The sequence below is a fragment of the Chitinophaga sp. YR627 genome (genome assembly GCF_900114995.1).
Lineage (GTDB): Bacteria > Bacteroidota > Bacteroidia > Chitinophagales > Chitinophagaceae > Chitinophaga.
In genome coordinates this window covers 403,701-461,371 of record NZ_FOUX01000007.1, presented here as the reverse complement: position 1 = coordinate 461,371, position 57,671 = coordinate 403,701, and the positions used below count along the sequence as shown (strand labels likewise).

At 45.6% G+C, this 57,671-nt stretch carries 42 protein-coding genes (2 of these 42 cut by a window edge); 17 read left to right on the top strand and 25 right to left on the bottom strand.

Annotated elements, in window-relative coordinates; genetic code table 11:
• The 3 genes from BMZ72_RS34020 to BMZ72_RS34010 form a co-directional block, all read left to right on the top strand.
• Positions 1-3,994 carry the 3' portion of a hybrid sensor histidine kinase/response regulator transcription factor gene (locus BMZ72_RS34020; protein WP_177223017.1) on the top strand. The gene continues 221 nt to the left of window position 1, outside the view, so only the last 3,994 of its 4,215 coding nucleotides appear in the window; its start codon lies beyond the left edge, outside the window; its stop codon occupies positions 3,992-3,994.
• Positions 3,995-4,060: 66 nt separating this feature from the next.
• Positions 4,061-5,734, top strand: coding sequence for a DUF5060 domain-containing protein (locus BMZ72_RS34015; RefSeq protein WP_089815592.1), 1,674 nt, complete (start codon positions 4,061-4,063; stop codon positions 5,732-5,734).
• 62 nt (positions 5,735-5,796) lie between these two features.
• Positions 5,797-6,462, top strand: a complete 666-nt coding sequence (locus BMZ72_RS34010) for a hypothetical protein (protein ID WP_089815590.1) — start codon at positions 5,797-5,799, stop codon at positions 6,460-6,462.
• Between the two features lie 52 nt (positions 6,463-6,514).
• Here BMZ72_RS34010 and BMZ72_RS34005 read toward each other — a convergent pair whose 3' ends face one another.
• Genes BMZ72_RS34005 through BMZ72_RS33985 form a run of 5 tightly spaced genes read right to left on the bottom strand, consistent with a single transcriptional unit; the run spans position 6,515 to position 14,015 of the window.
• Positions 6,515-7,441 carry a hypothetical protein gene (locus BMZ72_RS34005; protein WP_089815589.1) on the bottom strand — a complete coding sequence of 309 codons (927 nt, stop codon included), beginning with the start codon at positions 7,439-7,441 and terminating at the stop codon, positions 6,515-6,517.
• The gene (locus BMZ72_RS34000) at positions 7,432-8,460 is read right to left on the bottom strand and encodes a glycoside hydrolase family 26 protein (protein ID WP_089815587.1); all 1,029 of its coding nucleotides are present in this window, start codon (positions 8,458-8,460) and stop codon (positions 7,432-7,434) included. Before BMZ72_RS34000 ends, BMZ72_RS34005 begins: the two co-directional genes overlap by 10 nt.
• 11 nt (positions 8,461-8,471) lie before the next feature.
• Positions 8,472-9,395 (bottom strand): hypothetical protein, encoded by a 924-nt coding sequence (locus BMZ72_RS33995; RefSeq protein ID WP_089815586.1) that lies wholly within the window; start codon positions 9,393-9,395, stop codon positions 8,472-8,474.
• Positions 9,396-9,404: 9 nt separating this feature from the next.
• Positions 9,405-10,925 carry a RagB/SusD family nutrient uptake outer membrane protein gene (locus BMZ72_RS33990; protein ID WP_089815584.1) on the bottom strand — a complete coding sequence of 507 codons (1,521 nt, stop codon included), beginning with the start codon at positions 10,923-10,925 and terminating at the stop codon, positions 9,405-9,407.
• Between the two features lie 18 nt (positions 10,926-10,943).
• A complete protein-coding gene (locus tag BMZ72_RS33985) occupies positions 10,944-14,015 on the bottom strand; it encodes a SusC/RagA family TonB-linked outer membrane protein (RefSeq protein WP_177223015.1) in 3,072 nt (1,023 codons plus the stop codon).
• Positions 14,016-14,209: 194 nt separating this feature from the next.
• On the opposite strand from BMZ72_RS33985, the gene BMZ72_RS33980 reads away from it, so the two are divergent.
• From BMZ72_RS33980 to BMZ72_RS33970, 3 genes are read left to right on the top strand one after another with little or no spacing between them, the layout of a single operon-like run.
• A complete protein-coding gene (locus tag BMZ72_RS33980) occupies positions 14,210-15,394 on the top strand; it encodes a glycoside hydrolase family 130 protein (protein ID WP_089815580.1) in 1,185 nt (394 codons plus the stop codon).
• A 3-nt stretch (positions 15,395-15,397) separates the two neighbouring features.
• On the top strand, positions 15,398-16,813 hold the full coding sequence (locus BMZ72_RS33975) for an MFS transporter (protein ID WP_089815579.1): 1,416 nt from the start codon (positions 15,398-15,400) through the stop codon (positions 16,811-16,813).
• On the top strand, positions 16,740-17,951 hold the full coding sequence (locus BMZ72_RS33970) for an AGE family epimerase/isomerase (RefSeq protein WP_089815677.1): 1,212 nt from the start codon (positions 16,740-16,742) through the stop codon (positions 17,949-17,951). The genes BMZ72_RS33975 and BMZ72_RS33970 overlap by 74 nt, the downstream gene beginning before the upstream one ends.
• Positions 17,952-17,985: 34 nt before the next feature.
• On the opposite strand, the gene BMZ72_RS33965 is transcribed toward BMZ72_RS33970, so the two are convergent.
• Positions 17,986-18,714 (bottom strand): hypothetical protein, encoded by a 729-nt coding sequence (locus tag BMZ72_RS33965; protein WP_143087854.1) that lies wholly within the window; start codon positions 18,712-18,714, stop codon positions 17,986-17,988.
• 454 nt (positions 18,715-19,168) lie between these two features.
• On the opposite strand from BMZ72_RS33965, the gene BMZ72_RS33960 reads away from it, so the two are divergent.
• Together BMZ72_RS33960 and BMZ72_RS33955 are read left to right on the top strand one after the other, a co-directional pair.
• Entirely contained in the window at positions 19,169-19,777 is a 609-nt protein-coding gene (locus tag BMZ72_RS33960) for a Crp/Fnr family transcriptional regulator (protein ID WP_089815575.1), read from the top strand.
• Positions 19,778-19,823: 46 nt separating this feature from the next.
• On the top strand, positions 19,824-20,528 hold the full coding sequence (locus BMZ72_RS33955) for an alpha/beta fold hydrolase (protein ID WP_089815572.1): 705 nt from the start codon (positions 19,824-19,826) through the stop codon (positions 20,526-20,528).
• Between the two features lie 66 nt (positions 20,529-20,594).
• Here BMZ72_RS33955 and BMZ72_RS33950 read toward each other — a convergent pair whose 3' ends face one another.
• On the bottom strand, positions 20,595-20,984 hold the full coding sequence (locus BMZ72_RS33950) for a RidA family protein (protein ID WP_089815570.1): 390 nt from the start codon (positions 20,982-20,984) through the stop codon (positions 20,595-20,597).
• 108 nt (positions 20,985-21,092) lie between these two features.
• Positions 21,093-21,647 carry a Crp/Fnr family transcriptional regulator gene (locus BMZ72_RS33945; RefSeq protein ID WP_089815568.1) on the bottom strand — a complete coding sequence of 185 codons (555 nt, stop codon included), beginning with the start codon at positions 21,645-21,647 and terminating at the stop codon, positions 21,093-21,095.
• Between the two features lie 196 nt (positions 21,648-21,843).
• On the opposite strand from BMZ72_RS33945, the gene BMZ72_RS33940 reads away from it, so the two are divergent.
• Positions 21,844-22,665 (top strand): SDR family NAD(P)-dependent oxidoreductase, encoded by an 822-nt coding sequence (locus tag BMZ72_RS33940; RefSeq protein WP_089815566.1) that lies wholly within the window; start codon positions 21,844-21,846, stop codon positions 22,663-22,665.
• A 70-nt stretch (positions 22,666-22,735) separates the two neighbouring features.
• Positions 22,736-23,656 carry a helix-turn-helix domain-containing protein gene (locus BMZ72_RS33935; protein WP_089815675.1) on the top strand — a complete coding sequence of 307 codons (921 nt, stop codon included), beginning with the start codon at positions 22,736-22,738 and terminating at the stop codon, positions 23,654-23,656.
• Between the two features lie 29 nt (positions 23,657-23,685).
• On the opposite strand, the gene BMZ72_RS33930 is transcribed toward BMZ72_RS33935, so the two are convergent.
• The 12 genes from BMZ72_RS33930 to BMZ72_RS33875 all read right to left on the bottom strand — a co-directional run bounded on the left by BMZ72_RS33930 (position 23,686) and on the right by BMZ72_RS33875 (position 43,010).
• Positions 23,686-24,030: a bleomycin resistance protein gene (locus BMZ72_RS33930; RefSeq protein ID WP_255373368.1), complete on the bottom strand. Its 345-nt coding sequence runs from the start codon at positions 24,028-24,030 to the stop codon at positions 23,686-23,688.
• Between the two features lie 110 nt (positions 24,031-24,140).
• A complete protein-coding gene (locus tag BMZ72_RS33925) occupies positions 24,141-25,637 on the bottom strand; it encodes a tetratricopeptide repeat protein (RefSeq protein WP_089815563.1) in 1,497 nt (498 codons plus the stop codon).
• 333 nt (positions 25,638-25,970) lie between these two features.
• Positions 25,971-28,784: a M16 family metallopeptidase gene (locus BMZ72_RS33920; protein ID WP_177223014.1), complete on the bottom strand. Its 2,814-nt coding sequence runs from the start codon at positions 28,782-28,784 to the stop codon at positions 25,971-25,973.
• 50 nt (positions 28,785-28,834) lie between these two features.
• Positions 28,835-30,148 (bottom strand): MutS-related protein, encoded by a 1,314-nt coding sequence (locus tag BMZ72_RS33915; RefSeq protein WP_089815559.1) that lies wholly within the window; start codon positions 30,146-30,148, stop codon positions 28,835-28,837.
• Positions 30,145-31,494: a MutS-related protein gene (locus BMZ72_RS33910; protein ID WP_089815557.1), complete on the bottom strand. Its 1,350-nt coding sequence runs from the start codon at positions 31,492-31,494 to the stop codon at positions 30,145-30,147. The genes BMZ72_RS33915 and BMZ72_RS33910 overlap by 4 nt, the downstream gene beginning before the upstream one ends.
• A gap of 14 nt (positions 31,495-31,508) precedes the next feature.
• Positions 31,509-33,812 carry a Gldg family protein gene (locus tag BMZ72_RS33905; RefSeq protein ID WP_089815554.1) on the bottom strand — a complete coding sequence of 768 codons (2,304 nt, stop codon included), beginning with the start codon at positions 33,810-33,812 and terminating at the stop codon, positions 31,509-31,511.
• A 20-nt stretch (positions 33,813-33,832) separates the two neighbouring features.
• Positions 33,833-34,762, bottom strand: a complete 930-nt coding sequence (locus BMZ72_RS33900; protein WP_089815552.1) for an ABC transporter ATP-binding protein — start codon at positions 34,760-34,762, stop codon at positions 33,833-33,835.
• Between the two features lie 138 nt (positions 34,763-34,900).
• A complete protein-coding gene (locus tag BMZ72_RS33895) occupies positions 34,901-35,824 on the bottom strand; it encodes a zinc-binding metallopeptidase (protein ID WP_089815551.1) in 924 nt (307 codons plus the stop codon).
• A gap of 27 nt (positions 35,825-35,851) precedes the next feature.
• Positions 35,852-37,279, bottom strand: coding sequence for a RagB/SusD family nutrient uptake outer membrane protein (locus tag BMZ72_RS33890; protein ID WP_089815549.1), 1,428 nt, complete (start codon positions 37,277-37,279; stop codon positions 35,852-35,854).
• Positions 37,280-37,290: 11 nt separating this feature from the next.
• A complete protein-coding gene (locus BMZ72_RS33885; RefSeq protein WP_089815673.1) occupies positions 37,291-40,875 on the bottom strand; it encodes a SusC/RagA family TonB-linked outer membrane protein in 3,585 nt (1,194 codons plus the stop codon).
• 255 nt (positions 40,876-41,130) lie between these two features.
• Positions 41,131-42,324: a FecR family protein gene (locus tag BMZ72_RS33880; protein WP_089815547.1), complete on the bottom strand. Its 1,194-nt coding sequence runs from the start codon at positions 42,322-42,324 to the stop codon at positions 41,131-41,133.
• 68 nt (positions 42,325-42,392) lie between these two features.
• Positions 42,393-43,010 (bottom strand): RNA polymerase sigma factor, encoded by a 618-nt coding sequence (locus tag BMZ72_RS33875; protein WP_089815545.1) that lies wholly within the window; start codon positions 43,008-43,010, stop codon positions 42,393-42,395.
• Positions 43,011-43,154: 144 nt separating this feature from the next.
• Between BMZ72_RS33875 and BMZ72_RS33870 the strand changes: the two genes are divergently transcribed.
• Together BMZ72_RS33870 and BMZ72_RS33865 are read left to right on the top strand one after the other, a co-directional pair.
• Positions 43,155-43,763 (top strand): Crp/Fnr family transcriptional regulator, encoded by a 609-nt coding sequence (locus BMZ72_RS33870; protein ID WP_255373363.1) that lies wholly within the window; start codon positions 43,155-43,157, stop codon positions 43,761-43,763.
• Between the two features lie 70 nt (positions 43,764-43,833).
• On the top strand, positions 43,834-45,294 hold the full coding sequence (locus BMZ72_RS33865; RefSeq protein WP_177223013.1) for an FAD-dependent monooxygenase: 1,461 nt from the start codon (positions 43,834-43,836) through the stop codon (positions 45,292-45,294).
• A gap of 57 nt (positions 45,295-45,351) precedes the next feature.
• Here the strand turns inward: BMZ72_RS33865 and BMZ72_RS33860 are convergent, their stop codons facing one another.
• The 3 genes from BMZ72_RS33860 to BMZ72_RS33850 form a co-directional block, all read right to left on the bottom strand.
• Entirely contained in the window at positions 45,352-46,191 is an 840-nt protein-coding gene (locus BMZ72_RS33860) for an alpha/beta fold hydrolase (RefSeq protein WP_089815541.1), read from the bottom strand.
• 136 nt (positions 46,192-46,327) lie between these two features.
• Positions 46,328-46,939, bottom strand: coding sequence for an HD domain-containing protein (locus BMZ72_RS33855; RefSeq protein WP_089815539.1), 612 nt, complete (start codon positions 46,937-46,939; stop codon positions 46,328-46,330).
• A 139-nt stretch (positions 46,940-47,078) separates the two neighbouring features.
• The gene (locus tag BMZ72_RS33850) at positions 47,079-47,873 is read right to left on the bottom strand and encodes an SDR family oxidoreductase (RefSeq protein ID WP_089815537.1); all 795 of its coding nucleotides are present in this window, start codon (positions 47,871-47,873) and stop codon (positions 47,079-47,081) included.
• A 128-nt stretch (positions 47,874-48,001) separates the two neighbouring features.
• Between BMZ72_RS33850 and BMZ72_RS33845 the strand changes: the two genes are divergently transcribed.
• Positions 48,002-48,361, top strand: a complete 360-nt coding sequence (locus tag BMZ72_RS33845; protein WP_089815535.1) for a winged helix-turn-helix transcriptional regulator — start codon at positions 48,002-48,004, stop codon at positions 48,359-48,361.
• Here BMZ72_RS33845 and BMZ72_RS33840 read toward each other — a convergent pair whose 3' ends face one another.
• Together BMZ72_RS33840 and BMZ72_RS33835 are read right to left on the bottom strand one after the other, a co-directional pair.
• Complete coding sequence (locus BMZ72_RS33840; protein WP_089815533.1) at positions 48,362-50,623, bottom strand: ATP-binding cassette domain-containing protein; 2,262 nt, start codon at positions 50,621-50,623, stop codon at positions 48,362-48,364.
• Between the two features lie 50 nt (positions 50,624-50,673).
• Complete coding sequence (locus BMZ72_RS33835; RefSeq protein ID WP_089815531.1) at positions 50,674-51,381, bottom strand: helix-turn-helix transcriptional regulator; 708 nt, start codon at positions 51,379-51,381, stop codon at positions 50,674-50,676.
• Between the two features lie 168 nt (positions 51,382-51,549).
• On the opposite strand from BMZ72_RS33835, the gene BMZ72_RS33830 reads away from it, so the two are divergent.
• The 4 genes from BMZ72_RS33830 to BMZ72_RS33815 form a co-directional block, all read left to right on the top strand.
• Positions 51,550-52,119, top strand: a complete 570-nt coding sequence (locus tag BMZ72_RS33830; RefSeq protein ID WP_089815529.1) for a peroxiredoxin — start codon at positions 51,550-51,552, stop codon at positions 52,117-52,119.
• Between the two features lie 581 nt (positions 52,120-52,700).
• Positions 52,701-53,291 carry an RNA polymerase sigma factor gene (locus BMZ72_RS33825; protein ID WP_089815527.1) on the top strand — a complete coding sequence of 197 codons (591 nt, stop codon included), beginning with the start codon at positions 52,701-52,703 and terminating at the stop codon, positions 53,289-53,291.
• A 106-nt stretch (positions 53,292-53,397) separates the two neighbouring features.
• Positions 53,398-54,594: a FecR family protein gene (locus BMZ72_RS33820; RefSeq protein ID WP_089815525.1), complete on the top strand. Its 1,197-nt coding sequence runs from the start codon at positions 53,398-53,400 to the stop codon at positions 54,592-54,594.
• A gap of 345 nt (positions 54,595-54,939) precedes the next feature.
• Positions 54,940-57,671, top strand: partial view of a SusC/RagA family TonB-linked outer membrane protein gene (locus BMZ72_RS33815; RefSeq protein ID WP_177223012.1) — the 5' portion only. Its footprint extends 658 nt past the window's final position; the window shows 2,732 of its 3,390 coding nt (coding positions 1-2,732); it begins with the start codon at positions 54,940-54,942; the stop codon falls past the right edge of the window.

Genomic DNA, 57,671 nt, shown 5'->3' with positions numbered 1-57,671 from the left:
AGAAAACGACTCCCTGAGCCTGAACAACAATATTGTCTATGCCATCTTCGAAGATAGTCAGCGGAGGTTATGGGTCGGTACCATCGATGGACTAAACTGCTACGATCCCGCCCGGAATGTTTTCCGCCGGATACCCCTGAACGAAGCACATGATAAGATCCCGGTCAACGCCATTCTGGAAGATGATGACCACCAGCTCTGGCTGGGTACTTCCAATGGCCTCTGCCGCCTGGATCCGGAGCAACAAAAAGCGGAATGGTACCTGGGACATGGCGATGAGAACATTATTTTCTGTCTGGCACAGGGACCTAACCACACCCTATGGGCAGGTACCTTCAATAAGGGGATTGTCCGCTTCAATACCCGCACCCGTCAGTTCAACTACCTCCGTAACAGCGCCGGTAATACGGCCATATTGCCCAGCAACAAGATCCAGTCCCTCCTGATAGACAAACAGCAACGGGTATGGGTGGGAACGGAAGACAGAGGGATTGCCGTACTGGATATCCAGGGCAATCGAAAAGCAGGTTTCGACAAAATAACCGGACATATGCTCTCCTCACATAGCAATATCCGTTGCCTGTATGAAGACAAGGCAGGAACCGTCTGGATCGGTATTGGCCGTGAACCGCTTTGTTTTGTCCGGAAAAATGAGCTGACACCTGCCACCATCAGCCAGCTTTCCCAGAACGGTCATTTGCCCCTCACCTCCATTACGTCTATCACGGAAGATGATTTCGGCAATACATGGTTTGCCTCTGCCGGGAACGGCATATTTACTACGAATAAAAACAAAAACCATTTTACGAACCTGCTGGGAAGTACCAATGCCTTACCTGGACTTGCCACCACGGTCATCAGCGCAGTGCACGAAAGCAGGGATGGAAACATATGGATAGGCACCGCCGGCAATGGTCTGATACGTTACGGACAGGATAACGGAGGTAACTTACAAAAGACACCGCTTTCCGGTGAACTGGCCATCAATGATATACAGGAAGACAAACAGGGAGATCTGTGGATCGCCACCTGGGCCGACGGACTTATCCGCTATACGCCTGGTAACGGCCGTATCCAACGTTATACGCATGATCCTGCCGATTCTAACTCCCTGGTCAATAATGATGTGAAAGCACTCCTGACCGATGATAGCCTGCTTTGGATAGGCACGCATGGTGAAGGCCTCGCCGTCTGCAACCTTGCTAAAGGCACTTTCACCAATTACAGGAACAACCGGACGTACCCCTTCAATATGCAGTTGCCCGCCTGGGTCAATCACCTCTATAAAGACAGTCATAACAGGATCTGGATCAGTACCTATAGCGGACTGTTTCTCTGGGACAGGAAGCGATTCACCCAATTCAGTCATAGCACCGATACCAGTAGTATCAACAGTAACTCGGTGAACATGGTCACGTCTGACAGTAAAGGCAATATATGGGTAGTCACAGAACAGGGCCTGGATCAGTTTCAGGAAAAAACACAGACTTTCCTTCACCTGAACCGGCAATATGAACTACCCGCATCCATGAAATCCGTCGTTTGCGATCTGCAGGATAACCTCTGGCTGGGAACCAACGAAGGATTGATCTTCCTGCAACCTGCTACCCGGAAACTACATCAGTATGATAAGAATGACGGTCTGCCGGAGAAAACCTTTTTCCAGAAAGCGGCTACCCGCTCCAGTAACGGATGGCTGTACTTTGGTGGCCCGAAAGGACTCAGCCGCTTCAATCCGGCTACGATCACAGCCCTGGACTTACCCACCCGTTTTTATTTCAGTCACCTGTACATCTTCGGGGAAGAACAACAGCCGGGGAAAACCAATAGTGTGCTGAACAGGAACCTCTACCTGACAGACACGATCACCCTTACCCAGAAACAATCATTCTTTACCATTGAATTTGCGGCGATCAATCTTTACGCACCGCAAAAGATAAGGTATAGCTATAAACTCGTTAATCAGTTCTCAGACTGGATCAACGTCACAGATGAACGTAAGATCTCCTTTGCGCATCTCCCTCCCGGCGTATATGAGCTACAGGTGCGTTACACCGATATATACGGCAACTGGCTGCCGCCCGCCAAAGCGCTTACCATCAGGATACTTCCCTACTGGTGGCAAACCTGGTGGTTCAGAGGAGTGGCATTGCTGGCGTTAGCGCTGGGTGTGACAGGTATATTCTACTGGCGCGTGGCCCGCGTAAAAAGAAGGAACCGTCAGCTGAAAGCAGAAGTAAGAAGACAAACCGCCCGTTTACAGGAGTCTAATGCCTCACTGGTAGAACAGCATGATAAAATTGCCTTACAGAAAGAAAAACTGGAAATATCCTATGCGGAAATCGTGCGGCAGACTGACAAGATCCTCGAGCAACAGCAACAGATCTCCAGCCAGAATAAAGAACTGGAACTGGCAGTTACCCAACTGGAGAAACTGAATACTTCCAAAGACTACTTCTTCTCCATCCTGGCACACGATCTGAAAAACCCGGTAGCCGCACTGAAAGAACTTTCCGGTTACCTGTATGGCCACATGCCGGAAATGGAAGCGGGTACTTTACGGCAGTACCTGAAAAACATGCACAGTTCCTCGATCCATGTATTCGAGTTACTGGTAAACCTGCTAAGCTGGTCTATGTCACAATCCCGGCACATGCAACTGCAACCTGCCTCCTGTGATGTGACAACGATGACTGCGAATATTGCTGCATTGCTTGAACCGGACCTTCATAGAAAGAATATCACCCTGCAAAATGAAGTAGCCGACTGTTGGATCTATGCCGATCCACAGATGCTGGAAGTGATCATCAGAAACCTCTTATCCAACAGTATCAAGTTCACTGACTATGGCGGACACATTAAGATCAGCGCTTCTGAAAAAGATCAGCAGATCATATTAAGCGTCGCTGATGATGGTATCGGCATGTCTGCCCAAACCATGGAACACCTCTTTGATATCGATAAACAGGAAGTCAGCAGAGGGACCGCCGGAGAGAAAGGCACCGGACTCGGACTGGTGATCGTCAGAGATTTCCTGCATGCGAATAAGGGTTGTATTACCGTCGATAGCCAGGAAGGAAAAGGAAGCGTATTCTCTATCACTTTACCTGTAGCCATACCAGCTATTATAGACCCAACACAGCAACCTGCACACACTAAACCCGAAACGGGTATCTGGCAGGATTTACCTGCGGAGAAATTCATGCAGCTCAGAGGCAGAAAACTCCTGTTAGTAGAAGACAATAAAGAGATGCGCGAATATCTTCGCCTGATCCTCTCCGATATCTTCGAAATATTTGAAGCGGAAGACGGTCATAGCGGTTATGCCCTGGCAAGAGAGATCATGCCCGCTCTGATCATTGCAGATCTGCTGATGCCTGGCATCAACGGCATTGAGTTCTGCAAACAGGTAAAAGCAGACGGCGCCACCAGTCATATTCCTGTAGTTATATTGACCAGTCAGGAAAGCAGCACCATGCAGGCGGCTGGCTATGAAGCGGGCATAGAAGCCTATTTGTCCAAACCAGTCAGTCCTGAATTGCTGTCACAGGTATTACTGAACATCTTAAACAAACAGGATACTACCTATCAGCGACTCCGGGAACAGATCTTCAGTGATATGCCTTTAACGGCTGAACTACAACAACTCTCCGCTACGGACCAGGAGTTTCTGAAACAACTGATTCAATTCATCGATACAGAACTGGGTAACCAGGAACTGGATGCCACTGTGATTGCTAAAAAACTGTACGTCAGCAGAACCTTGCTGTATAATAAAGTCAAAACATTGACCGGACAAACCGTCCATGAATTCATTAAAGCAATCAGACTGCGTAAAAGCGTACAGTTATTGCTGGAAGGAGACCTCAGCATCAGTCAGATCGCCTTTGAAGTAGGCTTTAACAGCCATTCTTATTTCAATAAATGCTTCATCAAACAATATGGCATGGGGCCCAAAGAATACCTGACCCGTAAAAAAGCAGGCGTCAGATAGGTTAAACATCATAAATAGCCAATCCAGCATTAATCCCAGGTTTGCACTGCCGCTACCTTTGGTAGCATGAAAAACTATGTAAAAGCCATTCCATGTTATGCACTGCTGATGGCTGCTTTCACTGTGTATGGAAACGATTCGACGAAACTACAGCGCATTACACCACCTGCGTCTTCCCTGAACCTGTATGAAAAGGCAGAGTGGAATATTGATCTTACTGCGAATTATTCAAATCCCTATGACCAGCGTGAAATAAAACTCGACATGTGTCTGGTATCTCCCTCCGGGAAGCCACTCCTGCTACCGGCCTATTTTGACCAGGAAAATCATCACTGGAAATCACGTTTCGCGCCGCAGGAAGCAGGACAGTATCAGTATTACTTTGAACTGATCGCCGGAAAAGATACCGTGCTTAGTACACCGGCAGCATTCACTGTTAATAAAAGCTCCCGCAAGGGCTTTCTGCATAAAAATGACCTGTGGACATTCCGTTTTGACAATGGAGAATTGTTCCGCGGTGTAGGTGAAAACGTTGCCTGGGAATCCCGCTCATTTGAAGATGATAAATGGACCTACGACTACCTGTTGCCTTCGCTGGCAAACAATGGCGCCAACTTCTTCCGCACCTGGATGTGTTACTGGAATCTGCCACTTGAATGGAAACAGCCGCGTAGTACCAAGAGATACCAGCCTTCAATGGAATACTTCCATCCCGGCGCCATCCGGCGGATGGATCAACTGGTAGACATGTGCGATTCACTGGGACTTTATTTCATGCTGACGCTCGACTGGCACGGTCACCTGATGGAACATGGCGGATGGAAACACAGCAGTTATAATAAAGTGAATGGCGGTCCGGCGGAGAACCCTACCGCCTTCTTCACCAGTCAGCAGGCACAGGAAAAATATAAGAACAAACTCCGTTACATCATCGCCCGCTGGGGGTATAGCACAAGCATTGCCGTGTGGGAGTTCTTTAATGAAGTAGACAATGCCGCCTTCACACAACAGGATAGTATCCTGATTCCACTGCCTGTAATCGCGCAATGGCACCTGGAAATGAGCCGTTATCTGAAGGATATCGACCCTTACCATCATCTTGTCAGCACCAGCATCTCACACAGGGATATTATCGGAATGAATGCGATTCCTTATATCGACTTCAACCAAAAACATATCTACAAACACACCGAAAAGATACCGGGCATCTATCCCGATTACATCCAGACATTCGGCAAACCATATGTAGTAGGAGAATTTGGCTACCGCTGGGAAGACCAGGACCCAAAGTATGCGACGGAAGCCAATTACGATTATCGCCGTGGCCTGTGGTACGGCATGTTCAGTCCGACGCCGGTCCTGCCCATGTCCTGGTGGTGGGAACTGTTTGATGACCAGCACATGACACCCTATCTGCAAAGCGTAAGCACCGTCAATAAAATGATGTTACAGACTGGTAAAGGGCAATTCGAACAGTTACCTGTACAATCTGCTTTGTTGGAATCCTACGCCGTAAAATGCGGCAATACGGTCTTCATCTACGCACTGAATAATACAACAAACCAGCAATCTGTCGATATACGCGTAAACATTCCATCCGGTTATACCCTGCAATGTTTTCATCCCTTAAAAAACACCTGGAATACAAGTACCTATAAACGTACTGCTGACGGAACCATCCAGATCAGCAATACCGTGTTGCCCGCAAAAGAAGAGCTCATACTGGTATTTAAACCCTGACACACATCTGAACGCCCTGATCCACCCTAATAATTGATCATTCCACTAAAAAAGTAAATGTTATGAAACACGTTTCAATTGTACTCCTTGCACTCTCTTTATGTGCGACTATCAGCTGCAGAAAAGATGTTGCCGCTGATGGTGGTAAAGACAAAACAGTTCCCCGTGCCGCATTACCACAAAACGCCTTCAACCTGTGGGGTACCTGTAATGGACACCCTTATCTGATCTCAGGCTCGAATGGTATTTGTGTACCTGTAGGTAACTGTAGTACTGATATTAATGCTGCACAGCAAAACGGCGGACAAAACGCTACCGGTCTTCAGTTCTATGGTTGCTTTAAAGGTGGCAGCAGTGCCAATAGCAGCGCCAGCGAACAGGCAGTTTTCGTATGTGATAATGTAACCCAATGGAACGGTAATGAGATGGGATTTGTAAAGACACTGAACGATAATGTACTGAAAGGCTATCTCCAGGGTGGCGGTCAGTATATCTACCAGACCATCTCCGTAAATGATAATGGTTATCATACTTTCAAGTGCCAGGCAAAGAGCAACAATACACACCAGGTTGATTTCTATGTAGACGGCACCTATAAGTTCACACTGACTAACAACAGTGGCAACTACTATAACAACTGGTATTACTTCGTAGGTACCAATCACTGGTATGGAGGGAACAACCCGACAGGTCAGCAGATTGAAATGTACAACATGACCACATTCTAAACACTATTTATTCCCGGGGCGTTGAGGGATGTATCTTCGGATACGTCCCTTTTTATTTTAAAAGGTTAAAAGGAACGCCTATACACAGACTCCATGCATTGCTTTTCACACTGTTCAGCCGGGTCACCGCCAGACCTCCATTACGTAAATACAATTGCTCAGCACCATGTCCAGTAATACGATATGCATACGCTAGTTCTACGCATAGCGGGCTATTACCGTAAAGCCTTTTCTCCATCGCAACTGCAGGCTGCAAAGCATATCCTTTTGCTACATGCAGAAAACTCAGCGGATGCTGAAAGCTGGGAATAAGGTTCCAGTCTGCTTCCCCACGGTACCATAACTGACTATAAGCCAGGGCTGTCCTTAACGAAGTATTGGCTGATAGCCGCCATTGTAAGGCCGTATTGATCAATATACCCCGCCACCTGCTGGAATAGGTAGAACGGAGATCCTGCGGCGTAAAGGCATCTGCGGGTAACAGGTAATTCAGCTGACGCTGTTCTGTATAACCTGCCTGTATCTTCCAGCTGAGCCATCCGGAGGCATACAGTTCAAAACCTACTGTAGTGTTCAACTCCTGTACACGACCTCTATCCGCACGGAACTTACCTGCATAAGTTGGATATTGCCTATCATCTTCCTGATAGTCATTATCAGTGGCATGTCCGCTGATATAACCCGCCCTGCTAAAAGACAAGGTGGTAAACCAACGGCGTAATGGGAGGTATGTCAGACTCCCTTTCATACCTACGCCTGATTGCGCATACCATTGTAGCTCTGACATAATATTGGGAGCTGTCCCCTGGCTATTCCCCGCGACAGACCAGGTCAGGCTGTTACGAACCCCTGTTGCAGCAATATTGACGCGTAGTGCTGGCTTAAAAGGAGCAGCCTGTTGTGCGGCTACAGATGTAAAACATCCACAGTATGCACAACAGGCTACCAGTAATTTTCCCAGCCGGTGTCTTATTTCCATCCAGGCATTTTTTCCAGGGTAATGACGTTATCGGCGTTATATAATTGCTGCAGGTCGGCACTACTATTCTTCTCATAGGTCAGTTCAGACCAGCTCATAAAAAATATCCAGCTGCTCTGATTCCTGAGCTCAGCAACGGTAGGCAGTTTGTCACACTCCCCGATGGCAATCGGTTTTCCTTTTGCAGCCCGCAGCATGATCTCGTATTTGGACTGGGTATATCCGGAACCATCATATACATCCAGGGCAGCGATATCATAGTAGTCCTCCCCCGGATGATAACTGACTGCATCTCCTGCCAGCGAACCAAAATCCTGTATATCCCACACCCAGATAAGATTGTTCAGGCCCTTTACTTTGGACATATAATCATGCAGCATGCGGTATAGCTTAATCGTTCCATCCGCACCCGGACGACCACCCCACCAGAACTTACCCTGGTTCATTTCATGCATAGGACGCCAGAGTACTTCCACCCCTTTATCCTGCAATTGTTTCAGGTAAATACAAATCTCATCTACTCTCGACTTCCACTTCAGATTAAGTGTCGTCCCGTCTGTACATAACTCCTTCCACTGTGCATCACTCAGTTTGCTCAATACACCTTTACCATCATCCCATGCGCAGGGTTCTTCATTTGCCGGATTACAGGCATGCCACATCAGATTGATGACCGCTCCTTTCTCCCATTGTCTCACGGCTTCATCGATCATCTTTTGCCTGTTGTCGATATTGTCCTGCTGGAAGAGGAAATCGCCGCTCCATAGTGCCGGATAATGGCCGGTCGTCGTAAAGATCTCATTGGTCCATTTCGCCGGCGTACTGTTCGGTTCGCGGTTATGGATACCAGCCAATGTCTTCTTTCCAGCCAGGCTATACAGGTATTTTACCGTACGGAAATTACTTTGTACAGTATCTTCTTCCGTACCCGTAGTGGCTTTTTCATTCGCATTCTTTGAACAGGCGCCAAAGGCCATCCATATAGAAAGTATAATAATGTGCAGACTCATAGTTTTCATATCTGTGGCAGTTACTGGTTCTTTTTAAGATCTATCCAGAATCGACGTGGACGTTTCACAAATTTGTCAAGATCGGAATAGATATTTCCCCAGTCATCGGTGCCGCTAAGTGTAAAATCAAGGGAGTTATCTGTAATCGTTTTATTCAGGCCGTTGCCCAGATCAATGCTCGTTGCGCCCAGGAATGCGCCGCTGGTCCTTTTGCCTTCTTTGCTGATAAAGGTAACGGTATTGTTCACATAATCCCTTTCCCAGGTGCTTTCTCCGGTTGGCACCAACCGGTATACATTATTCAGGTCCATCGCGGGATTATTATACAGAAAACTCGCATAAGCACCGTCTGGTCCGGCGTTGTTGGTCACCTTACCGGTCGTTTTCCCATCCGCGGTCACCCCGCCGAATTCAAACGTGATCGTGTTATCCAGTTCTTTGTCAGGCGTATTGGCGCCGGTCCAGACCCAGGGTTTATCTTTCAGGTTGATCACACCGCCACCACCATATTCCGGTCCGGTACCGCCATAGAGTACCAAAGCTTGTATGGAGTAAGTACCCAGCAGTGTTTCTGTAAATGGAATGATCTCCACTGTCCATTCACGTGTACTGCCCGATTCTGAAGTGACGGTGAATGTCGCCTCGTTGTTATTGGCCGTAAAGTTGACAGGTACCCCATTCGCAGGAGAGATCGCTGCTTTGTAGGAAGTCTGGATCTGTGCGACTACTTTACTCAGATCAGTCCCCGCCTGCACCAGTACTTTGACCGTTGCCTTTGCATCTGTTCTGTTGATGGCGGCCGGGCCGATCTGCACGAGACCTCCACCCAGGGTAATTGCTTCAATAGATCGCTCGTTACTGCTGACGCCATCAAAAGGATCTTTGGTACAGGCGCTACAGCAGAGGATCAGTAGCAGAGATATATAAAGAGACAGTTGTTTCATAACGATTAATTATTTCATTAAAGGATTTGTATCCAGCTCCCTTTGCGGAATCGGGAAGAAGTATGCTCCGCTGGTGATGACTTTACCATATTGCTGTACCAGTACCTTTTCCATTGTGTTCGTTCTACGCAGATCGAACAAACGGCTGCCCTCAAAAGCCAGTTCCCAGGCACGTTCCTGTATCACTGCATTACGGAATGTAGCAACACTCAATCCGGGCTGTAGGTCGCCAATACCCGCACGGCCGCGTATTTTATTGATAGCCGCATATCCATCTGCTGTTGGTCCGCATGCTTCTGCATAGGTCAGCAGGATATCACTATACCTGATGATAGGAGAGTTTGCACTGGTGGCGTCTCCGATACGTGCCGGATCGATAAACTTACGGGTGAAGGGACGCGAACTACTGCTGATATCCAGCTGATAGGTTTGTCCGTTGTTGGTATAGGAAGACACGATCAATTGTGTTTTCCGGCGATCATTATCTGCATAACTGAAATAAACACCGGATTCCGTACGAAAGTGTCCCCAACCCTGTCCTATATCGATCTTAGCACTATCCGGTTTTAACTGGTTATAAGCGATCGTCATGGGACGGTCCGCAGGCAGGAACATATTCGGCAGTTTTGAAAAACTACCTTCCCTGTCACCACTTCTATCCACGGCAGCATCAAAAATGTGTTCTGTTACAGCCGCCTTTTTATAAATATCAATGTTGAAGATATCCGGTAATGCAGGTGTCAGTGCAAATTCAGACTGACCGGCCACTACTTTCTCTGCATATAATTTTGCCTGTGCATAGAACTCATCCGGATTGGCCACAAAATCATAGCCAGGAGAAGCAGCTGCTTTTGAAGATGCCAGGTGCAGATAGACCTTCGCAAGCAATCCTTCAGCCGCAGGTTGATTGGCACGCCCTTCACTGATACGCGGCTGTGTGATCAATGAATCTGCTGCCTGCAGGTCGCTGATGATCTGTGTATAGATATCTTTGATAGGCGACTTTGCAATAGGTATCTGCGAAGCATCATCAATCGTCGTCGTGCGTAAAGGCACTTCTCCAAACATCCTCACCAGATTAAAGAAATGTAATGCCCGCAGGAAATAGCCTTCTCCGGTGATCTGATTACGTTCTGCGTCTGTCATACCCGGGATCTTTGGTACATTGGCAATCACCGCATTCGCCCTCGCAATACCCCGGTACATATATGTCCAGATATTGTCGAGATCAGGATTGGTAGAGGTTGTACGTAATTCATCCAGTTCGAAATTACCGACACCGGCATCGCCTTTTTGTGTAAGGTTCTCCGTAGGTAATTCTGTGATGATGTAATAACCCCTTGAGTAATAACCTACCTCCGGCAGGATAGAATAGGCATAAATAATCGCTGCGCGCGCATCGTCGGCAGTTTTATAGTATGTCTGCGAATTGATCATCCCATAGGGCTTTTCATCCAGTTTGGAACAGCCCACCAGCGTGGAAACGCCCAACAGGGCGGGGACTATATATCTGTAAGCGAATTTTTTCATGTCTGTAATTTTAACGGATTAGAATACTACATTGGCGCCCAGGGATACAGCACGTGGACGTGGATACGCGCCGTTGTTGATACCACTCTCCCCTACTTCCGGATCAAAGCCTTTATTGAAGCCGGTGAATGTGTAGAGGTTATTACCGGACAGGTATACCCGGAGACTCTTCACAAACTTCACTGCACCTGTATGCAGGTTATAGCCGAATGTAATGTTCTGCACTCTCAGGAAAGAGCCATCAGTCAGGTATAAATCGGAAGCTCTCCATCCACGGGTACCATTTGCCCTTGGATATTCCATACTGGGGTTATCCGGCGTCCAGCGTTGTAACCAGCGGCTGGCAGTCATTTTCTGGAAATCCCAGACGTCTCCGCCCTGTACGCCATAGAGTTGCATAGACAGATCGAACTGTTTATAGCGCACGTTGGTATTTAGACTATAGATAAAATCAGGATTAGGATTGCCGATAATGGTGCGGTCGTAAGAATCTACAATACCATCAGGTTTACCATCCGGACCGGCAATATCCAGGTATTTGATCTCCCCTGGCTGTGCATCTACACCGGTCAGTCCGGCTTTAATACCCTCATCCAGAGTTTGGATAATACCGGCTGTTTTATAACCGTAAAAAGAGAACATGGGCTGTCCTACGGTATAAGTGCTGATCTGCTGGCGAACGGACTCATACAGCGAACCAATAAACACCTGGTTACTCTCTCCCATGGCCACTACTTTGTTGGTATTTTTGGTAAACATTCCTCCTACACTCCAGGTGAAATCTGCCTGATTGATCACATTCGCATTCAGACCGATCTCTATGCCAAGGTTTTCGATCTTTCCGTCATTGATCCACTGCTGGTCATATCCGGCGCTGGGCGCGATGGTCTTCAGTCGCAACAGATCGCTGGTACGTTTGATATAGTAATCGGCACTGATAGTGATCCGCTGATCCAGGAAGCCCATATCAACACCCAGATCGAGTGAGCGGGTAGTTTCCCATTTCAGGCTGTTATTTCCAAGTCCGCCCACGATCGTACGTCCCTGCTCGTCGTTGGCGCCTGCCAGTCCGGGACCAAAACCTGTCTCAAATACGGAACCTGTGAAATACTTATTGGAACCATAGCGGTCCAGCGTCTGATAAGGACTGATACCCTGGTTACCCGTCAAACCATAACTACCCCTTACTTTCAGTTCAGAGAAAAGTCCCAGTTGTTTGATAAAAGGTTCCTCCCCTGCTTTCCAGGCCAATGCTGCGGAAGGAAAAAAGGCCCATTTGTTATTAGCGCCAAACTTGGTGGAACCATCTGCCCTGGCGGTGAGTGTCAACAGGTATTTATCGTTGAAGGTATAGTTACCGCGACCATACCAGGAAGCGAGATTAAAGCGTTGCAGGGAATTGGAGATCAGCATCGTACCGGCAGTTGCCAGGTTTTCGTTCTGCATCACATCGTTAACAAAGTTCTGACCAGTCAGGGAGCTGAACCTGTTCTCCGTCTTCTGATAGGAAAAACCAGCTACCAGGGTAGTTCTGTGCAGTTTGCCAAAGTCTTTATTGATCGTAAAATAGTTCTCATTCAGCAGGTCAAAGTAACTGCCATTGGCAATACTACCGTAGCTGCCTTTATTATCCAGTGCCCGCTGTGTACTGTTCTTCGGGTCGTACAGATCCTGTACGCTGTTGCCTGATTTGGCATTGATAGAAGTACGGAACTGTAACCAGCTGTTGATCCTGAAATTGACATACAGGTTGCCAAGGAAATCAGTGGTTTTGGCGGTGTTCAGTAACTGATTGGCCAGCGCAATAGGATTACCGAAGTCGGTATTGCTGGTACGGAAATAATTACCAGTAGAATCATATACCGGCCAGATCCTGGATCTGCCTACTCCCAGTTGTTGTCCGGTAGCTTTTGTATAGGCCAGGATCACGTTGGTACCTGCGGTAACAGCGTTGGTCAGTTTCTGTTCGAGATTCAATCGGGAGGTATATTTATCATACCCATTTTTGATCACCATACCCTGTTCATTATAATAGTTACCCGATATGGCGTATTTCGTCTTCTCACTACCACCGTCGGCTGTCAGCGTATAGTTCTGCGAGTAAGGATGACGGTAGATCAGATCAACCCAGTCGGTGTTAACCGGCCATTGCGGTTTATTAGGGTCTAAACCGCGTAATTCTGCGATGGAGGGGAAATATACCATCCCTGTACCTACAGGTCTGTAAATGCCTATATAAGGCACATCTGTAGCGATTGCGCCACCATTGATCGCAGCTTCATTAGCGAAGGTGGCATCTTCTACAGGATCCCGCCATATATCCGGCTTATTTGCCAGGAATGATACCGTTTGTAACGTGTTAAATGAAATGCGGCCTTGTCCCTGTTTTCCTTTACGCGTCGTTACCACGATCACGCCATTGGCGCCACGGGAACCATAGATAGCGGCACTGGATGCGTCTTTCAGCACTTCTATGGATTCGATATCTTCCGGGTTGATCTGCTTCAGGTTACCCGCATCTCCCCAGGGATAACCATCTACTACTACCAATGGATCTTTTGATCCATTCAGGGAACTGGCTCCCCGGATACGGATCGTAGCGCCCGCACCGGGAGCGCCACCACCTGTAGTCACCTGTACACCAGCGATCTTTCCCTGGAGCAGCTGATCTACTGAGGCAGCAGGTGTCCTGTTCAGATCACCGCCTTTCAGGGTAGCGACGGCACCCGTCAGGTCGCTCTTTTTGACAGCGCCGTAACCTACGACGACCACGTCATTCAGACTACCAGGCGCCAGTTGCATGTTGACAGTAAAATCATTTTGTGTACCCAATGGGATCTCTTTAGTCTGCATCCCTACATAAGTTACCAGGATTGTCTTCCCCGCCCCGGGAACATCCATGACAAATCTGCCGTCCCCGTCACTGACGGTGGCCGTCTTTGTTTCTTTTACGACTACTGTAGCGCCGGGGAGTGGTTTCGACTGATCATCGAAGACCTTTCCCGTAATCTTTCGCTGCTGCGCATTCACAATGATGGTTGGCAGGCATAGGAATAAAGCGATACTACAGCGTGCAATGAAATTTTTCATAACGCATTCAGTTTTAAAACGTAGAAATAATGAAACAAAAGTAATGGGCATTACAAGGCCTTTTTGGTGCTATTCTATCAGATCATGATCCTCAAACGATATTTGAAAGGAAGCAGTTGAGCATAGGAAATAGTCATTTCAGCATTACCTGTCAGGCAACAGATAGGACTAGTTTTACGGGTAATAAATTCCATATGTCAAATTTTAACGCAAGACTACAGGCATTGCAGGGTGCACATCAGCAACTGATCCAGACAAACAATGAAGCTATACTTCCCGGTAACGGTATTTTCCTCCGGTATAAAAACCCGGTGCTCACAGCAGCGCATGTGCCATTGGAATGGTGTTATGATTTCAACCAGGCATCCAATCCCTATCTCATGACCCGCTTCGGCATCAATGCCGTATTTAATGCCGGTGCTATAAAATGGAAAGGGAAATATATAGTGATCGCACGGGTTGAGGGTTGGGACAGGAAATCCTTCTTTGCGATAGCAGAGAGTGATAATGGTACCGATGGATTTCGCTTCAGAGAATTTCCTATACAAATTCCTGAAACAGCTATACCAGATACCAATATTTACGATATGCGGGTAGTACTGCATGAGGATGGTTATGTCTACGGATTGTTCTGTACGGAACGACGCGATCCTGCGGCCGCTGCCGGTGATCAGTCAGCCGCCATCGCACAATGCGGCATTGTGCGTACAAAAGACCTGAAGACCTGGGAACGCTTACCGGATCTGGTAACTGCCTCTGCGCAACAACGGAATGTGGTATTACATCCGGAATTTGTCAATGGAAAATATATGCTGTATACACGTCCTCAGGATGGTTTCATTGAAGCCGGCAAAGGTGGCGGCATCGGCGTAGGCTATTGCGATAGTATGGAAAAAGCAGTTATCACTACAGAAGCGGTCATCGACAACAAAATGTACCATACCATTGCGGAAGCTAAAAATGGTCAGGGACCCGCTCCTATCCGTACACCACATGGCTGGTTACACCTGGCGCATGGTGTTAGAAATACGGCTGCAGGATTACGTTACACACTATACTTATTCATGACTTCCCTGGACAATCCTGAACAGGTGATCTATAAACCTGCAGGTTATTTTATGGCGCCGGAAGGCGATGAACGTATCGGCGATGTATCGAATGTACTCTTCTCAAATGGCTGGATCGCTGATGAAGACGGACAGGTGTTTATCTATTACGCAAGTAGCGATACGCGTTTGCACGTCGCCACCAGTTCTGTTGAACAGCTGACGGACTACTGTATGCATACGGTTCCCGACGGATTACGCTCCTTTACTTCCGTCGCTGCTTTATACGACATCATTGAAAAAAACAAGGCACTGGTACTCACTGAAATATAAACTATGTCTGCAGCAATCAATCTGAAAGAAAAAGTAGGATATGGCTTTGGCGACATGGCTTCTTCCATGTTCTGGAAGTTGTTTGGCATGTACCTGCTGTTTTTCTATACTGATGTCATGAAACTGGATGCAGCGGCCATCGGCACGATGTTTCTGATCACACGTGTCTGGGATACTTTGTTTGATCCTTTTGTAGGTATCATTACAGACAGGACACAGAGCAGATGGGGAAAATTCCGACCTTATCTCCTGCTAATGGCCCTGCCGTTTGCGATTGCAGGCACCCTGACATTCTATACGCCTTCATTTACCGGCGGCAGCAGACTTGTCTACGCCTATGTCACCTACTCATTAATGATGATGATCTACTCGCTGATCAATGTGCCCTATGCCTCTTTATTGGGTGTGATCAGTAATGACGGTCGTGAACGGAATACATTGGCCTCCTTCAGAATGTCCTTTGCCTTCGCAGGGAGTTTTATGGCACTGGGATTACTGGAGCCGCTGGTGCAATACTTTACACCCTACGGACTGGCTTCCAGTTGGCTATTCGCAGTAGGTATCATCGCCGTGATCTGCCTCTTGCTGTTCCTCTTATGTTTTGCTTGGGTGAAAGAAAGAGTACAGCCGATACAGCAACAATCCGGCAGGTTAAAAGACGACTTTGCCGACCTCCTGCACAACAGGCCCTGGTGGATACTATTAGGCGCTGGTATTGCCGCACTGATCTTTAACTCTATCAGGGATGGTGCGACCGTCTATTATTTCAAATACTATATCACGCAAAACCGGGCATTCAAAGTAGCTGGTATTACTTTCACCTACTCCACCCTTTATCTGCTCACCGGACAACTGGCGAATATCGTAGGCGTCATACTTGCCTCGCCTGTTGCTAACCGGCTTGGGAAGAAGCGTACCTATCTCCTGGCAATGGTCCTGGCTACAGCAGGCAGTTGTTGTTTTTACTTTCTGCAAAAAGAACAACTCACCGGCATATTCGTGCTACAGGCATTGATCAGTATCTGTGCCGGTATCATCTTTCCGCTGTTGTGGAGTATGTATGCAGACATTGCTGATTACTCCGAATGGAAAACCGGAAGAAGGGCTACCGGACTGGTATTTTCTTCCTCCTCCATGTCGCAGAAATTTGGCTGGACAATAGGTGGCGCGCTGACTGGCTGGTTGTTGGGTGTGTTCAATTTTCAGGCAGATACGACATTGGATACAATGGCGCAGACAGGTATTATCAGCATGCTGAGTATTATCCCGGCCATCGGTTCCTTATTAAGTATCGTGTTCATCGCTGCCTATCCTTTATCAGAAAACAAAATGAATGAAATATCCCGTGAACTTGATATCCGACGAAAAACAGCACCTGCCGGCAGACATGCTGAAACAAGAGCTGCTACAGGAGCTTAAGCGCATATTAGACTACTGGGCTACTGAAACAGTAGACGAGATCAATGGCGGTTTTATAGGCCGTATATCTGGCCACAATGTCAAAGATCCTTATGCGGTGAAAGGAAGTGTGCTCAATGCCCGTATACTCTGGACATTTTCCGCCGCCGCTAATCTGTTAAAGACGGATCAGTATTATACACTGGCCACACGTGCCTGGGATTACCTTCGCTCCCATTTTGCTGACAAGGAGCATGGAGGTCTGTACTGGACGGTAGACTATACTGGCAAAGTGGTCGACAGCAAAAAGCAGGTATATGCGATCGCTTTCAGTGTATATGCCTGCAGTGAATATTTTAAGGCAAGTGGCAATGAAGAAGCGAAACAGACTGCTATCGGGTGGTATCGTGATATCCGCCGGCATGCCTATGACAATGTGTATGGTGGATATATAGAAGCCTGTACGGCAAACTGGCAACCACTATCGGACCTCCGTCTGAGCCTGAAGGATGCGAATGAAAGAAAGTCCATGAATACACACCTGCATGTGCTCGAGGCCTGGACTACTTTGTATGAGATATGGCCGGATGAACAGCTGAAAGCGGATATACAGGAATTACTGCTGCTCTTTGATAAGCACATCATTCATCCTTCGACACACCATTTGCAGCTTTTCTTTGCCGATGACTGGACAGTAAAAAGCACGCTGATTTCATATGGACATGATATAGAAGCAGCCTGGCTTTTACAGGAAGCTGCCGTCGTGATTGGAGATGAGCAGGCAATCAGTCGCTTCAGTGCGCAAGCTATTAACCTGGTGCGTGCAGCACTGAAAGGTATGGATAAAGATGGTGGGCTCTGGTATGAATATAACACTGCTGAAGAACACCTCATCACAGAGAAACACTGGTGGCCACAGGCGGAAGCCTTAGTAGGACTGATCAATGCCTGGGAACTGAGTGGAGATCAATACTATCTGGATAAAGCGATGGCCAGCTGGCAATTCATACAGCAGTTCCTGCTGGATAAAAAAGACGGAGAATGGTATTGGGGCGTAGGTATGGATGGGCTACCGATGGATGAAGTAAAGGTCGGATTATGGAAATGTCCCTATCATAATGCAAGGGCGTGTATGGAGGTGGTGAAGAGATTGAAGTGATGTTTTGGGAATATCCCAAAACATCACCTTTATATCATGCTATCTTTTCAAAAAAGTATTCCAGTACCTGTCCTTCCGCCCCTCCTTCACTGATCGCCCATTCCGTATAACCATCTGAGTCTTTCGAACCCGGCCAAAATATCGTCAGCGCCTCATCCACAGGTTTATAGTCCGTATAGTCATAACTATAAAAGATGCTTTTGATCTCCTTAAAATACCTGCTGATCAGCTCTTCTGCGTCTGCATCGTCATCCAGACTGATCGCTCCAAATTTCAGGATATAGGCAGTCCACTCATACACCCTGTCCCTATCCTGCTGTTGATGCGCTTCGCGGATAAGATACAAACCCAGATCATAGATCTCCATTATCGTTAACGCCGGTTCCTCTTTCCGCAATGGCGATCCGTAATCAATATAGATCTTACCCGTTGAAGGTTCCAGATAAGCGACAACATCGTTTTTCTCACTCCATTTCTTCTTAAGATCCCTGTTAAGGAATTGAATATCTTTCTTCTTTAACAGTTTTTCAAAATATGCCTCGTTACCCTTATAATCCGGATGTGCTGTATAATCGATCGTTATCGTATAACCTGTCTGGAGTAAAATGGGCATTACCCTGAAGTTGGTAAACTTACAATCGTACTGTTGCTGAACAGCGTAAAGATTACCTATTATTGTTTTCTTCTCTTCGTTGGTGGTCACTGCTTTATCTACAAGACGAATACCGTATTCTATAAGGCCTTCAATTTGCCACATCGACATGGTTAAGTAGTTTTTGGGTTGAATGATCGAACAATATAATATTTTATTTTAATACCCATTCAATTGACTACCGTCATCACCTGTCACTGTGCAAGCCAATAATGAAATGAGTTGATATATATAGACATGATTCCCGGGCCAGACAGGAGACGGCCGCTCCTGTCTTGGGTACACCCCCGTTTATCACGATTATTTCTTCAAAAATAAGCCTATTATTTCCCGTATTTTAGCCAATGTGCACAGGACGCAAAAACGTGTGCACAGGACGCAAAAACATGTACACGGGACGCCAGATATTGATTCTTTTTATTGATTGCCTGTCTTTTACTTTAGTGTTCTTATCTTACGTTAATCCTACGTTCAGGAATGTAGGATTAACGTAAGATAAGAACACTAAAAACGGCATCTGACAAATAAAATATCTTTAACTTCGGCGCGCTAAAATGGCTATCTCATGAAGAATAATACTCCTGACTGGTATCATCGGCTGAAAGAGAAGTATCCTATTGTATCGGATACAGAATGGGCTTTACTGGACAAAATGACGAAAGTCAAAACGATTAAAAAAGGTGAGAGTTTTTTACGTTACGGCAAAATTGCCCGTTATGCGGCATTTGTAGTATCCGGCCAGTTTGCATTTACGATCATTGATGATGAGGGGAATGAGAAGATCATCCGGTTTGGCTTTGCGGATGATTTTCTGGCCAATTGTGAGAGTTACTACCGGATGGCCGCATCCGCAGTAGCAATTACCGCACTGGAAGATGCCGTGATCAGGAGGATCAATATCAAGCAGTTACAGCCCTTGTATGATCTGCATATGAGTTTGTCAGCCGTAAATTTGCAGATTTACCAGGAATTAGCAGAACAAACATTTGAACATCAATATATTCTATCATTAAAAAGTCCGGTAAAAAGGTATCAGTTCTTACTGAAACACAGACCGGCGATTATCAAAAAGATCTCCCTTACAAATATTGCCAGGTACCTGTATGTAAGCCGTGAAGCGCTTAGCAGGGCCAGATTATTGCTACTGAACAAGGGTCAGCGCTTTTGTGATTGAAATCACGGATTGACAGTTGACAGCTTTCTAGCTTTGTCAAAAAAACATGAAACAACCGTTGATTTTGCTGCACGGCCTGTTTGGAGGCCTGAGCAACTGGAATGATGTGATCGCACACTTTAGAGAAAGATATGATATACACGTTCCTCCCCTCCCGATCTATGATGAACATAAGCAGGAAATTTTAGATTACCTCGTAGCCTCGCTACATGATTATGTTGTCGCAAATAAGCTGAAAGATATGGTATTGGTTGGCAACTCACTGGGTGGCCATGTAGGGATACTATATGCACACCGCTATGCGGAGAATGTAAAAAGTATGCTCCTTACCGGTAGTTCCGGTTTATATGAGAATAATACGCTTGGCAGTTTTCCAAAAAGACATAGCCGCGCCTATATCCAGGAACGCGTTGAGTATACGTTTTATGATGCAAAGACGGCCACACCTGCTTTAGTGGATGAGGTATTTGACATCGTGCGTGATAACCGGAAATGTTTTCGCATCGTAAAAACGGCAAAGACGGCACAACGGAACTACGTTACAAAAGAACTGCCGGAGATACACATACCGGTATTGCTGATATGGGGAGAGAATGATAATATAACGCCACCGGCAGTAGCGGAAGAATTTGAAAGGATGCTGCCCAACGTAAAACTGGTATACATAAAGGAATGCGGCCATGCGCCCATGATGGAGCAGCCGGAGGCATTTAATGCGCTGATGGAACAATTTCTCGAAAATGGTTTATAGCAAATAAAAACCGGAGCATGCCCATATGACTGAACATGCTCCGGTTTTAGTTTATTACCTCTACTTTTATTTTACGGCAGTGGCTTCCAGTTCCACTTTCAATGTTTCAAACAAACTCACCACTTCCATCAAAGTCACGACCTGTTGCAGACCATGTTTAGCGATCCATTCCTGGAGAATAGGAAAGTTGGGCCAGAGCTCCGCGGTATTAGTCGTATAGATCGTTAAGCGTACAATATTCTTAGGCTCGTAACCAGCTTGCGCGAGCACTGTTTCGAGGTTATTGATGGCCAGCTTCAGCTGTGTTTCCATATCATCATTACTGGAGGTACCATCAGGGTATACCGCCGCCTGTCCGGCAACATACAGCGTGCCTGTTACATTCTTCACTTCAACAGCCTGTACGTAACTTCTTTCATCCTGCCATTTCCAGGGATTGATTATTCTCTTTTCCATGTTATCTTAATTTTGCATTGTTTATTTCAATGCAAAGTTTCAGATAAGTCATGCAAAGAATTTTGATATACGTCACGATTTAAAAGTGATATACATCACACCTCCGTTTTACCTGCTGAGTGTTTCCCTCGATACCCCAAGATAAGCAGCAAGCAGACTTTTAGGTACTCTTTGTACAAGTGCGGGCGATTGTTTTACCAGTTGCTCATAACGCTCCTTTGCGTCAGTCGTCAGTAAAGAAAGTATGCGTCTTTGTGCTGCAAGAAAACCGAAGTTAGCTTTCTGCAGAAAGAAACGTTCCATTTTCTGCAACTGATCACACAGTATGCCATAGCCTTCATAAGACAGGCAGTATACTTCGGTGTCCTCCAGGCACTCCAGAGACAGCGTCGCCGGCGTCTGGGTGTGAAAGGCATAATAATCGCTTTCCCACCAGTCCTCCATCGCAAATGATACAATATGCTGCTTTCCACTGTTATCCGTATAAACGAGTTTTAAAAGACCGGATATTACCCAATATGCATATTTCACATTGTCGCCTTCCTGGATGATGTACTGATGCTTTTTGAACTTTTTAGTAGTGAATTGGGCGAGAATGAAGTCAAATTCCTCATCTGTGAGGGGGATAATTTTTTCAATATGTTCACGAAGCTGTTGCTGCATATATTAGGAAGATAGGCCAGAATTGTAGCAAATATGGCAAAATAAATGAAATTATGGGGTTTTTCGGGTCTAAATAGCCTGTTTCAGGCACAAATTACAAAGTTACGCGGTTTGGCTACAAAGTCACTTAATTAGGCTACAGGCATTAAAGCCCCCCAGCTGATCTTTGTGTCACAAAATTTAAAACACAAAGCATATGGGAAGTAAAATATGGTTTATCACAGGGGCATCAAGAGGTTTTGGAAGGATCTGGACAGAAGCAGCCCTGGAGCGGGGAGATAAAGTAGCCGCTACCGCACGTAAATTATCGGCAATAGCAGACCTGAAAGAAAAGTATGGCGATAACGTACTGACGCTTGAGCTCGACGTCACGCAGCCCGAGCAGGTGAAAAGCGTTGTGGAACAGGCACATGCACATTTCGGCAGACTGGATATCGTACTCAACAATGCGGGGTATTCACTGGTAGGTACAATTGAAGAGAGCTCCGCAGAGGATGTACGGGCTTTATACGAAACGAATATCATAGGTCCGATGGCAGTTATCAAGGCAGCCCTTCCATTGTTAAGAAAACAGGGTGGCGGTCATATACTAGGTACTTCCAGTGGTCTTGGCCATTTCACCCTTCCGGTGATCGGCTACTACTGTTCCTCTAAATGGGCATTCGAAGCCATCCACGAAGCCCTGGCCATGGAAGTAAAGGCCTTCGGCATCAAGGTGACCATCATAGAACCTGGTGCATATGCTACGGAGTTTGGTAGTCAGGAGTCATTGAAATTTGCTGCCGGAATGGATATCTATAACGACTTCAAAGGTCAGTTCGTACAAACGCTCTCCACACAGGAAAGAGGCAACCCGGCTGCAACACCGGCGGCACTCTTCAAAGTGGTAGATGCGGAGAACCCTCCGCTGCGCTTTAACCTGGGCAGTCATAACCTGCCAGCCGTTCGTGCGGCTTATGCAGCACGTCTGACAGAATGGGAAGCCTGGAATGACATTTCCGCTGCCGCACAGGGTTAGGAACAATCTTTGACAAATGCAAAATGATAACCGACCTTTGGATCGGTTATCATTTTATACTTTCCGGAACATGAAGAAAGAAGAAAATACACCGTTTAAATTTGATTCGCTCACAGAAGCACACCGTATACTTGGATTGCCTGCTCCCAGACATCCATTGGTGAGTCTTATTAATAGTCCGAATACAACGAGTACCATCAATATGCCGCAGGGGCCGCATCTGCTGAATTATTACAAGGTATCCTACAAACCTAAGTTCAGCGGCAGACTGAGATATGGCCAGAGTTATTACGACTTTGATGAAGGCGGCTTGTTATTTGCCTCTCCCGGACAGATCATCAATCATGGGGATGATGACCGCGCCGTATGTTCTCAATATACATTATTGCTACATCCGGATTTTCTCTGGAACTATCCGCTGGCCAGGAAGATCAAACAGTATGGTTTCTTTTCCTATTCTGCGAATGAAGCCCTGCATCTGTCAGAAGAAGAGGTAGCCACGATCCTCTCCATTTTTGGCATGATCGACAAAGAACTGAACAGCAGGATCGATGAGTTTAGCCAGGATGTGATCGTTTCTCACATTGACTCATTGCTGAACTATGCAAACCGGTTTTACAAACGTCAGTTTATTACGCGAAAAGTAGTGAACAATGACCTCTTAACCCGGCTCGAACAGGAGATAGATAGTTATTTCAATAATGATACCTCTGCCAGTCAGGGCCTGCCTACTGTGCAGTTTCTCGCGGAAAAACTACACCTCTCTCCCAGTTACCTGAGCGATATGCTACGGTCACTGATAGGACAGAACGCACAGCAGTACATTCATGAGAAGCTGGTAGAAAAATCGAAAGAGTTGTTGTCTACGACGAATTTGTCTGTATCTGATATTGCATTCCAGTTAGGCTTTGAACACTCCCAGTCTTTTAGTAAATTCTTTAAGATGAAAGCGAAGATATCTCCCTTACAGTTCAGGCAGTCATTTAACTGATATCGCAACTCAAACGGGTGTCACGTTTGTTATTGCCCAAATGTGAGCAGATTATTATCCGGATCAAGCAGGGAAAACTCCTTTTGTCCCCAGGGTTTTATCTGGAGATGACCATTGGGATGGATAGGTACACCCATGTCCTGCATAGACTGGTATAAAGCAGCTATATCATTCGTCCTGATATAGATCTGACCATAATTTGACCCAGGATCGAGATCTCTGTATTCAAAGAAATGGATCTGAATATGATCCTTCTGCACCATCAGGTAACCATCATAGTCCCCGCCAAAGCGCTCAAATCCCAGTTTAGTTATATAAAAATCTACTGTAGCGGTTTTATCCCTCATGGGCAATTTTGGGTGGACGGCCGTCATCATAAGTGAAAATATTTGATAAAGTACTCCGGCAAATATGCCATTCTTCCATCAGATTCCAATCAGGAAATATTACTGCATAGCCTGGATGCGGCTGAGTATCTCAGGTGTCATTCCGACCCTGCCTTTTTAAAATCAGCCTCCGCCAGGTCTTTCTTTCCCATCTGTGCATACACCTCTCCCCGCTCCTTATATATCGCCATATCATTCGCGTCCAGCGCAATCGCCTCGTTATAATCCTTAATAGCTGCCTTATAATTATTCAGGTACCTGTATGCTAATCCGCGATTCACATAGATCGTCTTATTACCAGGGTCTAACTTAATAGAACTGCTAAAATCCCGGACAGCCTGTTGATAATCCTTTTGCATAGCATAAGCCAATCCGCGGACAGCATAACTCTCCGCCTCTTTTGGCGCTAGTTCAATGGAATTGTTAATGTCTGCAATAGCCAGTGCCGGCTTATTAATGTACGTATAAAGGTTTCCCCTGTAACGATAAGCGACCGCATTAGGCTGACCTTTATTGATTAATATGGTAAAATCTTCAATCGCCGACTCATATGCACCTTTCTGATAATAGGCGAGTCCACGATTATAATAATGCTGTAGCGCATCCGGATCGATCTTAATTGCAGCAGACAAATCAGTAATAGCCGGGTCCAGTTGCTGGGTCTCCACATAGAGTGCACCTCTATAGCCCAATGCGGGAGAAGATTGTGGATCAAGCGTGATCGCACTTGTAAAATCAGCGATGGCTGAGTCTATTTTATTCAGTTTAGCATACAGATAACCGCGGTCACGAAAAGCAGCACTATTTTCGGGAAACAGTGTAATTACTTTTGTATAATCGGCGATTGTCAGTGCATACTTTTCTTCAGGTGAAGAATAGCTGCTGCCTTGGGTAGCGTAGAATTCCGTCGTATCTGCGGTATTTTCAGCCGGAGCGGGACTTTGTTTAGGACCTTTCCCCTGGAGATAGAGATTTTGCAGACCATAATAAGCTTCCGTATTCTCCGGATTCAGTTCGATCGCTTTCTTATAATCCTTTACTGCCTGCTTATTCTTCTCCCGATTCTCATAGGCACGCGCCCGTTGCACATAAGCGCTATCATCTTTGGGGTCGCGGCCGATTTTCTTTGTGTAATCCCTGATCAGAGATTTATCCGATGCACCCACCTGACTGCCAGCTGGATCACCAACTCTTGCATTTAATGCGATTGCCCGGGAGAAATCATTAAAAGACAGCTCCGGAGCGTCAATTTTAGTGTAAAGATATCCGCGGAGACCAAAGGCCCATGCGAAGTTTTCATTCAGATCAATCGCCTTATTCAGGGCAAGAAATGCATGCTTATCATCGCCCTTCCGGATATAGGCAAATCCCAGGTTCGCATACGTGGAATCAGTGGGATGAATGGCGATTGCCTCCGTAAAACTTTGAATAGCCGCATCATAATTCTTTTCTTTCAGATAGTTTTTCCCCTCGGTATAATGTGCGGCAGACCGACTGTTCACTAATAACGTATCCCGCTGACCGTAAGCCATGGTGATGGTCAGCAGCAAAAGGCACAAGACATTTCCTACTAATTTGAGTGGTATGCATTTCATACATGTATAGCTTGGGTTAACAATGCCGAAAGTCCACTAACTACATAAATCGAACCAAAAATGTCAACAGCAGGGTTTGACAACTTTGGAAATAATCTCCATAAAAAAAGCGCTCGAATGAGCGCTTTACGTGTTCCCAGGCATTAAAAAGCCAAAACAGATTGCTATAATATTTCAGATCATCACTCATTTACCTAAATGATCAACATAGTCTCAAAACTTCAATATCTTATCATCATTCTCTTTAACAACACATTCAAACCTTCATTAGAAAACAGGATGCCGTCGCACAATACAAACGACATCCTGGTGTTTGCATTCACACAATCTTAACTACTTCGTTTCACCTTTCTCCGGCAATGCCACGAACTGGATCACATTTTCACCGCTCAGGTATTTTGCGGCAGCTGACTTAACAGAACTACCTGTAATCTGTTTCAATCTCTTTTCCACATCAGGTAATGCCTTCAGTTCTTCTTCTCTTTCCAGTCTGCCAGCAATGTATTGCAGCCAGAACTCATTACTCTTTACCTGCAGCTCGATCTGCGTTCTATATCCGGCTTTAAACTTCTTCAATTCATCACTGGTAGCGCCTTTGCTCTGCAGATCAGCAATATCCTGTGCCACTAATCCTACCAGGTGATCCACATGCTCAGGTGCGCAACCAAAAGATACGTTGATCGCAAAACGCTGATCAGGTTCTTTCACCATGCTACCCTGGGCAGACGGTGTATACACTTCTCCTGCTTTCTCTCTCAGACTGGTCAGCAATCTGTATTGCAGTACTTCCGTCAGGGCCTGCAGCTGCAGGTTTTCTTCAGCACTATAAGCACATTCACCGTTATATACCAGCAACACGGTTGCTTTTTGGCCTTTACCTTTTTCTACCACTTTCACCAGTTTACCTTTCGGCACCTCTCCGTGCAGGGTCACGCCTTTTTCTTTCAGGTTCAGGGCTGGCAATGCACCGAGATAACGCTCCAGCAATGGCTGGATGGTATCTGCATTGAAGTTGCCGACAAAAACGAAATTAGCCTGGGAAGCATCTGCAAAACGGTCCTTGTATATCGCTAATGCTTTATCCAGACTGATACTATCCAGTCTTTCCAGTGTAACCGGACTTGTACGATAGTTATAATTGCTCAATACTGCACTGACAGTATCTCTGAACACATTATTAGGATCGTCGTATCTGTTTCTTACCGCTTCTTTAGAACGTGCAATTGCATTGCTGAATAATACAGGATCTTTACGCGGCGCAGTATAGCGCATGTAAATCAGCTGTAATGCTGTTTCCAGGTCTTCCGTTCTGCAACCGCCATTGATACCCTGGCTACGGCCACCGATATAAGCGCCTACAGCGGCTGACTTTCCGTTCAGCATTTTTGATAACTGAACAGGGGAATATTCACCCAGACCACTACCACCGATAATACCGATCGTATTGGCTGCTGTCGGGAAGTCTTCGTTAGAAAATTTGTTGATGCCTCCCGGTGCAAATGACATGAACTGAATCTGGTCATTCGCATAGTTGGTAGACTTCAGCCATACCTTGATACCATTGCTCAATGTCAGCTGTTTGATATCCAGTGCAGCAACAGTAGACTGAGAGACTACTTTACCACCCGTTGGAATTGTTTTCAGCAACACGCTGGTAGCGGTGGAATCGTTGTAAGGCTTAATAGCGGCAACGGCCATCTTGTTAAACCAGCTCTCGATAGTAGCTGAATCAGGCAGATTACCTTTTTCTTTTTCAGGCGCTACCAGGAAGATATCCCTGTTGGTCGTTGTAATAAACCGGGTACCCACCGCTTTAATATCTTCCAGGGTGATACCAGGTAAAGTTGCTTTTACAAAATCATACTCCCAGTCGAAACCCGGTGCAGCAGCTCCATCCAGGAACAAACGCTGATATTCGGACACATAACTGCTGGAAGGCGTTTTGCTTTTTTCCTGTTTAGCGGCGTCCATGCTGGTAGCATAGGCCAGCTTCACCCTGTCCAGTTCTGCCTGGGTAAAACCATAACGTTTTACCTGTTCGATCAGCTGCCAGGTATCTGTAAATGCTTCCTGCAGTTTACCTGGTTTCGCAGTAATGGAATAAGTGAATTGCTCCAGACCACCGGAAAAACCACCCACACCTGCTTTCACACCCAGATATGGCGGATTCTCCTGCTGACTCAACTCTCCTATTCTATGACTCAACATCTGATTGAACAGAGATGTTGTCATCGCATTCCTGTAATCAGCCGTCGTGATCAGTTTGGAACCCGGATGTTTTACCAGCATCTCCAGTTCGGTAGCTGTCAATTCCGGATCAGTGATAGTTCTGAACTGGTTCTTACCTGTCAGTTCTATTTTATATGCAGGACGCGGACGCTCATTAGCTGGATTCTTCAGGTCGGCAAACTGCTTTCTGATCTGTTTTTCAACAGCGTCCACATTTACATCACCTACCACGATCAGGGCCTGCAGGTTCGGTCTGTACCAATCCTTGTAAAATCTGTGAATAGTTGCTACCGGGAAGGTCTTCAGGATACTGTCGGTGCCGATAGGCGATCTGAAAGCATACCTTGAATTATTAAATAATATTGGAATAGTTTGCTGTTGGATCCTGTTACCTACGCCTTCCTGTAGTCTTTTCTCTTCCAGGATAACGCCTCTTTCCTTATCAACATCACCTGCATCCAGGATCGCTTCCTGCGCCCAGTCACGCATGATATTCAGCCCTTTACCTACCATAGCGGGATTATCCGTAGGGATAGGCAACTGATATACGGTTTCATCAAAAGAGGTATAGGCATTCAGATCAGCGCCAAATCTCACACCTGCTTTCTGCAGATAATCGATCAGGTCATTCTTCTTAAAATGTGTGGTACCGTTGAAGTTCATGTGCTCCATGAAGTGTGCCAGCCCCTGTTGGTCCTCATCTTCCAGAATGGAACCTACTTTATTGACCAGGTAAAAGAACGCTCTTTTTTCCGGCTCTGCATTTCTACGGATATAGTAGGTAAATCCGTTTGGCAACTTACCTGTACGAACTGCTGTATCAAGTGGCATAGGCTGGCCCTGCTGTTGCGCAAAAGCTGATTTTCCATTTACCAGCAACAGCATTAACCCTGCAGCAGCCCAATGGCGATAGTGCATAATTTGTTTTTTTTGTTGTAACATCCCCCCTCAGGGATTATCAATTTAGACTATAACATATCCAGAATTCCTTCATTCTCAATAATGATCATGCCCTGTCTGTCAGTAGTAATACCTTTCTGCAGCTGGTATGTATACTGAGGCACGTTATTGTTCATGATGGTTGGAAGGAATTCAAACGCGATCTGCGATCCACCATTATTCAATGCATGTCCGACTTCAAATATATGCGTGGAAATGATAAAGAAACAATTTGTAAAATCAGTGAACGCTTCTGTTACGGCCAGGGTAGCATCATAAGCATCTTTTACGTTTGTACCTTTGAACAGCTCATCAAAGATGACAAATAAAGACTTATCTGTAGCTACTTCTTCCGCTACTTTTTTCACCCTGAGCACTTCCGCATAGAAGTGACTATATCCCTTATTCAGGTCATCAGGCACATTCACAGAAGAATAAATGCCATCCAGTATGGAGAATTTCACCTCTGTAGCCGCTACCGGAAATCCCATATGTGCGAGATAAATGAGGATACCGGTGGACTTCATCAGGGTTGACTTACCTGCCATGTTTGCACCCGTCAGGAACAGGACATTCGTACTGGTATTAAAGGATAATGAGTTCGCGACGCCTTTATCCAGCCCCGGATGTCTCAGTCCCTTCGCTTCCAGCAGATTCCGTTCTTTCGGTAATGCCTGCGCATAGGAGAAGCCTTTTGCTTTGGCCACTCCTGCTACTGCCAGATACAGATCTGTTTCATAGATCAGTTCAAGGAGCGTCTTCAGCTGACTACGAAATACGCCTGTCAGCATATGATGTAAGCGGACATTGTCCATTAAAGACCTGGAAGGCTTATCAAAATCTTTCAATCGTGCATCTGTCGTAATAAGGCGTACAATCTCTGACCATTTTATCCATGGCTGATCTTTATCCCGTCCTTCCTGCTCGAGCTGTTTCAGAAGCTTTCCGCTGGTCTTTAATACAGCGATACTGCTGTCTATACCCGTTAAGGTCAGGTCATATGTATCGTCTTTTACCAGTACCGCTGTTATCTTCTTCCGGCCCAATTCCCATAGCGCCATTACATAGCTGCCGTCACCACCTTCATCCATATAGGCTTCCATACGTTCCAGCTGCTTTTCATCAAAAGGGAAGCTGACAGGATGATCATTGAAATAGCGGAAAATAGCACTTCTGTTGTTGATCGCTTCCACATCCGATAAGGGATGAAGGAACATAGCATCCAGTAATTTCTCGGCGCCCCTGGTTTTTACCTGGTTAAAAAGACTAAAAACAGAACCAGGATTAAATTTGCCTAACAAGGACAAATCGTCTAGCGTTTGTTTGTCTGCAATAAAGCTCATGCGTTCTTATTTACTTTTTTTCTCGCCAGGATATCCAGGATACCTTCGTTTTTAATAATTACCATACCATGTCTGTCAGCCGTAATACCTGATTGCAGTTTATGTGTATATACAGGTTTATTACCTTCCATCAGCGTCGGCAGAAATACGAAATTTATATTTTCACACTTTTCTCTCAATACATCCCCCGCTTCAATGATGTGTGTAGACACAACAAACATGCAGTTCTTTCTGCGGGCGATCGCACTGGTAACGGCGATAGTCGCTTCATGTGCATCCTTTACGTTTGTTCCGCGAAACAATTCATCAAAGATGACAAACAGATACTTATCTCTGCTTAACTCTCTCGCCACATTTTTAATACGCAGTACTTCCGCATAGAAATGACTGGCGCCCATGCTCAGGTTATCCGGCAGGTTGATGGTGGTGAAAATGCCATCCCTTACCGAAAACTCCATTTTAGCAGCCGGTATAGGAAAGCCCATCTGCCCCAGGTACATACAGATGCCCAGGGCCTTCATGAAGGTAGATTTACCTGCCATGTTCGCACCTGTCAGAAAGATCACATTACTGGATGGCGTAATGTTGATGGTATTCGCAACAGGCGTCGTTAACGAAGGATGGTAAAAATCTTCCAGGATAACCGTTTGCTGCTCACGCGGCAGGGCCAGCGGGAAAGAAAAATTTTTCTCTGCCGCGATACGTGCTACAGAGATATAAACGTCTGTCTGATACAGCAGACGAAGCAGACGGCTCATCACCTCCCGTTGCCGGAAGCGGAGTATTTTATCATACTCCGCCACCTTGGCAAAAGGTAGTTTTAGTCTGGCTGGTTCCTGTAAAATCGGTTGTAATTCCTTTTCCTTCAGCAGTAGTTCTATGTCAGCCAGCTCTTTACTGTAAGGAGTGCCGGTCATCTGCCGGCGTATGTTATCAGCGAACTGAATGGTAGTCTGTAAGATCGCAATCAGGCTTTCTACCCCTTTCTCAATTGCCTTATACGCATTGTCTCCTGCTATGAGCTGATTTAATTTTCTCTTCAGGTTGTCCTGCTGATCGCTCAGACGGCTGCGTTCATCAGTATCCTGTAGATACTGCTCTGCACCGTCAAACCAGATCGCATCATAAGGGAATGCTATCCCGTTTGCTCCAAATAAACGAATCGTAGTACTACGTGCATTCACTGCATCTACGTCCGACAATGGATTACGGAACATCTCTTCCAGCAGCTCTGATCCTCCTCTTGTATGCGTGCGGTTGAATATGGCATAGATGCCACCATTTGTGCCGCTTTTACCGAAGATATTCAGATCATTCAGTGTTTGTTTATCCGTCATTAAGCCCATACCAGCAAATATTTTTACTTTCTTTTTCTTCTGATCAATAAGATAGTGCTACCTATCAGCAAAATACCCGGAATAACCCACATGAGGAAGTATTTCAAACCTTTTACACCTTCTTTGGTCAGGAAAATATCGTTATCAGTAGAAGGCGGACGACTTACATCCACCGGTACAGTACCATAAGATAACCAATGGAACATGCCAGGGATCAGTGAAAAGTTAGAGGCACCATAACGTCTGATCGGTGGATTCATACCGCCGTTACTGATACAATCAGCGTCTCCCAGGATCATGATACGCTGTTCTTTGTTACCTACTTTTCTCGACAGGGCATAGGCAGTTACAAAGCTGTCTACTTTTTCACCAGCTGCTTCGTCCACCCAGGCAGAATCATTGACGAAGTCGATCGTTTTAACTTCATTCCATGTTTTCATGGTATCTACGGTCTGCAATACAGGTACTGCCTTAAAGCCTTTCTCAGGACTAAATAACAGACCAGCGCCCTTCACCATTCCTACATATCTGCGTTGCTCGCGCATCAGTTTGTATATCGGTGCGATTTTCTCAGCTGCCGGTGTTGCAACTGACATAACAACGTTCGCTGCTACGTCCTGTTTAGGCTGCACCAACTGACCAGGTATAGTTTTTACGCCAAACTGCTCAATAAAAGCTTCCATTACAGGAGAACCTGGTTTCAATGTAACAGCGAGGTTACCGCCGTTTGCGATATATACGTCCAGTTTCTTTTTGGTAGCGCTATCCAGTGCTTCTTTCATATCTGAAATAACAATGATATCGATACCTTTTGGAATTTCTTTATCACCTGTCAGGTCCAGTGATTCCACGTCGCAACCCTGATTGGTCAGTGCATAACGGAAAGTCTTTACAGAAGAGAAGAGTGTATAGTCTTTAATTCTGTCTCCCTCGATACTTCTTTCTCCGTGTCCCTGCAGGAAACCAATTTTAGGCAGTTTCATCACCATTCTCTTGAACATGGCAGTTACTTCTCCTTCGTTAGGGAATTTCATCATATCCTCGTAGATCCTCAACCAGGCTTTCTGTCCGTTACCTCTCTCCACCAAACGAACAAAGGTATTACCTTCATCGGTCAGGTTCACCTGTTTTTTGATCTGCTCAGGCGTCAGGAACATGTTGATATCCAGGTCACGGATCTCAGCTTCCTTCGCCGCCATTTCAGCAAGGGTTTTATTCTTATAGACAAAGTCCAGTCGCGGATTATTGCTTGGTTTATCGTAGTAATAAACGTACTTCAGTTTAGTTTCCGGTTTGAAACGGATATACTGTTTTAAACGCTCTTTATCTTCATTTACCTGACTGGGAATACCGTTGTAATATTCTCTGTCGAGGATATTCACATAAGTAGTGATCGTCAGATCTCCATCGAGTTTGGCCATCACAGCCTGGCTGTTTGGCGTCAGTGTATTACGTTTCGTCTCTGTGGTATCACAATAAGCCATGAGGATAGGACGGGAAGTAGCATATCCCAGCGCCATCGCCGCCACTACAACTATCGCGTACTTTCCCCATACTGTCGCGAATGACGCATGCGTACGGTTAGCCTGTAACTTCTGAATGCTCAGGGTGAGGAACATAGCGATCACGATAATGAAATACAGGACGTCTTCGCTACAGATCAGGCCCATGATCATCTCATTACAACGACCGGAAATAGACAACCAGTAAGTAATGTCACGGACAAAATCAATATCCTGCCCTACCTGTTTCATATAACTGAGTGCAGCCAGCAGCACCAGGGTACCTAATGCAGCAACTACCTGATAGGAAGTAAGACATGACATAAACAGACCAATAGCCGCATAAGCACACAGCAGCAGGTATAATGACAATAAGCCTGATAATACGGGAGCCAGCTCAAAGTTTTCTACTGTACACATGCCTATCACTACATATATCAGCAGCACACCGATCAGCATCAGGCTATAGAGCATCATGGCCGTGAATTTGCCATAAATGATCTGTGCAGAGGTTACAGGTGAAGAGTACAATAATTTAATGGAACCACTGCTCAGTTCACGGCTCATCAGACCCATAGTCAGCAGCGGCATATACAGGTAGAGATAACCCTGAACGGTCGTAAATAAACCAAGTTGACCAGAGAAAATACCGGCTGTAATAAAGGAATTACCAAAGCCGATGTTCTTGGAACGAACAGCCTCCTGCAAATGCTCTGCAAAGGCCATTCCTGTCTGGAAGGTGAAAACCACCAATATCATCCAGGCAATCGGCGAATAGAACAAGGTGAACAATTCTGCCTTGGCGATCTTAAAAATACGTCTCATTGAATATCTTGTTATCAGATTTATTTATTTTTTTTCTTCGACAGTCTGGCAAATACTTCATCCAGTGAACTCTTCTCGATGATCAGTTCCATCAGTCCCCAATCCTGGCTCACACTGGCAGCAGCAAAGCGTTGTGGTGTCTTCTTTTCACCATCATACCCCAGACGGTATCGGAAAGGAGCTATCTGCTCCACTGATCTGATACCTTCCACACTCATCAGGGCATCACTTACAGGAGGCGTATCCAGCGTTACTACAAGGGTATTCGGCTCTATATAGTTATCAAACATTTCCAGTGAACCGGAGAATACCATCTGTCCTTCTTCGATCATTTTGATCTCTCTGCAGGTAGCCTGTACCTCTGTGAGAATGTGCGTAGAAAGCAGTACGGCACGGTCCAGTGCGATCTGTTTGATCAGGTTACGTACTTCCACGATCTGGTTCGGATCGAGACCATTGGTCGGTTCGTCCAGTACCACAAACTTCGGATTGTGTACGATCGCCTGTGCGATACCTACACGCTGCTGATAACCGCCGGAGAGGTTACGTAACAGACGCTCTCTGAAATGCGCCACACCACACCTTTCCAGCGCATCGGCCACGGCTTTCTTTATCTGCGTTTTCTCTACCATCCTCAGTTCCGCACAATAGGTCAGGTATTCCTCTACCGTAAAGTCGAGATACAAGGGCAGTTTCTGCGGCATAAAGCCAATATTGCGTTTAGCAGCCACAGGGTCTTCTTTCAGGTTGACGCCATTGATAAAGACTTCCCCTTTAGACTGCTTCAGCACCCCACAGATAATATTCATTGTGGTAGATTTACCAGCTCCGTTAGAACCTAGTAGTCCCACAACTCCCTGGCTGCTGATCTCAAAATTTATATCTCTTACCGCCCACTGTGATGCGTAACGGTGAGATAAGTTTTCAACTTTTACGATAGTATGTTCCATTCATTACGGATTGTTTAATAAATAAAATAGCAGGCGTAAGCGCGGCTTACACAATTACCAGCAACAATAAAGATCTGGGAGTAACCAGCTTCCAGTTGCCCGGGGACTGAAGCCCCGGACAATTGGAAGGGTTAGGGATCAATAAGTGGCGTTCGCGATGGCGCGTACGTCAATATTGAATTTGGACTTATAGTAGTTCACTAATAAGTCGAACTTCTGTTTGATCATAGGATATGAAAGATATGATGCCATCTGCGCGTCAGTACGTGTCAGGATAGCAAGAAGGTATGTTGTCTGATCATTACTTTTTGCCTGTGGCCATGAATAGGTACCATAGTACCACTCAGATGGATTTCCGTTTGCCGCATAAGATGTTGGCATAAATCCTCTTTGTCTGAATGCATCAACATTCGCCGGGTTAGACGCATTGATCGGAGATGCCGGGTAAGTCACATAATCACTGATATCATAGAAAGCAGCTGGAAAATCCATGATGTTGTTCTGGATATAGTAGTTCCAGATAACCTGTATCAATATATTCCTTTTTGCCACTTTATCAGCTGATGACATCGTACGGAGCGATGCGTTCATACCGGCAAAGGCGATGGATTTTCCTATTACCTTGTAGTCAAAATACAGATATTCTCTTCCCGGAGGATACCCTACACGGTACTGTTTAATAGTATCTGCCATAAATACACGATAGGGAATACCCTGAGATTTTTTGAAGTCTTCAGGTAAAAACTTCAGCCAGATATCATCCAGGAAATTCAGCATATCCATTGTGTAGGCAGGGTTTGCCAGCACTGCTGTATCAATCTTCGAATTTCCTCCGCCGGTGGATGGTACCCATAAAAAATCCCGCTGTGTAAAATTATACAGGAAGTAAGAGCCGTATGTATTGTAAAGGGATTGAATTTTATTATTGGCTTCCGCCGGAGCATCGCCCTGTGGCAGTACGTAGTCTGCCGGTACATCTATATCCGGCCCAATAGCTGTGTCTTTTTTACAGGAGAACAGCACGGTACTGCAAAGACAGGTGATAATAAATATATGCTTCATAGATGAATGAATTGCTTGTTAGTGTTATTATTGTCCGATTCTGTCAGGCATCTGACCAGATGCGCTCTGTATAAGACCTGGATTCTTCAGCAGCACACTTGTAGGGAAAGGCAATACATACATAGCGTCATTTTTTGTGAGTTTGTATTGTAATACGCTCTCTCCCAGGTCATGCTGATAACGATGTGAGATTTCAGGCATACCATAACGACGCAGATCAAACCAACGGAAACCTTCGTAAGCGAACTCTTTACGACGCTCGTCTCTTATCGCCTGCAACAAAGTAGCCTTATCGCCAATTACTTCATTCGCGTATCCGGCAATACGCTTACGGCGCAGGTCATTCAGGTCTTTCAATGCACCACCCAGGTCGTCTAGTTGCACGCTTGCTTCGGCCCTGTTCAGCAACGCTTCTGAGGAACGTAAAGTCTGCGCCAGATCGGACCCTGTAGGCAGTTTTGACACCAGTGGTACGCCTGTATTTAACACAGAAAATCCCACTCTGTACCTTGCATCGTTCGTTGCATCATATGTTGAAAGGAACATTGCTGACGGTGTGTAAGTGCTCTGATCGGCCTGTGTATTACCACCAAACACCCACTCTACTTCCGCGTTATTGTAATTGAGCCAGTTACCCGATTTCGTATCCAGGGTAGTCATGTCTATCAGCTTACCACCCTGTTCAAATACCTTGTTAGCTTCTGCCACACTTTCTTTCCATCTTTCCATATAGAGGAATACCCTTGACAGCAGAATATGAATAGCTGGCTGGTTGATATGAAAATCTTTACGTATGATCTGCAATGGGTCCATCAGAGAGGCTGCTTCCTGTAAGTCATGTACTACCAGGTCATATACATCTCCGACGGTAGCCTGGACCATTGGTTCCGCAACAATTGAGGAAGAGAGCTTTAATGGCACACAAAGCGACTTCGGATTATGGTTATAAGGCTCCCCATATAAATTAGCAAGACGGAAATAATACATGGCACGTACCGCTAATGCCTCCGCTTTTACACGGTCTTTTTCCTGTTGCGTACCGATTGATTTGTCGATATTATCCAGCACGGCATTACAACCCAGAATTTTTGTGTAATACTGTGCATAGGTAGTGGAGGCGGGATCTTCAGCGATCAATATGCCTAATCCGTTGATGTCAGCTAATTTAGGCTGCCAGGTATACCACATGTAATATTGTTGTGCATCGTAGCTACCTACAACATTAGACGGATCATTGTCATATTCCAGGAAGAAATCAACATCATCATCCATGAAATACAGGTAATTCATCGGCTCAGAGTTAGTCATGTATCCGGAACCTATCAATAATTCCCTGAAGTCAGTCGCCGTCTTAGGAATCACGTCACTCTGCGATTTCTCCTCCAAAAATTTCGTACAACCGCTTAAGGTAAGCAGACCGGCAAGGCCGGCTATTAAGAATAACTTACGTTTCATTCGCTTTAATGTTAGAGTGTCATGTTAAATGAAAGGGACGCCATCCTGCGCGCAGGCCAGCCAGACGTTTCCGGATCATATCCTCTCCATTTCTTATCAAAAGTGATCAGGAACGGATTCGTTAAGCTGAGTGATGTGCTCAGACGCTTAATATGTACTTTTTGCAGGAGCGACTGTGCAAATTCGTAGTTCAGCGACATCTGACGACAACGGATAAAGTCAGCATTGCCCACCATATAATCGGATGAATTATATAATGTGTATGGTGTCAGAGTCGTTGACGCATTTAACTGCGGGAGTCTCAGCTCATAGTAGCGTGGGTTTCCCGGAGGGATAACCGGCACATTGGTATTTAATTCATCACCCGGATGCTGCCAGCGTTCTTTCAGGATACGCGGCACATTCTGTTCAGGCGTTGGAGCGCCACTGGCGTTGTAATAGGCAGGTATACGCTTGCTGGCGCCAAATGCCACCGCAAACTGTGCATAGAAAGTGATGTTCTTATATCTCAGCATCGTATTGGCACCACCTGAAAAATCAGGTTCCAGCTTCCCTGTCTTCACGAGATAATCAAGATCATTGGCAGTCGGTTTAATATCCAGTTTATTGAACATCGGGATGCCTGTATTGTGATTCAACCCTGCATATGAATAAGAATAGAAAGTAGAATACGCTTCACCGTTTACAATCGCCTGGCCACTCAGATAGTCGCTAAGCAGATTTACTCTTTCATTATCCTTCACCTTGTTTCTTGCCAGACCGGTATTTGCAGATACCTGCCAGGTAAAGTCTTTCGTTCTGACCGGCGTAAAACTTACAAGCAGGTCATATCCCTGATTTTCCAACTGGGAACCAAAGACAGTTGCTGCACTCATACCATTTTCAACGGGTACCTGACGAGGTGCAAGTACATTACTTGTTTTCCTGTAGTAGTTGGCAGTCGCATTAAATCTGCCATTAAATAAAGAAACATCTATTCCCAGATTCCAGGTTTTGGTTTTTTCCCAACCTAAATCAGGATAAGGCAGGGATTTGATGTTGAGCGTATACTGTCTGAACTGGTTGTTCAGTCCACCATCAGTAGCGATCAGGTACGGAGATACGGCCTCTACCGCATTACCCTGGTAACCATAGGTAGCTGACAGGTCCAGCGCATTCAGCCATGTATTATTGCGAAGGAATTTCTCGTTAGCAGCACGCCATCTTCCACCCAGTGACCAGGTAGGTTGAAAACGCTTGTTTTTATCCTGACCGAAACGGTTGGAAGCATCGAGACGTGCATTAAAGTTGAAGATGTAACGGGAAGCATATGCATATACCGCAGAGAAATATTCACTCAGGAAGTTGCTTTCCTGGTTCACAATTCTTGAATTCAACCGCATTTCTTCATGCAGGTCTCCTGGGCTTTTATTACCAATGAATACCGGATTTAAAGGCACTGGTGCAAAGCTCTCACCACGGTAATGTAAATATCCGTATCGGGTATTGGTGTTTCCTTCTGTGATAGTAGATCTTGCCTCTAAACCACCCTGAAAGGTCACATTATGCAGTTCCCCGAATAAGTGGTTGTAAACAAGGGCATTTCTAACCGTATATCCTCTGTTAGAAGCGCTCTCCAGCTGTGCCAATCCACCAAAAGGCAGACGGCTCGCCAGTTCCTCAGGACTATTGGAAGGCACTGTACCGAATTCATACCCTCTGTATTGTGTTATAAAATTAGAGAGTTCGGTAGCATAGGACTTTATGCTTGAACTAGCGGAAGTATAAGACAGGAGCCCCTGGTATTCCAGGCCTTTTGCCACCTGGTAACGTACGTCTATCGTTGATCCCAGTGTGGTCGTGTTGTTTTTATTACTTGTATTGTCTAATTCATTCTGAATATTATACAGATAAGATAGTTTGCTTGGATAAACGCTACTACCACCTTTGGTACTCAGTTTTTCATGGTAGAAAAACGTACCATCATCATTGTACATCGGAATGGTTCTGGACGTTTTATACGCATAGTCAAACGGATTCACATCATATGCAAAACCATCTGTTGTACGAACAGTACCATTCAACAGGAAGTTTACAGTAAACCTCTTACCAAACTTCAACGTCGTATTGGAGGACGCAGAGAAAGTACTTAAATCATTTCCTTTAGCCTCACCTTTTTGCTGCTGCACGTTGAAGGAAGTTCTGTTCATGATCTTTTCTGTACCACCCGTAATGCTCACACTATGGTTCTGGTTAAATGAATTACGGAAAAGCAGTTTAAACCAGTCTGTATTCTGGTTTTCCATTTTCCTGAACTTCGCCTGATAAGTAGCGTAGTCGATCTCCTTATTCTGTAATTGCTGGATCAGCTCACCATAACCAATAGGCAGAACGGTACTGGTATAGCTGTCACGATTGGCGTATACCTCTTTAGAGAACTGCATCAGCTCCTGAGAGTTCATCAGGTCGTACATGCTATAATTAGGACGCTGGCCAACAGACAGTGTATTGGAATAAGAAACGGACAATTGACCAGGGCGTGCTTTTTTGGTAGTGAGGACGATCACACCATTTGCAGCCTGTGAACCGTAGATAGCAGTAGCAGACGCGTCCTTTAATACAGTAATTGTTTCGATATCGTTCGGATTCAACCAGGCGATAGCGTTGGAGGCGATTAATCTCAGTTCTGTTGCATCGCCAGCCAGAGACCCGCTTCCATTAGGGATAGGCAGTGGATCACGTTGAATGATACCATCCACAACCCACAAGGGCTCCTGGTTACCCAGAATAGTGGAAGTACCACGGATACGGATCTTAGGACTACCACCCACCTGACCGGTCTGTGTAATTACAGACATACCAGGAACGACACCCTGTAACATCTGGTCGATGGAGGTTTCACCCGCCACTTTTATATCATCGGCTCTTACGGAATATACAGCACCAACATAGTTACCTTTGTTGACGTTCATATAACCCGTAATCACCACGTTATTCATTTCAAAATCCTTTCTGTTCAGGGTAATATTCAACACCAGGTTATTACCTTCTGTTACAAACAGGGAACCGGCCTGGGCCTTATTGAGTGTATAGGCGGAATATCCGTTCGCCGATTTCTGTACGGCAATTTCAAGTGTTTCAAATCCCAGCATGGAAATCACGATCACCGCGTTTTCAGTTGGGTGGTTGAAGTAAAAAGTACCGGTGTTGTTGGTAATGGTACCATTCACAGTATTTTTAATTCTTACCGACACGCCTGGCAGTAATTCACCTGTGGTAGCACGTATTGTACCTGTGATGGTAGTCGGAGGCAGTGCCTCTGCGGCTTTCCGCGATAATACGATCGTCTTGTTTTTGATAAGATAAGTAACAGGGAGATCTTTCAGCATTTCATCCAGGAATTCCGTTAACGGCATATCCTTTGCTGAAACCGATACTGTTGCGGTTTCGCTGATGGTATTTGTATTGCTGAATACAACATATCCGGTTTGCTGCTTGATGGCAGAAAAAACTTGCTTGTAAGGTATAGTTTTACCCGATATAGAGATAGTTTGTGCATGACCTGTAGCAGCGGCCTGCAAGATGACGGTAATTAATAATACAGCGGTCAGTTTCATAGCCAGAAAGATTTTGGTTAGGCTGGCGCTTGTAACCCGGCGATCGGGTGGCCAATAGCGTTTTTTTTGCATAAATTGCATCAGATTTGGTTGTTAATAAATGTGAATCGAAAAAGACATTAATGGACTAACCAGGTCATTTTAAACGTCACGGCCGCAATCCGTGACGTTTTTTATTGGTTAGTTTTTGACAATACATCTCCTGACCGGAGTCCCCCCAGTAATTAATTACGCTTTAGGCATAGCTTTGGTTGTTTATTTGTTTAACACGATGAGCTTGCGTCCCTCCACCCTAAAGTCGACCTGAAATCTCTTTAAAATATCCAATAGATCCGTTAAGGCAATCTGCCTGGTCATTTCCCCGATAAACTTATCTGCATTCGGAATACCATTCTCATATACCACTTCTATGTCATACCATCGTTCTAACTCCCGCATGACTTCTTCAAGGTTAGCGCCGTCAAAGTTGAACAATCCATTTTTCCAGGCTAATATTTTCTCCGGATCCTGATTATCTGTTATGGTGATCTTATTATTTATTATCCCCGCCTGTTGGCCTTGCTGTAGTGTTACAGCCTTTTTATGATCGGTTGATGGCACGCCTACCCTTATGCTACCAGCAATAAGTGTGGCACGGATAGCGCGCTCGTTCTCGTATGCATTCACATTAAAAGAAGTACCTAAGACTTCTATATCGAGCTTGTCTTTAACTGCTACAATAAAAGGTTTATTTGCATTCTTTATGACATCAAAATATACCTCTCCGGTTACTTCTACCCTTCTTTCATTACCGGTGAAACTGGTGGGAAATCTGATAGAACTGGCCGCATTCAGCCATACATTGGTCCCGTCGGGCAGTGTTACCTGGAATTGTCTGCCTGCGGGTGTAGTCATTATATTATACTGAACATCCATATTTCCGTTTGTGGTCGGATCGTACACCAACTGGCCTTCGGAGAGTACGATGGATGCGCCGCTCTGATTAGCTACTATACCACTGTGCAGGCTATCCAGGACTACTTCCCGGCCGTCTGACAGTGTTAGAATGGCTCCTTGTTTACCAGGCTCGATATTGACCGGAACTGACGCTATTACAGCCGGTCTGTTGTGGAGACGTGATGCCCAGTAATAAGAACCACCAACTAAAAGCATGGCGATCGCTGCTGCCCAACCCCATTTTCTCAGGTAAACAGGGCGGATGCGTGCAGGCTCGGCATTAAATTCAGGTATATGCTGACTAATCTTCCGGCTTATTTTGTTCGAATCATAGGTATAGAACTGCTGCAGATGCGTGGTGAGTTGCTCAGGATCAGTCATCTGTTCAAACAGATCACGGTGGTGGTCTTCAGCATTGATCCATGCTGTCAGCTCCATCTCCTCAGCTTCATTCAGGCTGTTATCAAGATATTTAGCGATTAATGCGGCTATATAATGATTCTTTTCTGTCATGCTATACTACTAAAACAACTAACTCCACTTTATATACCGGTCAACTTTAAATTTTTTTAAAGTTTTTTTTACCGGTGTAGCATATTCAATGCTAAAACGAGCATGGGCAAGGAAAGTAACTTATTTTTAAGAATGGCGGTACGCAGTAATGCCACCCCTTTGGCTTTTTGATTCAGCACTGTCTGATAAGCCATATTTAATTCATCGGCGATTTCGGGAGCGCTTTTCCCTTCTATAATGGCCAGGCGCACTACCTGCCGGCATTGTGGTGGTAATTTTTCTATTTCTCCTGATATGATCTGTAGAACTTCTGTCTTTATATATGCATTCTCTACATCTATTGAAAAGCGTTCAGCTCCCCTTTCTATGGAGTCATGAATATTATCGTGGCGTTTTTGTGCCTTTATATAATTAAGTGCCGCATTTTTAGCTGCGGTGAACAGGAAAGACTTTAGTTGTCCTAATGAAGGGAAATCCTCTTTTCGCTGAAAGGCGTTGATAAAACATTCTGAAACAATATCCTCAGCTGCCATAGTATCCCCTATCAGCTGCTCTGTAAAAAAACAAAGTGACTGTTGATAGAGCGTATATACCTGGTGCAAAGCTTTTCTGTCTCCTCGCTGAAAGGCGGAAATCAGCTCAATTTCTTCATATGCTGTTCTGGCTGACAATTCGGTTAAATCCAATTGAAGTCACAAACTATGTTAAAAAAATTTAACGCTCAAGAGTATCTCGCAAATATTTAAAATATAATTAAACAGTATATAATATAAAATTGGCGATCATCCCTATAAAAATTCCATGCAGTGGCTTTAAAACAATTAGTTATCATGCAAAAACGGACTGAGCAGGGCTCTTTATCTGCAAGTTTACATGACCAGCCATTCAATCCGGCTTATATTTGTTACATGCCTGAAGCCGCCGCATTTATCGACCGTATCAAAAGTGCCTATACTAAAGAGGAGCTGCCTGCCAAAACTTTGCTGGTAAGAGAAGGCGCATCCGCCCGGAAACTATATTATATTGACAAGGGCTGCTGCAGGTGCTGGTTTAATAATGATGGTACAGATGTTACATTTCAGTTTCTTTTTGAAGGTAGCTTTGCCTCATCACTGGAAACTATGACTTCCGGTGCGCCGAGCTGGTATAGTATTGAAACGCTGGAACCGACGGTCGCTTACAGCGTACCGATAGAACGCTTCAGAAATGCACAGGAGAACAATCCATTAGCCAAAGCGTCTTACCTGCAATATATTGAACAGGGTCTGATGCATTTTCAGCAACTGTTTGTTGCACATATCAAAGACAGTCCTGAAAAAAGGTACCGGGAACTACTTGCCAATCATCCTGAGATCATCCGGCGGATACCCCAACATTACATCGCTTCTTTTCTTGGTATCACTTCCGTATCTCTCAGCCGCATCCGCAACCGGAAGTGATTAATTAACAATTGTTATCGTCTGACGGGATTTGTTGCGGGTAATTTTGCCTCAACAAAACATCCATCACGTGCATCACACTAAAGTATTAATAATAGGCGCTGGTCCGGTAGGTTTGACCTTAGCCTGTGAACTCGCCAGACGCCATGTCTCCTTCCGTATTATTGAACGTGCAGCAGTTGCCCCTCAGGGTTCACGCGCCAAAGCATTACAGCCACGTAGTCTGGAGATACTAAACGATTTCGGTATTACCGAAGATCTCATGCGTATAGGGACTACTGACCTCCCCTATCGCAAATTTCAGGGCAATAAAATGACAGGCGAAACACCCCGCACCGGCTTTCCCCGCAATGATACCCGTTACCCTAAAACTTTACTGCTGCCGCAGCCTGAAGTGGAAAAGGCATTACGGGTAAAGTTGCAGGACCTGGGAGGTACAGTAGAATGGGCAACAACATTAGCAGCGTTCAACCAGACAAATGAGGGGATCGACTGTTACCTGGAACATGCGGACCAGCGCGAAGCGTTACATTGTAATTATATGGTAGCCTGTGACGGCGGTAAAAGTACGACCCGTAAAAAACTGGGGATTGATTTTATTGGCGAAACGCACCAGGAAGAACAGCTCTGGGTAGGCGATGTTGAAGTGGAGGGACTGGCGCGGGATGCCTGGTACAATTGGTTAAGTCCTGTTTTCGGTATAGCATTCGCACTGTTCCCATTCAAAAATAGTCATATATGGCAATTACAGGCCGTTATGCCGCCCGATCAGGATGGCAACGTACCCTTACCTACCCTGGAAGACTTTAACCGGCTTTTTAAGGAGCGGACGCAAATGGAGGGTGTCACACTCATAAATAGTACCTGGCAATCCGTTTACCGCGTAAATATACGCCGGGCGGAACGCTATCGTGCGGGCAATGCTTTTATTGCAGGTGATGCGGGGCATGTACATTCCATTGCAGGTGGAATGGGCATGAATACAGGTATACAGGATGCATATAATCTGGGGTGGAAACTGGCGGCTGTGATCAATGGTCAGGCTAACGACAACCTGCTGGATACCTATGGCGAAGAACGTATTCCTATAGCGGACTGGCTGCTGGAAACCACCTCTCAAAGACAGAAGGTATTGTTAGCTGGTGCTACGAGTGGTAAGAGTGGTTTTGAATCCCTTCGTACCAGCGATACTACTCAGCTAAATCTTCATTACCGTGGTAGTTCTTTATGCAGAACAGGTCAACCCACTGCAACTGGTCTGGAAGCCGGAGACCGGGCGCCTGATGTGCAGCTGGAAAATGGAAGCTGGTTGTCAGATCAGTTGCGCGGAACTGAATGGAAGCTGCTGCTTTTTAGTGGGGAGAGATTAAGTGGTCAGCAGCTGAAGGTAATCAGCAGTTCAGACGAACGTATCAGCAAAGCTTACGGTATAAATACAGGAGTTGTGTTGATCAGGCCTGATGGATATATTGCTTTAATTGCTGCCGAAGCCAGAGAAGCACTGGACTATTTAAACGCTTTAAATCGATAGTCTGTCTGATAAAACTAAAAACCGGCAAGCCCTCGCTTGCCGGATGTGTCCTACATCTTACTTCGCAATCTGCAAAAGCAGCTCGCTTACCTTATCTGCCTGTGTGAGCATCGGGCAGTGTCCTGATTCAATGGAGTAAACATTTTTAATACCAGCAGCAGCGATCATCTTTTTCTGCAGATCGATCGTGATTGCATGGTCCTGGATGGTTTGAATATAATATTTGGGAACGCCCGCGAAAGCCGGGTTCTTTAAGAATACTTTATCCGCCTGTGGAGCGATAGGCTCTGGCCTGTTATTATCCATAAGCAGCTTTTTTACGGCATCATTGGCATCCTGTGCAAAGACAGGAACGATCTTATCGTTCGAGATAATAGCCAGCGAGCCATCCGCAGAAAACTCCAGTGACGGACCAAATAAAGAATTAGGATCCATGGTCGTCAACTCAAGAATGGATTGGTTATTCGCAGGAACAAAACCTGCCAGGTATACGAGTCTTTCCACCTTGTTAGGAATTGAGTCGGTAACAGCGGTAATGATGGCACCTCCAAGACTATGACCTACTAATACAACCGGACCGTTTGCGGCGTTGATTGCGGTTATAACTTTATCACGATACGTGTTGATGGTAATTTTCTTAGGGTTAGTCTGGTCTTGTCCATGGCCTGGCAGCTCCACTACAACAACGTTGTTTCCTGCAGCTTCCAGTTTTGTTTTTACAAACTGCCATGCATAGGGGGCCTGAAAGGCACCGTGTACCAGTACAAAGGTTTTTGAGGGATGTTGATCATCGTTGTCATCTTTAGAGCAACTGCTAAAAGTGAAAAGAGCAACTATTGCCAGTAAGCCTAAATAGACAAATGGTCTTGCGATACGCATTCCTAAATGTGTTTTCATGTCTGTGTGATTAATTTCCACAAACCTCGGCCGATTCTGTCTGCCGATTTTTCACTTAGGTTAATTTTCGTAAAAGTTGCGCGACATACGAGGTGACATTCCTATAATTCAACGTAGTGTATAAACGTTTTGAGGGTTACTTTTCTTCCTGTGGGTTTTCTTTCTTTAGAATTCCTTTTGCTACACTTTCATGCAGTAATTGTTCTGCGTATGCCCAGATAGCAGCAGAGCCGTTTTGGATCGCTTTTTTCTTATCGTATACCTTTTGATAGTCAACATTAAATTCTACCCAGGTGCCGCCATTATTTGAAGTATTCTGCAATAATGGCTCAAACCTGTCCATTGTTTTTGCAAACTTTGCATCATCGGTAACTCCTTCTTCAAACTCTTCCCATATGGCTATGAATTCCTGTGCCTGTGCTTCCGGCAACATACCAAAGATACGCTGTGCAGCAAGGCGTTCTTCATCTGTATTCGTATGATTCTTCGCCGTATCATAGATAAAAGTGTCGCCTGCATCAATCTCTACCAGGTCATGGATCAGGACCATCTTTAACACCCGCAATACATCAATTGGTTTGTCGGCATGCTCTGCCAGCACGAGTGTCATCATGGCTAAATGCCAGCTATGTTCTGCATCATTCTCGTGCCTGTCGCTATTAAATAGTTTAGTTCTCCGCAGGATGTATTTTAACTTATCGATTTCCTTGATAAAAGCTACCTGTTGTAACAATTTGTTTGTGTTCATCAGTTTGCGCGTTATATGGTAATATAAAACGCAAAGGTAAGTTGTCGAACACAATAATGGCATGTAACCGATGTAAAAACAAAATAGCTTCACACGTCTGTGAAAGCTATTTTAAAGTACAATCGCTATAGCGTATTTTCTATATTACCGGGAAATTGCCGCCATCTATAGCATAATTCGCACCTGTAATATAAGAAGCCCTGGGTGTAACCAGGAAATAGATCAGTTCTGCTGTTTCTGCCGGATCTGCCATTCTGCCAAGAGGAACACCACCAACTCTTTCGAATAGCTTTTGTGTGATCGCTTCGACTGTAAGACCGGCATTCTGCGCCAGATCCTTCAGGAAAGCCGACATTGCCTCTGTATTATTCAAACCTGGCGATACGGTGATGACCCTGACTCCTTTAGCAGCAACCTCCTGCGAAAGTGCCTTACTGTAGGCATTTAAGGCTGCTTTGGCGGTAGTGTAGGCCATGGTAGACTCCCAAATAGGGAACTGGCCGGTGGTAGATGATATATGAATAATAACACCACTTCCCTGCTCCATCATTTTTGGCAATAAAACCCGGTCCAGGCGGACCGACGACAATAGATTGATCTGCATTGCCTGATCCCAGTGCTCATCTGTTAAAGTGCTGAATCCTCCACCTGGAAAAGTATTAGCGCCCATGTTGTTGATGAGGATATCCACTCCGCCAAACAACGATTGAATTTCTGTAGCTACTTTAATCACTTCTGCTGGCTGAGAAAGATCAGCTGGTATGAAATGGTAGTCAGTATGAGGTTCATCCGGCTGATTACGGGCAGTAACGATCACTTTTGCACCTGCCGCCAGTAGTCTGGCAGTAACTGCTTTTCCAATGCCTTTGGTACCGCCTGTTACGAGGGCTATTTTTCCTTTGAGTTCTCCCTGTTGGTCTTGTTGATTGTTCATGTTGTAAATAAATTTACTTTTGTTTCGTAAAGAAACTAAAGCAAATGGTACGATGCTTCTTTTCGTACCGAAATAGTGGTTACAAGCTGGCAACTAAAAGGCAAAAAGTGGTAACATATTAGTAACTAATGAGAAAAGCGCTTCAAAATCCAGAGAATTGTGCGGTCGTACGCACAGTAGGTTACATCGGAAATAAGTGGAAGCCGATCATACTGATCAGGCTCCTCACGAGTGGTAAAATTCGTTTTGGCCAGCTGGCGTCCAAAATACCTGACATATCCAGAAAAATTTTAAGTCAGCAGTTAAAGGAGCTGGAAGAGGACAAGCTGATTATTCGTCACAGTTTTATGGAAAAACCACCCCGCGTTGAATATGAGCTAAGTAGTTTGGGGAAAACACTCATTCCTGTCTTAAAGGCGATGTTTGATTGGGGTAATCAGCTGGAAGAGCCTGATAAAAGATGCATCTGGGAGCCGGTGGTTGACTGATCATTTATCAGCTAAGTGCTGTTTTAAATACTTCGCTGTTTCTGAAATCTTATTCTTCAGGAGATTTCCGACATTTCCCTGGAAGACCAGGTTTCCGCCATATTTTCCCGCGCCGGGACCTATATCCAGTATCCAGTCAGCCTGTGCGATAATATCCAGGTTATGCTCGATGACAATGACGGTATTCCCTTGGTCTACCAGTCTGTCCAGCACCTGCAACAGTTGTTGCGTGTCTGCCGGATGAAGGCCGGTACTTGGTTCATCCAGTACCAGTACATTATTATCTTCTGTCAATTCTGCACTTAATTTCAAACGTTGCCTTTCACCACCTGAAAAGGTACTAAGACGTTGTCCCAGTTTCAGGTAACCGAGGCCAAGTTCCATCAACAGATTAAAGTGTGTTACAAAATCATATTGTTCAAAAAAGACCAGGGCCTCTTCTACTGTCAGGTCCATCACTGCTGCGATATTCCGTTGCCGGAACTTATACTGTAATACTTCCGGATCAAATCCCGTCCCATGACAGACGTCGCACGGCTGTTCGATATCATCCATAAAGGCCAGGTCGATCTTCTCAACACCTAAACCCTTACAATTGGGACATGCGCCGAGGCTGTTGGTGCTGAAAAGGCGGTCGCTGACGCTGTTAGCTGATGCAAATAGCCTTCTTAGCCTGTCAGACATTCCCAGGTAGGTCATCAATGTACTTCTTTGGCTTCCTGCAATTGGTGACTGGTTGATTATTTTTACGGATGGCAGTTGGAGCGGTAAAACCTTGCCGATCAGCGTACTCTTGCCAGAACCTGCCACCCCCGTAACCACCGTCAATACACCCCTGGGAATTTCTACTGTAATATTTTTAAGGTTGAACAGATTCGCATTTTCTATTTTCACAGATGTATGGCTAAGACGTGGATGCTTTTTGTATGTTCGTTCTTGCGAAAAATACGTACCGGTCTTTCCCTTTGATGTAAGTAATCCTTTAAATGTTCCCTGATAAATAATTGCTCCACCGTGGACGCCCGACAACGGTCCTATATCTATCACATGATCAGCTATTTTGATGATATCAGGGTCATGTTCTACAATCAATACAGAATTCCCTTTTTCTTTGATTTTACGGATGATCTTTGAGATGTTGTCCAGGTCTTTGGCATGCAGACCTATACTTGGTTCATCAAAAATGTACAGCAGGTCTTCGATACTGTTTCCCAGGTGTCTGACCATTTTGATACGTTGCGATTCTCCACCGGAGAGCGTATCCGTGGTCCTGTCCAGCGTAAGGTACTGCAACCCTATGGTGATAACATTTTCAAGCTTTTTATGCAGTTCCCTGAGTATTGCGTTAAATGGTGTTGAAGAGAGTGAATCAATAAATGTAAGCAGTTCATCAATGGGTAATGCCGAACAATCCGCAATATCCATTCCTTTGATCTTACAGGAAAGTACTCTTTCATTAAGCCTTTTTCCATTGCAGCCGGGACAGGTAGTCGTGTTTATAATTTTCTGTAGTTCATCTTTTCGCAGGTGATGTTCTTTAGATTCCTTTTTCAGAAAATCGTTTTTTATCCTTGGTAGTAAACCGATATACTGCATTGTTTTGCCCCACGACTTATCCGGATGAGGCGGTTTATGTTCCTCCGCATTGAGCAGTAATTCCAGTTCTTTCCTGCTATAGTCTTTTACTTTCTTATCCCGGTCAAAATAACCGGAATGTGCATAACGGATCCATCTATATCCTCCCGGTTGAAATGTGGGGAATAATATGGCGCCCTCATTCAATGACCTATCTCTGTCAAGGAGCGCATCTGTGTTAATCGTACTTACAAACCCCAATCCCTCGCAGACCGGGCACATACCCTGGGGATGGTTAAAGGAGAAGATATTTGAATAACCTACAAAGGGCGCTCCCATCCTGGAAAACAACAGTCGCAGAGATGCATAGATATCTGTTGCGGTCCCTACTGTAGATCTTGCATTACCACCTATTCTTTTCTGGCTGATAATAACAGGTACATTCAGGTGTTCGATCTTATCTACATCGGGGACTCCAAAATGGCTCAGCCGGTTTCTGGTGAAGCTGTTCTGGGTTTCATTTATCTGTCGCTGGGCCTCTGCGCCTATCGTCTCGAAAACCAATGACGACTTTCCTGATCCTGATACGCCGGTGAAAACAACGATCTGTCCTTTGGGGATCTCCAGTGAGAGATTTTTGAGGTTATTCTGGCGGGCTCCTGATATTTTTATCTTGTTTGATTCCATACGCTGTCCGTTCTTGTTCCAGCAACAAAATTAGACTGGGGTAGTGACAGCTATATGTCAGGGGTACTGTAGTGCTGTTGAAAAAATTCGCTCAGTGTCATCTTTTGCGGTGTAAACTTCTCTTGTAAGGGTATCAATACAGATATCCTATCCAGCCGGAAAACCCGGAAATCCTGCCTTAATCTGCAATAGGCGATGATCAACCAGTTATCAGCTGTACCATAAAATGCAAATGGCTCGATTATTCTTTCTGTGGATACGCCATGCTCATCTATATAGGAGATCCTTACCAGCTGGGAGTTGGTCATTGAGATCTGTAGTTTCGACAGACAGCTGCTGGAATGTTCTTTAAATGCATGTTGTTTAACGATAGTCCTGTCCTGCAGCAGGTTGACCTTTTCTTTCATGGTCTCGCGCAACAGTGCTTTGATCTTGGCTGTGGCCCCCTTAAACTCCGTAACAAAAGAGGCATCTCTATTCCCGGAGATGATCTCTTCTGCAGTAATGAGGGCATTCGCCTCAGCTTCCGTAAACATGACGGGCGGTATCCGATACCCTTCCATCAGCGCATACCCCACTCCTTCCTCGGTGGTGACGGGCACTCCGGCCTGTTCCAGTGTTTTAATGTCTCTGTAAATGGTTCTGGTGCTCACATCGAACCTGGTTGCCAGTTCTGATGCTGTGACAATCTTTTTAGTCTGCAAACGTATCAGGATGGCTGTTAGTCTTGTGAGTCGTTTGATATCAGCTGGGGGCATCTTACTAGCTTTACGTATTGCTTTACAAAAATCAGGCAAATCCGTTCTGCCAATCCACCTGGCGCTTTTTTCCAAAAAAACATGGATTTTAACTAAAGTGAAAATTCTCCAGATAAATTCCACGGAGCTTTGGATAAACAAAATAAACACATTTAATTTTTCAAAGCTATGAAACTGAATATCAAAAAAATATCGATCGCCGCATTGCTGGCCATTGGATGCAGTCTGACGTTCAACGCACCCGTTGCCAAAGCTCAGGATGCGATGCAACAAAAGACCCTTACCCAAGGGGATAAAGCGCCTAATTTCTCGCTGAAAGACCAGGATGGTAAAACTTTCAAATTATCCAGTGTCGTTGGTAAGAAAAAGCTGGTGATTTTCTTCTATCCAAAAGACGAGAGCCCAGTATGTACTGCTGAAGCCTGTGCATTCAGAGATGCTTATGAGAAGTATAAAGATGCTGATGCTGTTGTAATTGGTATCAACAATGGTACAGTAGAGAGCCATAAAGCATTTGCAACTAAAAATCATTTGCCCTTTACCTTATTAAGCGATCCGGGAAATAAGGTATTGAACCAGTTCGGCGTAAAGGAGCAGGATTTCGGCAACAATATGAAAGTTAGCGGCCGCGAAACTTTTGTGATCGGTCTGGATGGCAAGATTGTTTATAGCTTCCGTGACTTTATGAAAGGAGATGAACATTCCAGCAAAGTATTGAGTTACCTCTCTGGTAAATAATCCTCCCGGATCCATTGGCGTCGGGCATATATTTGTCCGGCGCTTTTTATTATACATTCTTTTTTTCTAAACAAATACACCCAGATGAGGGCTTCTTAGTTATTTGCATTAAGCATCTACCTTTCCGCTGTGCTATCCTGCAAAAAGGATACAGCACCGGAAATCAACACCACTCACTCCTATTAGTGTAATATCAAGCTCTTAGGACTTAATTCATTTAGACAGAAAAGTAATTTTACGCTTGACCTCCTCGTATAGTTTATGACACTCTAATGAATATGGGAAACATCGAATTTCAACTATTTAATCCGCCACTCCTTTGAGAAAGAGAAAAAAGACTCGGTAAAAAACATTCTCTAAAAAGACGGCTTCTTCCATGATTCAGACCATTATCTAGTATAAAGGTAGGTCCGGGATTGTTAATCCATATTGGCTCTCATAAATACGTCTCATTCTCTTTCCCTAACCTTGCATTTCCCATATAATTTGGCGAAATTAGCTTCCGTTTCAATCAAAATCTTTTCATGCCATTCGTTTTCTCCCTCGAGTAATGCAACATATTACACTTTAATATTGCTTTGTTGAACGACGGACAATTTATTGATGCTCCTGAGCTTTGCCACCGCATTGCAGCTGGCGATGAGGCCGCATTTAGGCAGCTGGTAGAGCTTTTCGCTCCCCACCTTCAGGCAATGGCCGCCCGTATTACCGGCTCCGTAGCCGTGGCCGACGACCTCGTGCAGGACACCTTCCTGAAAGTATGGCTCTCACGCGACCAGTTGAGCGATATTGCCCAACCGGCCGCTTGGATAAAAAAAATATGCTTTCACGGTGCAGTAAACCATGTGCGCCGGCAAGCTATTTACGATCGGGTTATAGACGTTGCGGGGCTGCCAAAAGAAAATACCGGAAAAACGGCTGAGATCGTGGAATTTAGGCAGCTACTGGCCATGGTGAATACCGCCGTACAGCAACTCCCCGAAAAACAGCGCCAGGTGTATCGCCTAAGCCGGGAACAGGCCCTGAGCATCAACGAGATTGCCGAACATATGGACCTGGCGGTTAGTACCGTCAAAAATCTGATGGTCATGGCACTTAAGAGCATCCGCACTTCACTACAAAAAAACGGCTACCCACTGCTTGTCCTGCTTTTGTTGGACTTCCTTTATTAAATATGCCTACGCCGAAAAAAACTTTACTTTTTTTCGGTACCAATCGTCTTCCCGATTGTCTGGTATAGATAAGGAGCCATAACTCGATTATTTACTCCTATTTATAATGAAACCAAACGCCCGATTAACATATTTACTGGAACGCCTTGCCAGCCACAATGCCACCGCAGAGGAGCTAAACGAGCTTAGCGCCCTGATCGACTGTGACGTCCCAGACGCCTCGATCGATGATGCCGAAAGTTGGCTGGAAGTTCATGTCGATCAGCAACTACCCAATTACAGCGCCCAACAGTGGCGCCAGGTAGCTGATCAGATCCTGCGGTCAGACAAGCTACCCTCCGATCCCATTACGGCACCGGCAACGCGCGTACACTACCTCCACAAATGGTGGTGGGCAGTAGCAGCCGTGGTACTGATAGCGGCCGGGACCTGGTATCTTAACCGGAACAACCCTCACCCCGTGCGCCAAATGGTACGCAATGCCTCGCTGGACGTAGCCCCCGGACAAACCGGCGCAATGCTCACACTCTCCGATGGGTCACAACTCGCACTGGACAGCACTGGTAATGGTGTTATTACGCGGCAGAACGGCACTTCCGTGGCAATGCAAAACGGCAATCTCCAATACACGTCGGGACAGAAAGTGGCAGGACCAGTGCAATACAATACCATTAGTACGGCCAAAGGACGGCAGTTTAATATTACCCTGTCAGACGGTACTAAAGTATGGCTCAATGCCAGCAGCTCCTTACGGTTTCCAGTGGCATTTAACGGCGCGGACAGAACAGTCGAATTTACGGGCGAAGGGTACTTTGAAGTGGCCGCCAATGCCCGGCAACCATTCCGCGTGAATGTGCCGGACCGCATAAGCCTGGAAGTACTGGGTACCGCCTTCAACATCAATGCCTACACCAGCGACCAGAACAACTATACCACCCTGGTGAATGGCAGGGTAAAAATATCGCCGGCGGGCAAAACCAGTGGCGCAGTGGTGTTAAAACCGGGTGAGCAATTACAGGCCACAGGTAGCAACTTCGATATAAAAAGCAATGCAAACGTGGAACAAGCCATCGCCTGGAAAAACGGCTTGTTTAATTTCGACAGCGTAAATCTGAAAGATATGATGCGCCAGCTCGAACGCTGGTACGATCTGGAAGTAGTGTACGAAGGCAATGTGCCCAATATTGTGTTCTTTGGCGAAATGAGCCGCAATTTAAAATTATCTGACGTATTGAACGGACTGGAGCGATCCGACGTGCACTTCCGACTGGAAGAAGGCCGTAAGCTAATCGTGATGCCATAACATATTTTACCTATGCCATAATTATCAATTGAAATCGTAAACATGAAGTAATATTTATCAACTAAGATCAGGCTACCAGACAAAAAAACCGGAAGTGCGGCAAACACTCCCGGAAGATCGTTGGTAGCTACAAAACGGGTTTCGAGACCTCCATTTTTAACAACCAAACGTTGCAAATCTATGCAAAAAACAGCTTACTGGAGCCGTTGGGGTATGTCATGCCGGCTCCCAACCAAAATGCTTCGGATAATGAAACTAACCAGTGCCTTCCTACTTCTTTTCTGTTTACACGTGTCGGCCAACACTTTTTCCCAATCAATTACCTTTTCGGGAAGAGGAATACCCATGAAACAGGTATTCGCAGTCATCAAAAAACAAACCGGGTATGTTGTATGGGGAAAGTCTGACCTGCTGCAACAAGCAACCGCAGTATCAGCTTCTGTACAAAACATGCCACTGCTGAGTTTCCTGGACCTCATTGTAAAGAACCAGCCTTTTAATTATAAAGTAACCGACAATACGATTTTCCTTTATAGCAAAAATGATCCGCTACCCAGCGATGCCAATGTAGCAAAAGCTACTCCAGTAGCTGGACGGGTAACCGATAGTCTGGGCGTACCATTGATCGGTGCTACTGTAGTAGCGGCAGGCGGTGGCCGATCGGCCATTACAGATATGAATGGCAGCTTTTCCCTTCAGATTGAGGCGGGCAGTGTACTACGCATCAGCTTTATCGGTTATCAAACTAAAGAAATTGTCGTTACTACCGCTATGCTGCAAGGTGGCAATGTCGGCACGATCATACTGCCTCTCATTTCTTCCAGCCTGAGCGAATTGAATGTAATCGCCAACACAGGTTACCAGTCTATCCCTAAAGAGCGTGCCACCGGCTCGTTTGGCATTGTAACCGAAGCTACTCTGGGCGCAAGAATGGAAACCAGCATTATGGACCGTTTGGAAGGCACCGTTCCAGGGCTTTTCATGCAAAACGGCACACCCACTATCCGCGGCCTGTCTACCTTATATGGCAACCAGCAACCGTTATACGTGGTAGACGGATTTCCCTATGAAGGAGATCTCAATTATATTAATCCGGCTGACGTCGTAAACGTAACCGTGATGAAAGATGCTGCCGCATCTTCTATCTACGGCACACGTGCTGCCAATGGTGTGATTTCCATTACCACCCGCCATGGTAGCAGCCGGAAGCCGGTAGTAACCTTTAGCAGCGGTGTGTTTTTCACCGCTAAACCAGATGCCGGTTATATGAATCTGCTCAATTCCTCCCAGATGGTGGATTTACAACAGGAACTCTTTAACAAATGGCATCCCGGGTTCAGCGATGGTATCAGACGTACCGGCAATACCAAAGTGCTGCAGGCCTTGTATGACCAGGAACAGGGTTACATTACCCAGGCCGAACTGGATGCCACCCTGGCAAGACTCAAAACACAGGACGGACAAAGTCAGCTCGAGGATCTGTTCATGCGCAACAATGTAAAACACCGCCAGGCTTTTTCGGCCAGTGGAGGCAACGATATCCATCAGTATAATATGATGATAAACTATACCGGCAATAGCGGGTATGGGTTACGAACGAGCAGCGACGATATAAACCTTGGACTGAGAGACCGCGTAAAAGTGTTTCGCTGGCTGGATGCCGAGATAGGCACCAACACCAATATCCGTAAAGGAAAATACCAACCAGAAAGCCCGGAGTCATTTTACTGGAACATGCCTTATGAAATTCTGCGTAACCCTGATGGCAGTCCGGCCGATTTCACGAAACTAAAATCGGCCTACGAGATCCAGCGGCTGATCGACCTGGGCCTACATGACGAAACTTACCGTCCGCTGGAGGAAATGGACCGTGCTGATTTATCTTACTGGTCAAACTACTTCCGCGTACAGGGCGGCTTTACGGCAAAAATTATTGAAGGGCTGACCCTCGACCTGAAATACCAGACTGAACGCGGCACAAGCTATAACAAGCAGTATTACAACTCGTCCTCTTACTATGCGAAAAGGATGATCAACGACGCCGCACAGCTCATCGACAATGAGCTGATAAAAAATGTTCCCGATGGCGGACAACTATACGAAACACGCGGTAACTCCAAATCGTATACAGCGCGCATGCAGCTGAACTTTGACCGGACCTTCGCCTCGAAACATCATATTTCCGCCCTGGCCGGCACTGAACGCAGGGCCATTTCGAATGCCAGTACCGCTGTATTTAGAATGGGCTACAGCGATAACAACCTGCAGTTCCAGCCAGTAAACGAACTCGCACTTGGCAATCTTAAAGGAACGCAGTCGCTAACCAGCACCTTCGCCCTGCCCTTTAACGATGGCAACAGTTTCTATTATGGTGAAGAAAGATACATTTCGGTATATGGCAACGCAGGTTACACGTATAACGGCCGGTACAATCTGACAGGTAGTGTACGGGTAGACAACTCCAACCTCTTTGGCACCGATCCCCGATACCGCTACCTGCCGTTATGGTCGGTGGGCGCGAGCTGGCGACTGACCGAAGAAAACTTCATGAAAGAAATCAACTGGCTGAACAGCCTGACCATCCGTTCGACCTACGGTTTAGGTGGCAACGTGGCCCGTACTGTTGGACCGTTCCTCCAGGCACGTTCTACATTTTTTGCCGAAGCCAATGCCACCGCCACAGATATTATATATCCTCCCAATAAATCATTGCGCTGGGAAAAAACGGCCACCACCAACCTGGGTATCGACTTTGCCGTGTTAAACAACCGGATTTCCGGATCTGTGGATTATTACGTCCGCAATACCACGGATTTACTCGGCGAAAAAACAATCGATCCTACCAATGCCTTTCCCAACGCATTGATCAATTACGGCAGTCTGAATAACAAAGGTTTCGAACTGGCGTTGAACACCCGCAACATCGCCGGGAAAACATTTTCCTGGAACAGCACACTTGCCTTGAGTTTCAATAAGAACAGGATGACCGACATCAATACCAAAGATCAAACAGTCTATACGCTTACCGGCGGCTATGGTGTAAACAAGATCGGTTACCCAATGGATGCCATGTTCAG

Excerpts from the sequence above, each read along its gene's own strand:
- BMZ72_RS34015 (WP_089815592.1), top strand. The coding sequence starts at position 4,061 with ATGAAAAACTATGTAAAAGCCATTCCATGTTATGCACTGCTGATGGCT.
- BMZ72_RS34010 (WP_089815590.1), top strand. The coding sequence starts at position 5,797 with ATGAAACACGTTTCAATTGTACTCCTTGCACTCTCTTTATGTGCGACT.
- BMZ72_RS34005 (WP_089815589.1), bottom strand. The coding sequence starts at position 7,441 with ATGGAAATAAGACACCGGCTGGGAAAATTACTGGTAGCCTGTTGTGCA.
- BMZ72_RS34000 (WP_089815587.1), bottom strand. The coding sequence starts at position 8,460 with ATGAAAACTATGAGTCTGCACATTATTATACTTTCTATATGGATGGCC.
- BMZ72_RS33995 (WP_089815586.1), bottom strand. The coding sequence starts at position 9,395 with ATGAAACAACTGTCTCTTTATATATCTCTGCTACTGATCCTCTGCTGT.
- BMZ72_RS33990 (WP_089815584.1), bottom strand. The coding sequence starts at position 10,925 with ATGAAAAAATTCGCTTACAGATATATAGTCCCCGCCCTGTTGGGCGTT.
- BMZ72_RS33985 (WP_177223015.1), bottom strand. The coding sequence starts at position 14,015 with ATGAAAAATTTCATTGCACGCTGTAGTATCGCTTTATTCCTATGCCTG.
- BMZ72_RS33980 (WP_089815580.1), top strand. The coding sequence starts at position 14,210 with ATGTCAAATTTTAACGCAAGACTACAGGCATTGCAGGGTGCACATCAG.
- BMZ72_RS33975 (WP_089815579.1), top strand. The coding sequence starts at position 15,398 with ATGTCTGCAGCAATCAATCTGAAAGAAAAAGTAGGATATGGCTTTGGC.
- BMZ72_RS33965 (WP_143087854.1), bottom strand. The coding sequence starts at position 18,714 with ATGTCGATGTGGCAAATTGAAGGCCTTATAGAATACGGTATTCGTCTT.
- BMZ72_RS33960 (WP_089815575.1), top strand. The coding sequence starts at position 19,169 with ATGAAGAATAATACTCCTGACTGGTATCATCGGCTGAAAGAGAAGTAT.
- BMZ72_RS33955 (WP_089815572.1), top strand. The coding sequence starts at position 19,824 with ATGAAACAACCGTTGATTTTGCTGCACGGCCTGTTTGGAGGCCTGAGC.
- BMZ72_RS33950 (WP_089815570.1), bottom strand. The coding sequence starts at position 20,984 with ATGGAAAAGAGAATAATCAATCCCTGGAAATGGCAGGATGAAAGAAGT.
- BMZ72_RS33945 (WP_089815568.1), bottom strand. The coding sequence starts at position 21,647 with ATGCAGCAACAGCTTCGTGAACATATTGAAAAAATTATCCCCCTCACA.
- BMZ72_RS33940 (WP_089815566.1), top strand. The coding sequence starts at position 21,844 with ATGGGAAGTAAAATATGGTTTATCACAGGGGCATCAAGAGGTTTTGGA.
- BMZ72_RS33935 (WP_089815675.1), top strand. The coding sequence starts at position 22,736 with ATGAAGAAAGAAGAAAATACACCGTTTAAATTTGATTCGCTCACAGAA.
- BMZ72_RS33930 (WP_255373368.1), bottom strand. The coding sequence starts at position 24,030 with ATGACGGCCGTCCACCCAAAATTGCCCATGAGGGATAAAACCGCTACA.
- BMZ72_RS33925 (WP_089815563.1), bottom strand. The coding sequence starts at position 25,637 with ATGAAATGCATACCACTCAAATTAGTAGGAAATGTCTTGTGCCTTTTG.
- BMZ72_RS33920 (WP_177223014.1), bottom strand. The coding sequence starts at position 28,784 with ATGCACTATCGCCATTGGGCTGCTGCAGGGTTAATGCTGTTGCTGGTA.
- BMZ72_RS33915 (WP_089815559.1), bottom strand. The coding sequence starts at position 30,148 with ATGAGCTTTATTGCAGACAAACAAACGCTAGACGATTTGTCCTTGTTA.
- BMZ72_RS33910 (WP_089815557.1), bottom strand. The coding sequence starts at position 31,494 with ATGGGCTTAATGACGGATAAACAAACACTGAATGATCTGAATATCTTC.
- BMZ72_RS33905 (WP_089815554.1), bottom strand. The coding sequence starts at position 33,812 with ATGAGACGTATTTTTAAGATCGCCAAGGCAGAATTGTTCACCTTGTTC.
- BMZ72_RS33900 (WP_089815552.1), bottom strand. The coding sequence starts at position 34,762 with ATGGAACATACTATCGTAAAAGTTGAAAACTTATCTCACCGTTACGCA.
- BMZ72_RS33895 (WP_089815551.1), bottom strand. The coding sequence starts at position 35,824 with ATGAAGCATATATTTATTATCACCTGTCTTTGCAGTACCGTGCTGTTC.
- BMZ72_RS33890 (WP_089815549.1), bottom strand. The coding sequence starts at position 37,279 with ATGAAACGTAAGTTATTCTTAATAGCCGGCCTTGCCGGTCTGCTTACC.
- BMZ72_RS33885 (WP_089815673.1), bottom strand. The coding sequence starts at position 40,875 with ATGAAACTGACCGCTGTATTATTAATTACCGTCATCTTGCAGGCCGCT.
- BMZ72_RS33880 (WP_089815547.1), bottom strand. The coding sequence starts at position 42,324 with ATGACAGAAAAGAATCATTATATAGCCGCATTAATCGCTAAATATCTT.
- BMZ72_RS33870 (WP_255373363.1), top strand. The coding sequence starts at position 43,155 with ATGCAAAAACGGACTGAGCAGGGCTCTTTATCTGCAAGTTTACATGAC.
- BMZ72_RS33860 (WP_089815541.1), bottom strand. The coding sequence starts at position 46,191 with ATGAAAACACATTTAGGAATGCGTATCGCAAGACCATTTGTCTATTTA.
- BMZ72_RS33855 (WP_089815539.1), bottom strand. The coding sequence starts at position 46,939 with ATGAACACAAACAAATTGTTACAACAGGTAGCTTTTATCAAGGAAATC.
- BMZ72_RS33850 (WP_089815537.1), bottom strand. The coding sequence starts at position 47,873 with ATGAACAATCAACAAGACCAACAGGGAGAACTCAAAGGAAAAATAGCC.
- BMZ72_RS33845 (WP_089815535.1), top strand. The coding sequence starts at position 48,002 with ATGAGAAAAGCGCTTCAAAATCCAGAGAATTGTGCGGTCGTACGCACA.
- BMZ72_RS33840 (WP_089815533.1), bottom strand. The coding sequence starts at position 50,623 with ATGGAATCAAACAAGATAAAAATATCAGGAGCCCGCCAGAATAACCTC.
- BMZ72_RS33835 (WP_089815531.1), bottom strand. The coding sequence starts at position 51,381 with ATGCCCCCAGCTGATATCAAACGACTCACAAGACTAACAGCCATCCTG.
- BMZ72_RS33830 (WP_089815529.1), top strand. The coding sequence starts at position 51,550 with ATGAAACTGAATATCAAAAAAATATCGATCGCCGCATTGCTGGCCATT.
- BMZ72_RS33820 (WP_089815525.1), top strand. The coding sequence starts at position 53,398 with ATGAAACCAAACGCCCGATTAACATATTTACTGGAACGCCTTGCCAGC.